The following is a 57,671-nucleotide window of genomic DNA, read 5'->3' on the forward strand; positions in this document are numbered from 1 at the left end:
AAGGTGATGTTCTTCTCACACTGCCACTGGATCTCACGGCTGGACGTGATTCCTTTGGAGTACGCGAAGAGGACGATTTTGAGAAGAATAGCGGGATCGTAGGCGGCTCGCCCGCCCGTATCGTTGCGGTAATGGGCATAGAAGGCGGACAGGTCAATGTGTTCGTCGATAAGTTTATGGAGGGTGAACTCGAAGGACCCCAGTTGAAGCTGCTCTTCGAAATTGACCACCACCATGGTGTCCTGGTTGTAGTTAGATTTCTTGAAGTTGCCCATAGCATCAATCCCTGAAAATGATGCCTAATTCTAGCAAAAAGAAGCTTGTTATCGGAGTTTTTCTACAGCCTCAACGCCGCGCTTTGCGGCTGCTTTGTAGCGCCAGCGGAAAAGCAGTCCGGCAACAGCGCTTTGTTACAACCCATCCTTTCCGTCGAGCTCGAACATATATACCCTGTCCTCCCTCGAGTGCAGAGGAAAGGAACAAAAGTGCACCCAAGCCGGACTCGCGGACTCGGACCACAAGCGTGCCCCCATATCCTCCATCTGCACTTCCACGCAAACCATGTTCAAATCGATGTCGTAGCACTCCGCGTAGGTTTTATGTGCAGGGTTGGGAAAAGTATCTTTGTAGATCTTGTTATAGTTTGGCTGAAAATACTTGATTAAAGCTGCCTCGATGAAGTTTATCCGTTGTTGCGTTGTCATTTCGTCGGCCAAAACGCGATCTATGTGTTTGTCGTCGTCCTCTAGCGACGTTTCATAATCCTTTGTCCGGCCATCGAAGCTCGCCAGCAGAAACGGATGGAATTCAGCCAACAAGAGCCAAACCTCTTGATCGGGTGAATTGCGCATTGCCTCCGCATAGATTCCTTGTAACGTTTCGTGTTTTTGAAGGCGGTCTGCTGCATTTCGCGACCCCTCGACCCCATAAGCTTGTCCAACATACAAAACTTCGAGGTCCAGGTTCGGCCAATACTTCGGTCCTAGCGAGCTCAGCAGAAGTGCACTTTTTCCCTGCGCCATGACGGTTTTGTCGGGAGTGATCACTGAATATTCAGTAAACGGGTACTCACAGATCATCTGGACGTCTGCTGTACCAAGTAAGTTGGGTACATCTACCTCGATTTCTTCAAATCTATCCTGCACCTGCTTCTTAAAAGTGCACGAAAATCTAGTCTCCGTGAATTTCACAGTCGCTCGATCAATCGTAATGCGTGGTCGCCTGCAGACGATGTAAATGTGAGGCGAGAACTCGAATTCAGCGACTCGACCCAAGTCCGCCTGCTGCATCAGCAGCTTCAAACCGCTGACCATGTTCAGTCCGAATTCGGACAAATACTTCCGTTTTGGCATCAGTCTAGGCCTTCCGTGTTGTAACAGTGATTAGACCGCCGTCGGTGATATTGCATTAATGTGGACGGCGGTGTATCCCGCTTTCAAGCGGGTACATTAGCTGGATATTCCCCGAAAAATCAACTGCTTGGTCAACGCACGAACTTCGGATGGTGGAATCGCTTGACTTCGGTCTTTCGAGATTTCAATATAACTGTATGCATTTACAGGCATAAGGATAAACAAAACATTGTAGGGGGATGCGAATGGATTCGATCAAACCACGACTAAGGGAGCAGGTCCGTCGCGTTATCCGGGTTCATCGATACAGCATCCGCACCGAGAAGTCCTATTGGTATTGGATTCGCTACTTTATCCGCTTTCACGGGCTTAAGCATCCCAGCGATATGGGGGTTCAGGAGGTGCAGGATTTCCTGAGCTGGTTGGCTGTGGAGCGGAATGTAGCTGCAGCCACTCAGAACCAGGCGCTGAATGCGCTGGTATTTCTATACGGTAAGGTGCTCGGGCAAACACTCGGCGATGTTGGGGGCGCGGTGCGCTTCGCCTCATTGATGTACGGCAGTGGATTGCGAGTGACTGAGGCAGCCCGGCTGCGGGTGAAAGATCTTGATTTCGAACGGCACACCCTCACGGTGCGCAGCGGTAAGGGCGATAAGGACCGTACGACCTTGATGCCGGGTTCACTTGTGGAGCAGCTCCGTCGGCGAGTAGCGGAGCTGGCGGACTTCACTCGGCGGCAGGACCGCAGACGTGCGGTGCCGGTGACGCTGCCCCACGCGCTGTCTCGAAAGTACCCAAATGCGGGGACGGCTTTGGGGTGGCAGTGGTTGTTCCCGTCCAGTGGGATTTGCATTGATGAATCTGGCCACCCAGCACGCCATCACATCCACATCAGCGCGGTTCAAAAGGCCGTGAGGTCGGCTGTACTGGAGAGTGGGCTTGCGAAGCGAGCTGGTTGTCATACTTTTCGCCATACGTTCGCCACCGAGCTACTCAAACGAGGAACGGATATACGCACCGTGCAGGAACTGCTCGGTCATGCAGATCTGCGCACGACGCAGATATACACCCATGTGCTGGGGCAAGGCTTTGCAGGTGTGTCTAGCCCCATCGGTTAGTTCCACGTGACCGGGTGCTTTTAAGAGCCTGCGGGAATCGCCACCTGTATCTCCTCGTCCACCACGCGGACGGGGAAGCTGGCCACGGAATAGGTGCCGTCTTCCAGGCACTCGCCGGTCTTCAGGTCGAAGTGCTGCTTGTAGAGGGGCGATGCCACCACGATCCGCTCCCCGAGGGAGCCCACGATACCGCGGGACAGTACGTTGGCTTGACCGATCGGGTCGTGATTGGAGATGGCGTAGACTGCGCTCCCCTTTCGCAGCCTGAACACGGCGACCTGCTGGTCGCGCACCAGTGCGCAAACTCCGGTATCGGGGGATATGTCTGCCTCCTGGCAGACCGTTTGCCATTTGCCGTTTTCAATGGAGCTGACTTTGTCGCTATTTTTCGGTTTCACCAGTTCTTCTGCTTCGCTCATCTTAAACGGCTGCCTCCACAATTTTTACACGCTCTTCCTTGCTGGCCGGGCGTCGCTGGCCGCGCTCCTGTACGTACAGCAATGAGCTGTCGCTCGCCCCGGAGTTGATGAAGTGGCGAAAGCGTTTGAGCTTTTCGGGGTTTTCCAGGGTGGTTTTCCATTCGCACTGGTAGGCATCGATGACTCGTGTCATGTCCGCCTCCAACTCGGCGGCAATGCCCAGCTTGTCTTCGATCACTACCTGCTTGACGTAGTCCAGGCCGCCTTCCAGGTTTTCCAGCCATACAGAGGTGCGTTGCAGGCGATCCGCGGTGCGAATGTAGAACATGAGAAAGCGGTCGATGTATTGGATCAGTGTTTCCGTGTCCACGTCGGTGGCAAACAGGTTCGCGTGGCGGGGACGCATGCCGCCATTGCCGCAGACGTACAGGTTCCAGCCTTTTTCCGTGGCGATTACGCCCACGTCCTTGCTTTGGGCTTCGGCGCATTCCCTCGTGCAGCCGGAAACAGCCATCTTGATTTTGTGCGGCGCGCGCAGGCCACGGTAACGCTCCTCGATAGCGATGGCCGTGCCTACGCTGTCCTGCACCCCGTAGCGGCACCAGGTGCTCCCGACGCAGGACTTGACCGTGCGCAGGGCCTTGCCGTAGGCATGGCCGGTTTCGAAGCCCACGTCCACCAGCTTGCGCCAGATGGCGGGAAGTTCATGGAGCTGGGCGCCGAACAGGTCGATACGCTGGCCGCCGGTGATTTTGGTATAGAGGTTGAATTCCTTTGCCACCTCGCCCAGCCGGATCAGCTTCTCGGGCGTGATCTCGCCGCCGGGAATGCGCGGGACGACCGAGTAGGTTCCGTCTTTTTGCATGTTGGCGAGGAAGATGTCGTTGGTGTCCTGCAGCGGAGCGTGTTCATCCTTGAGGATGTATTCGTTCCAGCAGGACGCGAGGATGGAACCGACCGCGGGCTTGCAGATCTCGCAGCCCTGCCCTGTGCCGTGGGTGTCGATCAGCTCGGGGAAGGAGCGGATGCCCTTGACGCGGACAATGTCGGCCAGCTCCCGCCGCGAGTATGGGAAGTGCTCGCAGATATGGTTGGACACTTCAACGCCCAGTTGGGTGAGCTCGCTGTCCAGTAGCTGTTGCACCAGGGCGCTGCAGCCGCCGCAGGTGGTAGCAGCCTTGGTGGCGGCTTTCAGGTCTCCGAGGGTGTGGCAGCCGTTCTGGACGGCCGCACAGATGGCTCCCTTGGATACATCATTGCAGGAACAGATCTGTGCTGTCTCCGGCAGCGTGTTTACGCCCATTGCAGGAGCGGCCTGGCCCTCCACCGCCGGAAGGATCAGCGTCGCCGGGTTCTCCGGCAGCTCGATCCTGTTCAACATCAACTGCAACAAATCCCCATAGTTGCTGGTATCACCAACCAGCACGGCGCCGAGCAGATACTTGCAGTCCGCGGTCACCACCAGCCGCTTGTACACCTGCGCCAGATCGTCGCTGTAGATGTAACTCTCCGATCCCGGCGTTCGCCCGTGGGCATCGCCGATACTTCCTACATCCACGCCCATCAGTTTCAGCTTGGTGCTCATGTCCGCACCCTGGAAGCTGGCATCACCGCCGGCGATATGGTCGGCGGCCACCTTGGCCATTTGGTAGCCGGGCGCAACCAGGCCGAAGATCTTGCCGCTCCAGAGCGCGCATTCCCCCACTGCATAGATGCGCGAATCGGCTGTGCGGCAGCGGTTGTTGACGATGATTCCGCCCCGCGGGCCGACGGGGAGATCCGCGCCTCGCGCCAGATCGTCGCGCGGCCGAATGCCGGCGGAGAATACGATGAGATCCGTTTCCAGGTGGGAGCCGTCGGCGAAGCACATGCGATAGCGGCACTCCTCGCCTGCCACGATCTCCTGGGTGTTTTTGTTGGTGTGCACCTGCAGTTGCAGGTCCTCCACCTTCCTGCGCAGCAGGCGCCCGCCTCCTTCATCAAGCTGCACCCCCATGAGTTGGGGAGCAAACTCCACAACGTGAGTCTGCAAACCGAGGTTGTGGAGCGCGTTGGCCGCCTCCAACCCCAGCAAGCCGCCCCCAACCACCACCCCCACGCGGGCATTACTGGCCGAGGCCTTGATCAGGGCGAGGTCGTCGATGGTGCGGTAAACAAGGCAGTGCTCCCGGTCCTTGCCCGGAATGGGCGGCACGAAGGGAGTCGATCCGGTGGCAAGCACCAGGTAATCGTAGGGTTCCAGCCTGCCATCGCTCAGGGTCACCACGCGCTCATCCCGGTCGATGTCTGTCACGGCGGCACCCAGCAGCGTTTCGACACCGTGCTCCGCATACCACTCCCGGCTGGTGAGCGACAGGTCGGCCGCGGTGGCCCCGGAGAAGTAACTACTCAGGTGAACCCGGTCATAGGCCAGACGGGGCTCCTCGCCCATGGCCACCACCTGGAACCGGTCGGCCTGATCGCCCGCCGCCAGGCTTTCGATAAATTTGTGGCCCACCATGCCGTTGCCGACGACGAGCACCCGTTGCTTGCTTGCGGACATCGCTTTCCCTCATTGCTGCAAATTGAGGGCGCATCAGCAAGCGAAGTGCCAGAAAAGCATGAGCTCGGAAACACCCGCTAAAACAAGAAGTTATCCGACCCATGACGTGTCCGCGCACATTCAACACCGCTCGCGAGCGCGTGTTCGTGCGCTGTTATAATGCGGGCGTGGCCCGCTTTGGTGCGGGCCCGGAAACTTCTCCCAATGCAGCGGGATCTGTGCGTACAATAGGATGCCCTTACTCAGGCGGTAGATGGAATGTCATTAATCGATCCCTTTCAGCGCAGCATCACTTACCTTCGCATCTCGGTCACCGATCGCTGCGATTTTCGGTGCGTGTACTGCATGAACGAGGAGATGACCTTTCTGCCCCGCTCACAGGTCCTGAGCCTGGAAGAGCTGGCGGATATCGCCGCGGCTTTCACGGAACTCGGGGTGAAGAAGATTCGCATCACCGGCGGTGAACCGCTGATCCGGCGCGATGTGCTTTCCCTGTTCAGGAACCTGGGCGAACTTCCACTGGACGAGCTCACCCTGACCACCAACGGCTCCCACCTGGAGCGCTACGCGCAGGATTTGCGCGCAGCCGGGGTGAGGCGCCTGAACATCAGCCTGGATAGCCTGCAGGAGGATCGCTTTCGCGATCTGACCCGGGTGGGCGATTTGCAGAAGGTGTTACGCGGCATCGAAGCGGCGCGCGCCGCCGGTTTCGAAAAAATCAAACTCAACAGCGTGGTGCTGAAAAACCGCAATGCGGACGAAGTGGTTGACCTGGTGCGCTTCGCGTTGGCCAGGCAGCTTGATATCAGTTTCATCGAGGAGATGCCGCTGGGCTCGGTCACCGATCACATCCGGCGCGAGGAGTTCTGCAGCAGTCAGGAGTTGAGGGACTTGCTCGGGGCGGAGTTCAGCCTCGCTCCGCTCGAGGAGACCACGGGCGGACCGTCCCGCTACTGGCAAGTGAACGACTCAAAAACCCGGGTCGGCTTCATCTCCCCCCACAGCGAGAACTTCTGTGCGAGCTGCAACCGGGTGCGGCTCACGGCCGAGGGGCGGCTCCTGCTGTGTCTTGGCAATGAACATTCCGTCGACCTGAAGGCGGTGGTACGCCGCCACCCGGGAGACCGGGAAAAGTTGAAGGCGGCCATCGTGGACGCGATCAGGATCAAGCCCGAACGCCACTACTTTACCCACGACGACGAACCGCAAATCGTTCGTTTGATGAACACCACGGGCGGCTGACCTTTCGCGGGAAGGCGTTCCCGGTGCGAAACATCCCCGGTGCGAATCGTTCACGATGAACAAGGGTCCCGGTGCAAAAGGTTCCGGCGCAAACGTTCCGGCGCACGAGAAGTTGGCCATGGAGTTTAGTCATGCAATCTGAAACTTTCATTCCCCTGAATATCGCGGTGCTCACCGTCTCGGACACGCGCACTGAGGAAAACGACACCTCCGGCGATTTGCTCGCGCAATCTCTTACCGAGGACGGCCATCAACTGGCTGATCGTTGCATCGTCCCCGATGACATCTATCAGATTCGCGCCCGGGTTTCCGCCTGGATTGCGGACGCGAAGGTGCACGCCGTGTTGATTACGGGCGGAACCGGGTTTTCCGGCCGGGACAGCACACCCGAGGCCGTATCGGTGTTGCTGGACAAGCAGGTCGAGGGCTTTGGTGAGCTGTTCCGTCATCTCTCCTACGAGGACATCGGCAGTTCCACCATCCAGTCCCGGGCCCTCGCCGGCCTTGCCAACCGCACGGTGATATTCTGCCTGCCCGGGTCCACCGGCGCCTGTAAACTGGGCTGGGGAAAGCTGATCCGCCACCAGCTCAACAGTACCCACAAGCCGTGCAACTTCGCAGCCCTGGTTGCCGGGAGCGGCTGAGGGATGCTCGATATCGATGCGGCACTTGCGCGCATTCTCGAAAGCGCCACCCCCATAACCGACAGTGAGGACCTTCCCCTGATGGACGCCTGGCACCGGGTTCTGGCCCGGGTCCATCGGGCGCGGGTGGATGTTCCTCCGGCGGCGGTGAGTGCCATGGACGGTTACGCCGTCAACAGTGCTCACGTCCGCCCCGGGGACTGGCTGGAGGTGAGTCAGCGCGCGCCCGCAGGGCAGGCGCCCGAGGCGCTCAAGCCGGGCACCGCCGCGCGGATCTTTACCGGCAGCGTTATACCCTCCGGCGCGGATGCTGTGGCCATTCAGGAAAATTGCGAAACCCGGGACGGCGAAGTCAAACTTCTGCAATCGGCCCGGCCCGGCGCCAACGTCCGCGCCCGTGGCCAGGACCTGCAGCAGGGCCAGGACATTCTTGGCTCCGGGCATTTTCTGCGCGGGCAGGACATGGGCCTGCTGGCCGCGGGCGGTGTGGAGCGGGTTTCCGTTTTCCGTCGTCTGCGGGTGGCGGTGCTGTGCTCCGGTGACGAACTGGTGGAACCGGGCCAGCCCCTGGAACCGGGGCAGATTTACAACGCCAATGGCTTCACCCTGCACGGCCTGCTCAGCAGCCTGGCCGTGGAGCCGCGTCATTACCCGCGCATTCCCGACCGACTGGCCGCGACGGAGGAAGCTTTGCAGAACGCTGCGGCCGAATGCGATGTGCTGATCAGCACCGGAGGCGTGTCCGTCGGAGAGGAAGACCACATTCGGCAGGCCGTCACCAACCTGGGTGAACTGGATCTGTGGAAGCTGCGCATCAAACCCGGCAAGCCCCTGGCCTTCGGCCGCGTCGGGTCCACGCCATTTTTCGGGTTGCCGGGTAATCCGGTGGCCGCCTTTGTCACCTTTTTGCTGCTCGTGCGACCCTTCCTGCTCAGGAGGCAGGGGCATTCCGACCGGCCGCTGGAAACCCGGCGCCTGCCGGCAGACTTTGCAGTAACGCGAGCCAGCCCCCGGCAGGAGTACCTGCGGGTGCGCATTGAAAACGGCCGCCTGAGGGCCTTCAATACCCAGGACTCAGGCGTACTGTCGTCCACCAGCTGGGCCAATGGCCTGGCCATCGTCCCGCCGGACACCTGTGTCGAGCGGGGCGATGAGCTGGAAGTCATTCCCTATGATCATTTTGGTGGTCTGTAGCAGGCTTTGGTCGACACAGGGCACGCAAGCTGTGTCAGCCTGCCGCTGGCCATAACAACGATTGGAGCGTATATGGACAAGCAAACCCAAACCGAACTCGAAGCCGCTACATTCCGCCGCCTGCTGCAGCATCTGGACAGCCGCAAGGATGTGCAGAACATCGAGCTGATGGCCCTGGCCGGCTTCTGCCGCAATTGCCTGAGCAAATGGTATCGCGCCGCCGCGGAGGAAAAAGGCATCGAGCTGGATTACGAGGACGTTCGAACCATGGTGTACGGCATGCCTTACGTGGAGTGGAAGGAGAAGTATCAGACCGAAGCCACCCCGGAACAGATGGCGGCGTTCGAGAAGCACAAGCAAGGCTAAGCCGCGATACGCCGCTGCACAGGTCGGCTAAAACGACTGTTTTGCGGTGAGAAGCACCTGCATCCCGTCAATGTCGTCCTCCCGCTCGAAGGGGAAGGCGATGTCCACATGGATGATTTGCCTTGACTGGGCGCGGGAGGACGCCAACCGCAGGCCGAAACCGAAGTCGCCCAGAATGCCGGTTGCCCCCCAGTTGTCGTCCCCGGGCTCCCAGGCGCGGCCCACATCCATAAACACCGCACCGCCCACGCGGAGCAGCCGCCAGAGATGCCAGTCGGTGTAGTAGCGCCGTTCCGCCGTAAACACGAAGCTGCGGTCCCCCTTCTGGTAGCGGGCCGGGTAGCCGCGCAACTGCTCTTCCGAACCCAGCAGCAGCTCCTGCCCTACGGGCAGGTTTCGCCCCAGACGCAGATCCAGTGAGAGATAGGTTCCGTGATTACGGCCCGCCCCGTTGTACCAGCGCCAACTGCTCTCCCAGACCGCGTCCTCGGACTGGTCCTCGTTGTAACGCCAGAGCCCGTTGATGCGGGTTTCCAGTTGCATCAGTGTGGAGCCGTTGATCTTCCAGGCATTGCGGTAGTTCGCGCTGTATACCAGGCGGTCCATGTCGGAGCCGAACACCGTATCCGCCACACCCAGCCGCCAACTCCAGGAACGACCCAGGTTGAAGTCCTCGATGCGGTGCATCTGATTCAGATTGCTCACCTGAATGTAGTCCTCTTCGATGAAGTCGAAGCGCAGGAAGGGGTAGTTGACCTCCCGGCTGGCGGGCAGCCTGTCGGGAGCCACTTCGTCGGCTGCAAACTCGTAGTTGTCCTTGCTCGCGTGGACCCCGAACCACCAGCGCCGGGTCACCCCGTTCTCCCAACCTCCGGACCTCCCCACATACAGTTCGCTGGAGCGTTCATTGGCCTTGTAGGATGCGACATCGTCGCCCCGTTCGTAGATATCGTCCACCCGCTCGTGGTCGCTGTAGTGGAGCCCCCAGGCGTAGCGGGCGTCCAGGGAGTAGAACGGACGTTCGCCGTGCACCACGGTCTGGGAACCATCGTCGTTGTCCGCGTAGGCGACGTCCAGGGTGTAGCGGCTTCCGGCAACGTTGGGGTCCTGGTACAGAAACTCGAGCCCGTCGCGGTCGGTGCTGGATGTGCTGGACAGGGAGAAGGTCTTGCCGTAGCCGAGGAAGTTGCTGTCACTGATGGACACGGTGGTTTCGTCGGAGCCACCGGAGCGACTCACCGAGGCGCCGCCGCTCAGGGTCCAGACTTCCCGCGTGACCACCTCCACATCGACCCGGTTACCGCAGATGCGGTAGGGCCAGACACGGGCGTCATAGAGGTAGTCGCTGTCGCGCAGGGCTCGCGCCGATTCATCGATGATCCGCTTGTTGAATCGATCACCGGAGTTGAACAGCAACTGATCGTCAATCACTTCGGCGCGGGTGTCGATGTGGAGAAAGTCCACCAATTGGAACAGGCGATTGTTTTCTTCCGGGTCGTTCTCGTTGAAGATGGGGTAACGGGTAAAGACGATCTCGTCCACCACCGCATCTTCGGGAAACTCCACGTCCTCGGCCGGTTGCGGCACCTCGGAGATGTCAAAGTCGGCGGTGCCCGGCTCGATGAACAGGCGGCAACCGACCTCCAGATCCGGGTCCTTCTGGCCGTGGGCGTCACCCATCTGGCAACCCAAAACACACAGCAGGACCAGCGCGACCGTCTTGCGAGTCGCCGCATCCGTTGTCTTGCAGTATGATCGGGTTGAAACAGGAGCCGCCAGGTGTGTTGATTCGGGAACGACTAGGTTCATTATGCGCTTGCTACCAATCCTGGTGGAGGCCGTATCCGATGTAGCGCCTGGGCCGCTGATATCCGCCGGGCACCCCTGGGTCCTTATCGGTAATCGTCGCTTAAACCTGAGCATCGGACTATCGGAATGCTGCGCAGGTTTCATCGAATGTAGAAGATCCCAAATACAATGACGTCCCGTTCTTTATCAAGGAGCCGCCATGACTGAACTGAGCCAGAACCACTGTGAAGCCTGTCGCATCGATGCACCTCGTGTAACCGCCGAGGAGGTGCAAACTCTGTCGCGGGAAATTCCCGAGTGGGAATTGATAACGGTCGAGGGGGTGGACCAACTGCAGCGTCAATATAACTTCCCCGATTTCCAGTCGGCGCTGGACTTTGCCTACCGCGTGGGTGAGCTGGCGGAAGCGGAAGGTCACCACCCCGCCCTGCTGGTCGAGTGGGGCAAGGTCACTGTGTCCTGGTGGAGCCACAAAATAAAGGGCCTGCACCGCAACGACTTCATCATGGCCGCAAAAACCGATCGACTGGTCTAGAGCCGATAAACCCGGGATGCAGTGTCGTGGAACAGTTGCGACTTCTCGTCGGCCGAGAAGTCGGCCACCATTTTTTTGAAGCCGTTCCAGACCACGTGATAGGACAGGGACCACTTGTCCACCGGGAAGTTACTCTCGAACATGCAACGCTCCGGGCCGAAGCAGTCGATTGTGTGAAGGTAGTAACGTTTCTGGGCCTCCACAAACTCGTCGGAGGTGGGCGGGCGGTCCCGCAGGTTCCAGCCGAAGCCATTGTCCGGCATGGCCAGCCCGCCAAGCTTGGCGACCACGTTTTCGCACCGGGCGATTGCGGCGATGTCGTCCCGCCACTGCCGGTAGATCTCCTCCTTCCGGTTGGCGTAGGGCCCGACGCCGAGCGGCGTGCCAAAATGGTCGAGAACGATCAGGGTATCGGGGACGGCCTGGGCCAGCTTGAGGAAGTCGCGGTTCTGGTGGTGGTAGTGCCAGGTATCGTAGCTGAGCCCAAGGCGGCCCAGCCTGGCCAGGCCTCGCTGGAAGTCCGGATCCAGATACAGGCCGGCTGATTCGCGCGGCTTGATGAAAAGGTAGTCCTCCTCCCCTTCGTGGGCACCGGCCTGGCGAATGCCTTTGAACAGGCCTTCCGCCGCTTCTTCGTGGGCTTCCAGCACCTGGTCCAACTCCTTCAGGCGCAGATCCGCGTAGGCGACGATGCCGGCGATCTCCGCCTTCTGCGGACCGCCTGCGCGACTTTGCCGGGCCAGGTCCGCCACGAATTCCGTTTCCCCCACCGGACGCAGGTGCTCGGGCCCCTCGCGGCGATAGCCCGCGTGGCACTCGATGAATACGGTCTTGCGGATGTTGTGGCCGGAGCCGGTGTCCTCCCACAGATCGTCCAACAGGTAATCCGTGGAGCGGCGCCGCCTCCAGAGATGATGGTGGGGGTCGATGATGGGGCGGTCCGGTTCAAGGATCTGCTCCTGTACCTCCAACAACCATTGATGATCATCGTGAACCATTTGACTCATGGCGCCCCCCGGTTTTTTTAATTGAAGCCGGATCATACCCGTTTATTCCCGCTGGGATAAACGGGCCGAACGGCGCCGGCGGCTCTGCTACAATGCGCGCCTCACGTCGCCCCGGTCTGATTCTCAATGTCCTCGATCACTCCACACTCAAATCTGCCCGCCGCCAGCCTGCCGCGCCGCCTGGCTGCAATGGTCTACGACAGCCTGCTGCTCCTCGGTCTGAGCTTTGCCTACGGCGGCATCTTTGCGGTCTGGATACCGGGGGCCATGGGGCGGCGCCCGGAACTGGGGGAGTTGGCGATTGAAGGGGCGGCCCTGTTTTTCTTCCAGTTGGGCTGGGCCGCGCTGATGATCGGGTTTTTTCTTTATTTCTGGCGGCGCGGTGGCCAGACCCTGGGCATGCGCGCCTGGCGGCTGCGGGTGCAAACACCGGACGGCGAGATCATCAGCCTGGGCCAGGGCCTGCTGCGCTGCATTATTGCGCCGCTCTCCCTGGGCCTGTTCGGTCTCGGCTATCTGTGGTGCCTGCTGGACCCCCGCGGCCAGACCGTCCACGACCGGCTCAGCCACACCGAGGTGGTGACACTTCCCAAGGAAAAACGCTAGTTCCGGTTAAGCAGCCAGGCCCCGAAACCGATGGAGATGAGGCTGGGCATCAGGACCGCCAGTGCCGGCGGAAACCCGAGGGCGAGGCTGGAGGTGCCCAGCAGGTTCTGGCTCATTTCAAAGACGATCCCCACCAGCACCGCGAGGGCAAGTCGAAAGCCCATGCTGGACTCGCGCAGGGAGCCGAATATGAAGGAGATGCCCACCAGAACCAGCCCCAGAATCGTGAGCGGTTGCATCACCTTCTGCCAGAAGGACAACCAGTACCGCCCGCTGTCCAGCCCCTGCCGGTCCCGGCTTTGGGCATAGCGGTACAGATTCCGGATGGACAGGGATTCAGGCTCCAGCACCAGCAGCTTGAGCTGCTCCGGCGACAGGTCGGTGCGCCAGGCCTGCTGAACGAAGTGACGGGTTGCGGCCCGGCCATCCTCGAACCGGGTTTCGGTGCCGTTTTCCAGCTGCCAGTAATTCTTCTGGTAGATGCCCTCTTCCGCATAGAGGGTTGAAAGAAGCCTGCCCTCGTCATCAAACCGGTAACGGCTGATTCCGAACAGGCGGCCGTTCGATTGCACCGATTCAAAGTAGGCGAACTCCTCGCCGTCCCGGTGCCAGACTCCCGCGTCTTCATCTTCCTCCCCCAGTGCGGCGGCCCGGGTGTTTTCCGCCAGTTCCGCCGTTACCGGGGTCACGTACTCACCCCACAGGAAGCCGATTACGATTACCAGCAGGACCGGCCGCATCACCGCCCAGCCCATGCGCAGCAAACTGACCCCCGCGGCACGCAGAATCACCAGCTCGTTGGCGCTGGCATGAACCCCGAGACCGATGACACACCCGAGAAAGGTGGCATAGGACAGGTAGTCGTAGACCATCCCCGGGATCAGCAAGCCCACGTAGCGCAATGCCGTGACAAAGGTGTAGTCACCCTTCAGGTCACCAAGCTGGGCCACCAGTTCAGAGATGATAATAAGGCTGACCAGCACCATGAGAGCGCCGATCGTGGAGGCCAGGACGGTTTTACCCAGGTAGCGATTAAGCCTGCGCACTGTCGCCCTCCGGATGAGACCGACGCGGCGCGGCGCCAAAGCGTCCCAAGGCCTGGCCGTTGTTCCAGAGCAACAACAACAGTGCGATCGCCAGGAAGATCCCATGCACCCACCACACCCCGATGGCAGCCGAAATCCGCTCCTGCTCCACATAGGACTTGGCCACCGTGAGGCCACCCAGGTAAAAGATGGCCACCAGGAAGCCCGGGAACATCTTCAGAAATCGCCCGCGGCGCGGATTGGTATGGCTCAGCGGCACCGCGATCAGCGCCACTACAAAAACGAACAGGGGCAGGGACAGTCTCCACTGGAGTTCCGCCTTGAACTCGGGCCGGTCCATCTCCAGCAACATGCCCAGACTTGCGTACTCCTCCCGGTAAATGGGGGCGGTCTCGATCTGGCGGGCGGGCAGAAATTGCCCGAAGCTTTCGAAGCGGGTTTCCTTGTAGTCCGGGTAGCCGGGCCTGCCGAGGTATTGATAGCCGTCGCTGAGGACCATGTAGCGGTCGCCGGTGGCGAAATTGATTTCGTCCCCTGCGGCCGCGGCCCGGATCACCGAGACCGGCTTGTCCTCGTCCGCCAGGCTGGGCCGCTCCGCGATGAACACATTCAGAATGCGGTCCCCTTCCGGCGAAAACCGTTCGAAGAAGTAGGTGGTCGTATCGCCCTTGCGGACCGGCTGGAAGCGGCCGGGGGTGAGAATTTCCAGTTCACTGCGATTGCGCTGCTGGACGATGATGTCGTCCGCCTTCTTTTTGGTGTAGGGGCTGATGAACATGGTCAATGCCGTCACCACCGCGGCAACGATCGCGGCGGGCACCATGGTGTAGGCCACCAGGCGCATCTTGCTGAATCCGCAGCTCGAGAGGACCACCATCTCGCTGTCCATGTGCAGGCGGCCGTAGGCCACCAGAACCGACAGGAAAAAGCAGATGGGCAGGATGAGCATCAACAGATCGGGAATGCGCAGGGCCAGGATCAGGAAGACCACGTCGGCGGCCAGATCACCGTTGATGGCGTCGTTCAGGTAGCCGGAAAAACGATTGCCTACCGTCAGTAACAGCAGTCCGCCACTGATAACCAGCGTCGCAACCAGGATTTCCCGGGTGAAGTAGCGAAGAATGATCACGTTGCTGTTCTGCTCCCGAACCTTCAGCGCCCCGGCCTTGAATGTTCACCCGGATTCAGAGGGGAAAGTACTCAGCGCCGGATAGTGCAACCTGAACCCGTGCTGCCCGCGTTTGACGCTGGCCGTGCCGCAACCGCCCGGTCTCCGGCGCCCGACTGCACGGTCCGGCCCGCGCCGGCCCGCCGCCTGGGTGAAATATTCCGGTCCGATGTTGCTCACCGCGGGGCATGGCGTACACTAGCGACCAAGCCGGCGGCGCGATTCACACAGCGCGAAAATGAAGCGCTGCATTATACGCGCCCCGAACTCCCAATAACCAGCAAGTCAAATAAGGAAACCCTATGCAGTTTCACGCCAGCCAAGCCGATCTACTCACACAGAAGACCGACTGTGCCCTCGTGGCGGTGTTTGAAAAGGGCAAGCTTTCGTCAGCGGCCCAGGCCCTTGACGAAGCCACGGGCGGAGTGATCCGTAATCTCGTCAAGAAAGGCGACTTCAAGGGCGAAACCGGCGAGAGCCTGGTGCTGCACGCCCCCACCGGCTGTGCCGCGGACCGGGTGGTATTGCTCGGCTTTGGCCCCCAGGGCGAGTGCAAGCCCGGCGACTTCCGCCGCGCCATGGACAGTGCCGCAAAAGCGGTGAAGCAGACCGGCAGCAAGCAACTGCACCTGTTCTGTGACGACGTTGCGGTGGCGGACCGCGACGAGGACTGGAAGGCCCAGCAGGCCGGTCTGGTCATCGCCCAGCGTCTGTACCAAGTTCAGGCCCTGAAGAGCAAAAAGACCACGCCCCCCAGCCTCGGTTCAGTCACCTACTGCGTCAGCGACAAGGACGCCCTGGCTGGAATCAAGAAGGCCGCGAAAAGCACCGCCGCCATGGCCGAAGGCATCGGCTACGCCCGGGAACTGGGCAACCTGCCCGGCAATGTCTGCACACCCTCTTACCTTGCCAGTGAAGCGAAAAAGCTCGCCAAGGGCAGCGACACCTTCAGCGCCAAGGTACTCGGCGAGAAGCAAATGCGTGAACTGGGCATGGGCTCCCTGCTTTCCGTGAGCGCTGGCAGTGAGCAGGAAGCGCAGCTCATAGTGATGGAGTACAAGGGCGGCGCCAAGAACGCCAAACCGGTGGTACTGGTGGGCAAAGGCATTACCTTCGACAGCGGCGGCATCAGCCTCAAGCCGGGCGCCGGCATGGACGAGATGAAGTACGACATGTGCGGCGCGGCCAGCGTGTTCGGAACCATGAAGGCCATCGAACAGTTGCAACCGAAGATCAACGTGGTGGCCATCGTGCCCGCGGCCGAGAACATGCCCAGCGGTTCCGCCACCAAACCGGGGGACATCGTCACCTCCATGGCGGGCAAGACTATTGAGGTGCTTAACACCGATGCCGAGGGCCGCCTGATCCTCTGCGACGCACTGACCTATGCGGAGCGCTTCAAGCCGGAGGCAGTAATCGATATCGCCACGCTCACCGGCGCCTGCGTTATTGCGTTGGGCAACCATGCCTCCGGGCTTTACAGCAACCGGGACGAACTGGCAGAGGCTCTGCTGGCGGCGGGCGACTATACCGGTGACCGCGCCTGGCGCATGCCCCTCTGGGACGAGTACAAGAAGCAGCTGGACAGCAACTTCGCTGACCTGGCGAACATCGGCGGCAAGGAAGCGGGCAGCGTAACAGCAGCGTGCTTCCTGTCCCACTTCACCGAAAGCTACCCCTGGGCGCACCTGGACGTGGCCGGGACGGCATGGCTGTCAGGCGCCGAGAAAGGGGCCACCGGTCGACCCGTCGCCTTGCTGCTCAACTACCTGTTGAGCCGTTAAAACCCATGCCCCAGGTGGACTTCTACATCCTGGAGAGCGACTCCCTGGCAGCCCGCCACCAGTTCGTGGCGCGGCTGCTGGGCAAGTTGCAGCGACTGGGAAAGTCGGCACTGGTGACGGTGGCTTCCGATACGGAAGCCACCGAACTGGACGCGCTGCTGTGGGCCTTTCCTCCGGAATCCTTCCTGCCCCACGGGGTCGTCGGCAACAAAGCCGGTGAAGACGCCCCGGAAGAGGCAGTACTGATTTCGGCGCGCCCCGATGAGTCCGCCGCCCGGGATGTATTCGTCAACCTGCGCCAGCAGGTTCCATCGCGCCACCGGGAACTGGGCCGGATTGTGGAAGTGGTCGTGCAGGACCCGGTGGTACTGGCCGGCACTCGCGAGAACTTCCGGTTTTACCGGCAGCAGGGCTATCCGATAGAATCCCACTCCATCCGCGAGTAAAACTGCGCCCATGACGGACAACAAAGATTCGGCACGCAAGAAGATTCTGGGAGAACTGGAATCCATCAAGGATCTTCTCCATGAGGAGCACCTGGGCGAAGTGGAGCCCCCGTTGCTGACCACCCCCGTGGATGATGAACCCACCGGCACCGACGAGCCCCCCATTCTGTCCAGGCGAGCCGCAGAGCCGGTAAAAACCCCCTCACAAAAAGAAGCCCGCCCCCGGGAAGCTGAGGACGACATCCCCATCCTCCAGGTTGAGGTGGACCCCCAGGAGTGGATGGATCCGAGCGAGTCCGGTCCCGCAGATCGCGAGCCGGCACCCGCGCCGGACCCGGAGAGCCAGCCCGGGCTATTCGACAAGCCCCGGCGCGAGCCTGCTAAACCACCCGCAGATCACGGCGATTCCGTTACCGCTCAGGAACCGGGGGCGGAGCCCCCGCCCGTCCGCAAGACCGAGAACCCCTTCCTGCCCAAGCACATTCGCGACAGGATCAACGCCAATCGCGCCGCGCAGCAGAACATGCTCAACTCCTTGTCAACGGCTCCGGCAAAGCCGCCACGGCAGGATGCCGAGTCCCGATCACCTGCTGAGTCCAAATCCGAAGATGATCTGGTGGAGGAAGTGTTGAAGCGCTGCCTTCCCAGGATCGAAGCGGAACTGCGGGAACAGATCCGGGCCATCATTCGGGAACAGCGGGAAGACTGAGCCTTCTGTAACGCTCACCACCGCCGTGGCGGTTGCTCTGCCGGACCGGGCTGTCAGGCCATAGCCCGTCAAGGTATAATTCGCCCCTTTGCTCATCGCGTCTTCACGCGCCAGCGCACCGGTAAAGTCCCGGCCGGCACCGCGTTCAGCGGCCGCCATCACCCAACCGACCGAAAAGCAGTTGAACTCATGGAAAAAACCTACAGCCCGCAGTCCATCGAAAGCAAGTGGTACCAGCATTGGGAAAAAAGCCAGTATTTTGCGCCCAAAGGTGAAGGCCGCCCCTACTGCATCATGATTCCGCCGCCGAACGTGACCGGCAGCTTGCATATGGGCCATGGCTTTCAGGCATCCATCATGGACGCCCTGATCCGCTACCACCGCATGCAGGGCAACAAGACCCTGTGGCAGGTGGGCACCGACCACGCGGGAATCGCCACCCAGATGGTGGTGGAGCGTCAACTGGATGCGGAAGGCAAAACCCGACAGGAACTGGGCCGCGAGGACTTTATCGAGCGGGTCTGGCAGTGGAAGCACGAGTCCGGCGGCCATATTACCCGGCAGTTGCGCCGGCTGGGCGCCTCGGTGGACTGGAGCCGCGAACGTTTCACCATGGACGAAGGCTTCTATGAAGCGGTTCAGGAAGTCTTCATCCGTCTCTACGACGAGGGGCTGATCTACCGGGGCAAGCGCCTCGTAAACTGGGACCCGAAGTTCCACACCGCCATCTCGGATCTGGAAGTCATTGCCGAGGAAGAAGACGGTCATCTCTGGCACTTCCGCTACCCGCTGAGCGATGGCGACGGCCACCTGGTGGTGGCCACCACCCGGCCGGAAACAATGCTCGGCGATACGGCCGTTGCAGTGCATCCGGAGGATGAGCGCTACCGGCACCTGATCGGCAAGACCATCACCCTGCCCCTGACGCACCGGGAAATACCCATCATCGCCGACGACTACGTGGATCGGGAGTTCGGCACCGGCTGCGTAAAAATTACCCCCGCCCACGATTTCAATGACTACGAGATCGGCGTGCGGCATCAGCTGCCCATGATCAACATCCTGGACGACGACGCCCGCCTCAACGATGACGTGCCCGAGCCCTACCGGGGCATGGACCGGTTCGACGCGCGCAAGCAGGTGGTCGCCGACCTGGACGCTCTCGGCGTGCTGGAAAAGGTTGAGCCGCACAAGCTGAAGGTGCCCCGCGGCGACCGCAGCGGTGTGGTCATCGAGCCCTATCTGACCCATCAGTGGTACGTAAAGACCAAACCCCTCGCCGAAGAGGCCATCAAGGTGGTGGAAGACGGGGACATCGAGTTCGTGCCCAAAAATTACGAGAACATGTACTTCTCCTGGATGCGCGACATCCAGGACTGGTGCATCAGCCGGCAGTTGTGGTGGGGGCACCGCATCCCCGCCTGGTACGACAAGGCCGGCAACATATACGTGGGTGCAAGCGAAGCGGCGGTCCGGGAAAAGCATCAGCTTCCGGCGGACCTGCCCCTGGAGCAGGACGAGGATGTGCTGGACACCTGGTTCTCCTCCGGCCTGTGGACCTTCGGTACTCTGGGCTGGCCCGCCGACACGGAAGAACTGCGCAACTTTCACCCCACCGATGTGCTGGTGACGGGCTTCGACATCATCTTCTTCTGGGTCGCGCGCATGATTATGCTGACCCTGCACTTCCGCAAGGAAATCCCCTTCCGCAAGGTGTACTGCACGGGCATGGTGCGGGACAGCCACGGGCAGAAGATGTCCAAATCCAAGGGCAACGTCCTGGACCCCATCGACATGATCGACGGGATTGATCTCGAGTCCCTGCTGGCCAAGCGCACCGCTGGCATGATGGTGCCGCACCTGAAGCAGAAGATCGAAAAACAGACCCGCAAGGAGTTCCCCGAGGGCATCGAAGCCTATGGCACCGACGCACTGCGCTACACGTTTTACTCTCTTGCCTCACGCAGCCGTGACATCAACTTCGATGTGGGCCGGATTGAAGGCTTCCGCAACTTCTGCAACAAGATCTGGAACGCGGCCCGTTACGTGCTGATGAACTGCGAGGACTACCAGTCCGGCGGCGAGGTGGAACTTTCCCTCGCCGATCGCTGGATCATTTCCCGCTTTCAGGATGCGGCCCAGGCGGTGAGGGACGGCATGGACAGCTACCGCTTCGACCTGGCCAGCCAGGCCCTCTATGAGTTCGTATGGAACGAATACTGTGACTGGTACCTGGAACTGTCCAAGCCCGTTCTCTGGGATGAGAACGCCACCGACGCCCAGAAGCAGGGCACTCGCCAGACCCTGCTGCAGGTTCTGGAGGCAACTCTGCGCCTGGCGCACCCGCTGATGCCATTTATCACCGAGGAAATCTGGCAACTGCTCAGGGACAAGGCGGGCGCCAAAGGCGACACCATCATGTACGCCCCCTACCCCGCTGCCGACGACGGCAAGCGGGATTCACAGGCGGTTGCGGACATCGAGTGGGTGAAAAATTTCATCGTCGGCATTCGCAACATTCGCGGCGAGATGCAACTGGCCCAGGGCAAGCTGCTGGCGGTCTTGTGCAAGAACGGCGATCAGGCCGATCGCCGTCGGGTGGACGAGAACCGTCAGTTCCTGAGCAAACTGGCAAAACTGGAATCCATCCAGTGGCTGGAAAGCGGCGCTGAAGAGCCCCTCGCCGCGACCGCGCTCGTGGGCGACATGGATATTCTGGTACCCATGGCGGACCTGATCGACAAGGAGGAGGAAAGCAAGCGCCTGCAGAAGGAAATCGACAAACGCAGCAAGGAGCTCAAACAGGTACGCGGCAAGCTCGGCAACGCCAACTTTGTCGACAAGGCACCGGCCGAGGTTGTGGAGAAGGAGAAAGCCAAGGAGCAGGAACTCAGCAATGCAGTGGAGAAACTGCAGTCTCAGTTGACGCGAATCCAGGCGCTGTAAGCAGCCAGGTGCATCAGCGCCACAGCGCTGATGCACTGGATTCAGTCGAACAAATCCAGAGCTTCCGGCTCGCAGTCCGCGATACCGAGCGCCTGACGGACCGGCGCGAAGGAGCGGCGGTGAATGGGACAGGCGCCCAGCTGCTGGAGGGCCTCAAGATGGGCCGCCACGGCATAACCCTTGTGCGCCGCGAAACCGTAGCCGGGATACTGTGTGTCGAACTCGACCATCTCCCGGTCGCGAACCACCTTGGCCAGAATCGAAGCAGCGCTGATGACAGGGACGCGGCCGTCCCCTTTGACAACCGCTTCCGACTTGTAAGACCACTCAGGACACTTGTTGCCGTCCACCAGCACGTATTCCGGTGCAATGGACAGTCCTTCGACGGCCCGGGTCATGGCCAGAAGGGTCGCGTGGTAGATGTTGATCCGGTCGATCTCGGCCACGCTGGCACGCGCCACAAACCAGCACATGGCTTTTTGCCGGATTTCATCGAAGAGCGCTTCGCGTTTCTTTTCGCTTAGCACCTTGGAGTCGTTGAGACCTTCGACCGGATTGTTCGGGTCGAGAATGACCGCCGCCGTGACCACGTCCCCCGCCAAGGGGCCGCGCCCCACCTCATCCACGCCCGCCAGCAGCTCACCTTTATAACTGCAGACAAAGGGGGGGAGCCCATCCTGAGCGCTCTCTTTCCTCACGGGTCCACCCCGGTGCGCGGGGCCGATGCACGAGCAAGAGCCAGTACCGCGTCGGCGGCGCGTTCGTCGGCATTCTGTTGCAACTGGATATGGATGGACAGAAACTCCTGCTTCAACGCCTCCACCTTGTCGGCATTTTCCAGGTAGCTCAGCAGGTCCCGCCCCATGGCCTCCGGGTCAACCCGATCCTGCAGATATTCCGGCACCAACTCACGGCCCGCAAGAATGTTGGGGAGCGAAATGTGGGGGATTTCCAGCAGCCGCGAGTAGATGGCGTAACTGAGACGCGGGAATTTGTAGGCGACGACCATGGGGCGCTTCAGTAACAGCGCTTCCAGCGTGGTCGTACCCGAAGCCATCAGAACCGCATCCGCCGCGCACATGACTTCGTGAGAGCGCCCGTGGGTCAGAGTTACGGGAAGGTCGGGCTTATGCTTCAACAGTTCCTGAAGCTGGGCATGGCGCGCCTCGTTGGCGGCGGGCATGATGAAATGCAGATCGGGTTTTTGGCGCAGACACCACTCGGCAGTGGCCAGGAACTCAGGGGCGATCAACTTCACTTCGCTCGACCGGCTGCCCGGCAGGAGCGCAATTACCCGCTGATCCGGGGAGAGTCCCAGGGCATCCCTCGCGGCGCGCTGATCCGGCACCAGGGGAATGCGATCGGCGAGGTAGTGCCCCACAAAGGAAACGGGCACATTGTGTTCTTTGTAGAACCTCGCCTCGAATGGAAACAGGCTCAACATCAGGTCAACCGAGCGCGCGATCTTGTGCACGCGTTCGCGCCGCCATGCCCAGATTTGCGGGCTGACGTAATGGGCCGTCTTGATACCGGCCTGCCGGAGCCTGTGCTCGAGGGTGATGTTGAAGCCCGGCGAGTCGATGCCGAGAAAAACCGCTGGCGGGTTGGCAACAAAATGCCGGTAGATGCGACGGCGAATGGCCAGGAGTTCCGGCAGCCGCTTGAGTGGTTCGACAAACCCCATGACCGCGAGGCGCTCCTGATCGGCCAGGGAGTGAAAGCCGGCGGCGATCATCTTCGGCCCGCCAATGCCTTCGAACTGTGCGTCAGGAACGCGCTTTTTGATGGCTGCGATCAGGCCGGCGCCAAGGGAATCACCCGACATTTCACCGGCCAGCATTCCAATACGCAGGGGTTCGGACATGGGAGCGGCTCTAGCGAACGATGCCGCGGGTGGATCGGTTGAGGGAATCCAGCATGGGCTGGACGACCGGAGAACTGGCCGCCAATGCGGTCAGCTCAGCCTTCGCTTCCTCGATCCGGAGATGGCGGCGATAGATGATCTTGAATGCTTTGACGATGATGGCCTGCTCGTCCTTGGTGAAGCCGCGCCGCTTCAAACCGACCAGGTTGACGCTCTTGGCCTCCGCGGGGTTGCCGGTGACCATGACGTAGGCCGGGACGTCCTTGCCCACCGCTGTACCCATGGCCGTAAAGCTGTGTGGACCAATATCGCAGAACTGATGAACCAGGGTAAAGCCGCTCAACTGGGCGTAATCGCCTACGTGAACGTGCCCGGCCAGGGCCGCATTATTGACGAAAATGCAGTGGTTGCCGATGACGTTGTCGTGACCGATATGGACGTAGGGCATCAACAGATTGCCGTTGCCAATGGTTGTTTCGGCGCGGTCCTGCACGGTGCCCCGATGAATGGTAACCCCTTCGCGGATAACGTTGTCATCCCCGATCACCAGACGGGTATCCTCGCCCTTGAACTTCAGATCGGGGGTTGCGTCACCCACGGTCGCAAACTGGAAGATGTGATTATTGCGCCCGATACGGGTCGGCCCCTTCAGGACCACGTGGGATTCGATCCTGCTGCCCGCCCCGATCTCGACGTCGGGGCCGATGATGCTGTAGGGCCCCACTTCGACATCGTCTGCAAGCTTGGCGGAAGGATCAATAATGGCGGTGGGATGAATCAAGACTGCTCTCTCTTTCTCAGAACCGTTCGATACCGATATGGAACTCCGAATTTCCAGTCCTAATGCTTCCGAACCCCGCTCTTGATCGCAGGACCCGGGAAGCGTCCGATAGTTATCGGTTGTTGGCCGTGGTCACCGGCTGCGCCCGACGAGGTCGTTTAGCTGACTTGTCGATCAGCGCACAGGATGGTGGCTTTGGTAACCAGGTTGCCGTCCACGGAGGCCTGGCAGTCGAACTTCCAGATACCGCGTTTTTCTGATACGACCCGAGACTCGAGTTGCAGCCGGTCACCGGGCACGACCTGGCGCTTGAAGCGTACGTCGTCGGCTCCCGCGAAAAGGTAAACCGATCCGTCTTCGGGTGTTTTGTCCACAGTCTTGAAGCCGAGAATCCCTGAAGCCTGGGCCAGGGCCTCGACGATCATTACACCGGGAAAAATCGGTGCCTGGGGGAAATGGCCGTTGAACACGGCTTCATTGACGCTCACATTCTTGTAGGCGACGATGCGCTCCCCGAGAACCAGCTCCACAACCCGATCCACCAGCAGAAACGGATACCGATGGGGCAGGTATTTTTTGATTTCTGTAACGTCCATTTGTATTTCTGACATGTTGTTCTCGATCCACTATCAGTAAGGATTCAGTGTAGTACTCATGACCGGGAACGTCGTGCCGAAGCGGCCGTGTTCCCGACATTCGCCCGGGTTCAGAAACGCATCGGAGTTTCAAAGCGGAGGAGCCAGGAAAACCGACTGCAGAGTTGAAGCGCGATATTGTCCCACACTCGCCCCATCCTGCACAGTTACGGTTCCCGTTTTTCGAGATTTTTCAGACGATTGCTGATTTCGTCCAACTGGGCAAACCGCACGGCCTGCTTGCGCCACTGCCGTGTGGGGGCCATGGGAGTACCGGAGGAGTAGGACCCGGGTTGGGTAATGGACTTCGTAACCAGGCTCATTGCGGTGATGGTCACGTTGTCGACGATCTTCAGATGCCCAACAATTCCCACAGCACCGGCGATAACACAATGGGAACCGATTTCCGTACTGCCGGCGATGGCCGCGCAGCCGGCGATTACGGTGTGATCACCAATCCTGACGCCGTGGGCGATCTGAACCATGTTGTCGGTTTTCACACCGTGGCCGATCAAGGTATCGGACAGAGCTCCCCGATCTACGCAGGTCCCCGCCCCCAGCTCCACATCGTCACCGATCCGGACCCCGGCCAACTGGTGTATTTTTACCCATTGCCCCTGGTGCGGCGCGAAGCCAAATCCATCCGAGCCCACGACCACTCCGCTATGAAGGATAGCGCGCGCGCCGATGGAGACTCCGTGGTAGATGGTCACTCTGGGGTACAGGCGGCTGTCCGATCCGATACGGCTGCCGGCTCCCACATGACAGCCGGAACCGATGCTGACACCATCGCCAATAATCACGCCCGGTTCGACGGTAACGTGCGGCCCTACGGATACTCCCTGCCCGATGATCGCGTCCTCGGCGACCACAGCGCTTGGGTGGATACCGGCCGGAGCGTGCATGGGAGGCGCGAACAATTGGGAGAGGCGTGCGTAACCGTGGTATGGATCATCCACCAGTAAGGCGTTGCCCGCGAAATCACCCAATTGGTCAGGGGCGAGCACGACTGCGGAAGCTTCGGTGCTGCTCAGATACTTGCGGTACTTGGAGTTGGCGAGAAAGGCGATCTGCCCGGCGCGGGCGTCTTGCAGGGTGGCAATGCCGGTGATCCGGGTATCGGGATCACCGACGATGCGCGCATCGATGGTACGGGCCAGCTCGGTCAGAGACAGTCCGGGAAAAGACTCCGACATGGACCAGCCAGTTACCGGGCCTTGTTGAGGCGATCTGTGATCTTGCTGGTGATATCGTAGGAGCTGTCCGCGTAAGTCACTGCCTCCGCGTTCAGTACCAGGCCGATGCCTTCCGACTTGATGATGTCCTGCACCACCTCTCGGGCTTTCTGTGCCTGGGTTGCCAGGATCTGCTGAACGAGAGCCTGGTTCTCGCTCTGGAGTTTCTTGGCTACCAGCTCCAGGTCGGCACGCTTGTATTCCATCTGCTTGCGATGGTCATTCTTCTGCTCGTCGGACCAGGTTGCACCGTTCTTTTTGGCCTGCTCGTCCAGCTTTTGCAGCTCGGAGCGCAAGCTGTCGTAGTTCGCTTTCAGATCCGCGTAAGCGGCCTTGGCTTCATAATCCTTGATCTGCTTTTGCGCCGTATCGGTGTTGAGGATGGCTGCCTGCAGATTGAAGACAGCGACCTTCCCTTCCGCAAGGGCAATTCCGGAACAGGCCATCATGGCCGTTGCAAACAGGGCGATCGTTAGCTTTTTCACGTTAATTACTCCGTTGATTCCGTTATTAGAAAAATAAGCCGTTTTCAGCTTGCCGCTGACAAAGCCGACGGCTAGAAAGAGGTACCGAGGGAGAACTGGAAGAATTCCTCTTCATCGAACTCCTGCTGCTGCAGAGGGCGGGCAATACTGAAAGTCAAAGGCCCCATTCCCGATACCCAGGTGATGCCAATACCCGCCGAAGCACTCAGGCCGTCGAAGGTTATGTCCTCGACACAATTGAACTGACCCTCGGTACAGTTGGTATCGAAGACGTTGCCCGCGTCGATGAAAAACGCCGACTGGACCGAGCGCTGGTCTTTGACAAAGGGTAGTGGAAAAAGAATCTCCGCGCTAGCGGTGATCAGAACGTTACCGCCCGCTGCCCGGTCGTAGCGCCCGACCACCTGATCCGCCAGAGTACCCAGTTCGTCGGCGCTACAGTAAGGAGCGCCCGCCTCGTCACAGCGGAAATAGGTCAGCTCCCGCTCACCATCGCCATCGGTGTCGACGAATTCATAGTTCAGACGGCGCGCCGGCGAGCTGCGCGGGCCGAGGGTGTTGCGCTCGAAGCCGCGCACCGTCCCGAAGCCACCCGCGTAGAAGTGCTCGAAGGGCGGAACGTCAGTCAGATCACCGTAGGAATCCGCATATCCCAGCTCTGTGCGCAGGCGCAGGGTCAGGCTGTCCGTGAGCGGCTGAAAGACCTGCCCTTCGTAGCGCAGCTTGAAGAACTCGAGGTCACCGCCAGGCAGGGCCACATCAAGGGAGAGCTGTTGATGGGCACCGCGGGTGGGCAGCACACCGCGATTCAGGGTGGATCTGACCCAGGACAGGCGAGTGTTCAGCCAGTCGAACTCATCGCCATTGAGATCGATAAAGCCCGAAGGCGTGGTGCCCAGGACCGGGTCACCCTCTGACACCGGTACCGGGTTGAAGGCGAAATCCGCGGGATCATTGTCGGGATCGGATACAAACTCCAGGTACTCCGTCCACTCGCTCTGGTCCACGTACTGCTGATTGGGGAAACCGCTGAACAGCCGCGGCGTGGTCAGATATTCCTGCGAGAGATAGTCGTCCTCACTGAGCGTCAGATGGGTGTAGCCGAAGCCGAAGCCGATTCTGGAAACCTCCGACAACGGATAGCCGAAGTTCACGGACGCTCCGTAGCGGTCGGTTTTCGAGGCGGACACATTGAACTCTTCGTAATCGGTTTCCTGGTAGAACACCGAGAAACCCCGGCTGACGCCGTCCTCGGTGAAGTAAGGATCGGTGTAGCCGAAATTGACAGAGGTCTGATAGACGTTCTTGTTGATGCCGAACTCCACCCGCTTGCCTGTGCCGAACCAGTTCTGATCCGTGAAACTGGTACCGATTACGGCGCCAAACCCCTGGGAGTAACCCACCTGGAAGTTCATCGTGCGGTTGGGCTGCTCCTCCACGGTGTAGGTCACGTCGATCTGATCGGATGTACCGGGCACCTCGGTGGTTTCCACTTCCACTTCCCGGAAATAGCCGAGTCGCTCCAGACGCACTTTGGACTGTTCGATCATTGCCGTGGATGCGGAGGCCCCTTCCATCTGACGCATTTCCCGGCGCAGCACCTCGTCGGCGGTCTGGGTGTTGCCGCGAAATTCAATCCGGCGCACGTAGGCCCGCTGACCCGGATCGATGTACATGGTGATGTCGACCGTTTTGTCCTCTTCGTTCGGCTCGGGGATGCCCCGCGCTTCCGCGAAGGTGTAGCCCTCATTGCCGAGCCGCTGGGTCACGTACTCGGACGAGGTGGTCATCAGGTACTGGGAGAAGGTCTGGCCCGGGCGAATGACGATGTAGCGCCGGATCTCCTCCTCGGAAAGGACCGGATCACCCGCCAGATTCACCTCATTGACGGTGTAGACGTCGCCTTCCGTGATGTTGATGGTGATGTACACCGCCTCCCGGTCCGGGCTGATGGAAACCGGCGCGGAGTCGATGTTGAACTCGAGATAGCCGCGATCCCGATAGTAGGACTCCAGCCGCTCCAGGTCCCCCGTGAGCTTTTCGCTGGCGTACTTGTCATTGCCGCTCAACCAGGACAGCCAGCCTGTGGTCTGGATTTCGAACAGATCCAGCAGCTCCTCATCGTCAAAGGCCTCATTGCCGACGATATTGATGTGCTTGATCCGCGCTTCACGACCCTCGTCCACGTTGATATTGAGCCGCACCTGGTTGTTGGGCAGGTCGATCACTTCCGTGTCCACCGAGGCGCCATAGCGCCCCTGCTTCACGTATTCGCGGGCAAGGCTCTGGGCCATGCCTTCAAGTGTCGCACGCTTGAGGATCTGCCCTTCCGCCAGCCCGTTATCGGCCAGGCTGCGCATCAGGTCCTCGGTCTTGATGGCCTTGTTGCCATCGATGTTGATTTCGCTGATTGCGGGGAGCTCGCTGAGAGCAATGACGAGAACGCCTCCATCGCGGCCGATCTCAATGTTGCCGAACAGGCCGGTCCGGAACAGGGAACGGGTTGCATCGCCCAGGGTCCGTTGGGAAACAACGTCCCCGACCTGAATGGGTAGAGCGGCGAAAACGGTGCCAGCGGAAACGCGCTGCAGGCCCTCGACGCGAATATCGGTCACCTGGAAACGCTCCGGTGACGGCGAGTTCTGCGCCAGCAGGGGCATGGACAGACTCAATAACAACAGGCAAAGAATTCGCTTCATAAATCAGTTCAGGTCTTCTAGCAGGGGGCGTTGGATGATCGCGGAGACGGGCGGCCGGGATATTCCTGCAGCACTATGGAGTTTGGTCTTACTTGTTCACTAATGATTGCCTTTTTCTGGCGAGCTATGCCTCGTTCTTATAGGTCGCGGCTCGAATCGGAGGCCCAACACGCTGCCTCAGCTGTATTCAAAGCCGCATGACGTCATTGTAGAGCGCCAGAATCATGATGCTGACAACCACCAGAAGGCCGACCTGGTAGCCGAGCATCTGGGCACGCTCCGATACCGGGCTTCCTTTCACCACCTCGACCAGGTAATAGGCCAGGTGGCCGCCGTCCAGGACGGGTATGGGCAGCAGGTTGAACACGCCGAGACTCACGCTCAGCAATGCCAGAAAGCTCACAAAACTCATCCAGCCGGCGTCAGCGGACGAGCCCGCCACTTTAGCAATGGTGATAGGCCCGCTCAAGTTTTTAGTGGAGATCTCACCGAGGATCAGCTTCTTCACGGAATCGAGGATGAAGACCGAGGTATCCCAGGTCTGATGGGCAGCCTTCGCGAAGGCCCCGGGCAGAGAATACTCGTAGCGGCGGATGTATTCCTCCGGCCACTGGCCCGCCATCCCGATTTTGCCGACGGCTTCTCCCTCCGGCCCCTGTTCCGCATCCGGGGTCACCTGCAGGGTCAGTTCGCGGCCATCGCGCTCTACCAGGATGTCCAGAGTCTCCCCGGGACGCGCGCTTACAAACTCCACCCACTGGGTCCAGTCCTCAACCGGGGTGTCGTTGGCGGCCAGGATGCGGTCACCGGCAGCAAACCCTGCCGCGGCCGCCGGACTGCCATCGAGCAACTCACCCACCACCACCGGCGGTGCCTGCAGGTCGAGGCCGATGCCCGCGAAAACGTCCGGCTCCTCGGTGCCCTTGAGCCAGCCCTCGATTTGAGCGCTGGAGGTGTACACCAGGTGCGAATCCGGGTACTTGACGGCAAACCTCATGGTCCCGGTCTCGCCCAGGCGGTCGATGAGCTGGCGACTGAGGGCCTGGCGGGTCGGGGTGGGCTGCCCGTCCACCGCCACGATCTCCTGACCCTGGGTGAGGCCAGCCGCATCGGCGATAGAGCCTTCTTCCACCTCGCCCACAATGGGCACAAAGTCGGCGGTACCGGGAATCAGAAGAGCCCAGAACAGCAGAACAGCGAGAATGAAGTTGGCTACCGGGCCGGCAGCTACAATGGCGATGCGCTGCCACACGGATTTGCGGGTAAATGCAAAGGGCAGATCCTCGGGCTTCACCTCCCCTTCCCGCTCGTCCAGCATCTTTACGTAACCGCCGAGGGGGATGGGGGCGATGGTGTACTCCGTGCCGCTCTTGTCATGCCAGGACCAGAGGGGTTTGCCGAAGCCAATGGAGAACCGCAACACGCGCACACCGCAGCGGCGTGCAACATAGAAGTGACCGAATTCGTGGATGGTGACCAGAATGATCAGCGCGACCAGGAACCAGAGAATTGTTTCTAAACCACCAAACATGCCGTAGAGCCTTAGTTCTTGCCAGCCGTTCCCGATGGGAGCAGCTCGCGGGCCAGGGAGCGGGCGTCCGCGTCGGCGCTTTGGACCACCTCGATACTGCTGGGTTCAACCAGAGACGAGCGTTCCAGCACTTCTTCGATGATAGCGGGAATAGCGGTAAACGACAGTCTCCCGGCCAAAAATTCCTCAACTGCCACCTCGTTGGCGGCGTTCAGGATCACCTGAGCGGTGCCGCCGGCCCGCACCGACTCCATGGCCAGCCGCAGGCACGGGAAGCGATCCAGGTCAGGCGCGGTAAATTCCAGGGGGCCGAGCTTCAGCAGGTCCAGGGCGCTGACGCCGGACGCGATACGCTCCGGCCAGGCCAGGGCGTGGGCAATAGGGGTTCGCATGTCCGGGTTGCCCAGTTGGGCCAGCACCGATCCGTCCACGTATTCGACCATGGAGTGCACCATGCTCTGCGGGTGGACCACCACCTCAATTTGGGATGGCGCAGCATCGAAAAGCCAGCACGCCTCGATAAACTCCAGCCCCTTGTTCATCATGGTGGCCGAATCCACGGAGATCTTGGGCCCCATGGACCAGTTGGGATGCTTGCAGGCCTGGGCCGGGGTAACCGCAGCCAGGTCCGCCAGAGGCGTGTTGCGGAACGGGCCGCCGGACCCGGTCAGCAGGATGCGCCGCACGCCTGCCTCCTCCAGCCCCTGAAAACCGGGTGGAAGACACTGGAAGATAGCGTTGTGCTCGCTGTCGATGGGCAGCAGGGTAGCGCCATGTTGCCGCACGGCGCTCATGAACAGGGCGCCGGCCATGACCAGTGATTCCTTGTTGGCCAGCAGAACGCGCTTGCCCGCCTGCACTGCAGCCAGCGTGGCTGAAAGCCCCGCTGCACCCACAATGGCAGCCATGATCGTGTCCACATCGGGGTGGGCGGCGACCTCGATCAACCCCTGCTCACCGGACAGGACCTGGGTGTCCGACCCCCGGCGCCTGAGGTTCTGTTGCAGGGCTTCTGCCGCTGCCCCATCCCGCATCACCGCATAGCGCGGCTTGCAGGCCATGCACTGCTCCAACAGCACGTCGGAGCGGGTGTTGGCGGTCAACGCGAAAACCTGAAATCGTTCCGGGTGGCGCGCCAGTACGTCCAGGGTGCTGACACCGATGGAACCCGTGGCGCCGAGTACTGTAACCAACTGGGGATTCATCTCAGAGCGTCCAGCCGGTAAGAGCGTAGGCCAGCGCAAACACCGGTGCCGCCGCCGTAATGCTGTCGATGCGATCCAGCACGCCGCCGTGGCCAGGCAGAATGCTGCCGCTGTCTTTGATCCCACGCTGGCGCTTGAGCATGCTTTCCAGCAAATCTCCCATCACCGAGGCCAGGCTCGCCGGCACCACCAGGGCCAGCAGCCACCAGTCCTGCACCCCGCGACCATAGGCAAGCACGAGAATAATGGCGAGCAGGGCACTGCACGCGAAGCCGCCATAGAACCCCTCTTTGGATTTGCCGGGGCTCACCAGCGGAGCCAATTTGTTCCTGCCCCAGCGACGCCCTACAAAAAACGCTCCCGTGTCGGCGCAGACCACGCTGGCGACGAGAATGACAATCAGCCACTCACCACCGGGCTGCCCGCGCAGAAACACAAGGGCGGCCCAGGACGGTACAAGCACCAGCACACCCATGAGAGTCTGCTCCCAGCGCCGGGACCAGAGCGTGGCATGGTCCGGATAACGGCCCACCAGCCAGGTCGCGAAGGCCCACCAAAGTGTCGCCAGCGCCGCTACAACGGCGAGCCGGTTTTGTACCATCTCCGCGGGTAAACGCAGAAAGCCGAGCCCCCAGCCGGTAATCAGGAACACGCCGGCAAAACCCAAGGCAAACAAGACCCGCCCGCCCCCGGAGAAGTGGGCCAGCCGGGACCATTCCCAGGCACCCACTAAGAAGGCCAGGGCCGCCACCAGCATGAACACTGACAAGGGCAGATAAAAAACCGCAGCCAGTACGCCGAAGCCCAGTACGACTGCAGTCAGAATCCGTTGTTTAAGCACCGGACGCACCCCGCACCTGATCGCCTGTCTGACCGAACCGGCGCTGCCGGCGGTGGAATTCAGAGATTGCATCGCCCAGGTTCTCGGGAGAAAAATCCGGCCAGAGCTGAGGGCTGAAATACAGCTCCGCGTAGGCCGCCTGCCAAAGCAGGAAGTTGCTGATCCGAACCTCCCCACCGGTGCGGATCAGCAGATCCAGCGGCGGCAGGTCGGCCAGCGAGAGTTCGGCTTCCAACGCATCCTCGTTGATGTCCTCCACCGCCATCTGACCGTTCTGCACTTTTGTGGCGAGTGTGCGAGCCGCGTTGGCAATGTCCCACTTGCCACCGTAATCAGCGGCAATCACCAGATGGGTGCTGCCCTCGCGAGTGAGCTCCTCGGCGTTTTCAATGGCGGTAAGAACCTTGTGATTGAACCGGCTGCGTCCGCCGATAACACGCAGGCGGATGCCTTCCTCTTTGAGGCGTGGGGATTCGGAGGTGAGGTAATTGTGGAAAAGGTTCATGAGCGCGTCCACTTCACGAGCCGGTCGCCGCCAGTTTTCGCTGCTGAACGCAAAAAGGGTGAGGGCTTCAACACCTTCGTCGCGACACACGGTGAGCATGTCCCGGATTCGCTCGACGCCGGCCTTGTGTCCTCTCACGTGAACCATCCCGCGTTTTTTTGCCCAGCGGCTATTGCCGTCCATAATGATGGCAATGTGCCTGAGCGCGTTTTCAGACTCCACGGGATTCACTCCAACTACTCTGGTTTTTTACGTATGGTTTTCAACGTCGTTTGGTTTTGATCGTTTTGATCTTTTATGTCGATCAACTTTGAAACACAAACGGGTGACGGCGCACGGAGCGCAAGCGGGGGCGGCGGTCCCTGCGCCATCAAACTGCCATAGGGAAAGGACGGACTAGATTTCCATCAGGTCGGTTTCTTTCTCGCCGAGCCGCTTGTCCACTTCGTCAATGTATTTATTGGTCAGCTTCTGTACTTCATCCTGCGCGCGGCGATCGTCGTCCTCGCTGATTTCCTTCTCTTTGAGCAGGTCCTTGACCTGAGCAAGCGCGTCGCGCCGGATGTTCCGGATCGACACCCGCGCTGTTTCCGCCTCGGTACGGGCCTGTTTGATGAAGCCCTTGCGGGTCTCCTCGGTCAGAGCCGGCATGGGTACCCGGATAAGACCGCCCGTGGTACTGGGGTTCAGTCCGAGGTCGGACTTCATGATCGCCTTCTCAATGTCGGGGACCAGAGATTTTTCCCAGGGGTTGATCGCCAGTGTACGCGCATCTTCCATGGTTACGTTGGCCACCTGGGTCAGCGGCGTATCGTTACCGTAGTAGCTCACCATGATCCCGTCCAGAATGCTCGGGTGGGCCCGACCGGTGCGAATCTTGTTGAAGTGCGTCGCCAGCGAATCCAGGCTTTTTTTCATGCGCGTTTCCGCGTCCTTTTTGATGTCCTCGATCATCGCAACTTCTCCAGTCAATTATGCTTGAATCAATGTGCCTTCATCCGCGCCGACGATGATGTTCAGCAGCGCGCCTGCTTTGTTCATTTTGAAGACCCGTACCGGCATATTGTGATCCCGGCACAGGCAAATGGCCGTGAGGTCCATCACTTCCAGCTTCTTGTCCAGAACCTGGTCATAGGTGAGGGTCTCGTACTTGGTCGCACTGCTGTCTTTCATGGGATCAGCCGTGTAGACGCCATCCACTTTGGTGGCCTTGAGTACCAGGTCCGCCTCCACCTCGATGCCGCGCAAACAGGCCGCGGAATCCGTGGTAAAGAAGGGGTTACCCGTACCCGCGGAGAAAATTACCACGTCGCCCTCGCCGAGAAAGCGAATGGCCTGGCGCCGGTCGTAGTGCTCGACGATTCCACTCATGGGAATCGCGGACATAACGCGAGACGAGATATTGGAGCGCTCCAGGGCATCGCGCATGGCCAGCGCATTCATCACAGTGGCCAGCATTCCCATATGGTCGCCCGTCACCCGGTCGAGTCCGGCGGCATTCAGTGCTGCCCCGCGAAACAGGTTGCCGCCGCCGATGACCAGCCCCACCTGAACGCCGATCCCCACCAACTGGCCGATTTCCAGAGCCATCTTATCCAGCACTTTCGGGTCGATCCCAAACCCTTCGGATCCCATCAGCTCTTCGCCGCTGAGTTTTAGCAGGATTCGCTTGTATTTCTTGTCTCGGGTCTGGGACATTGACCGGCTCCGCGCTGGATAAGGGGGGATTAAATCAGCAATCGGGAGCGGACCCGTGCCCGCCCCCGCAAGCTACGGGTTACTGCTTGGAGGCGTTCACCTGGGCCGCCACTTCCGCAGCGAAGTCCACTTCCTCCTTCTCGATACCCTCACCCACTTCGTATCGCGCGAAGGCAACGATCTCGGCTCCGGCATCCTTGGCCAGTTTGCCCACAGTCATGTCGGGATCCTTTACGAACGGTTGTTCGGTCAGGCTGTTTTCCTTCAGGAACTTGTTGATGCGGCCCTGCATCATCTTCTCGACGATGTTGTCCGGCTTGCCTGCCATGTCCGGCTGGGCCTTGATGATTTCCTCTTCCTTCGCCACAACATCGGCGGGCATGTCAGCGGGATTGACCACTTGCGGGTTGACCGCAGCCACGTGCATGGCGATGTCGCGAGCCAGATCCGCACTGCCGCCTTTCAACTGAACCATGACCCCGATGCGGTTGTTGGAGTGTACGTAGGAACCGATCACGCCACCTTCAGCTGTCATGTTCAAGGCGCGGCGCACGCCGATGTTCTCGCCGATCTTCTGGACCAGCGCCTGGCGCTGTTCTTCCAGTTCACCCTCCATGAGGGCCGCCACGTCCACCTGCTTGTCGGTGAAGGCCTTGTCGGTAACCTTGGCCACAAAGCCCATGAAGTTGTCGTCGCGAGCCACGAAGTCGGTTTCACTGTTCACTTCCACCATGACGCCGTAACTTCCGTCGTCCGCCAGACGTACAGCCACTACACCGTCAGCCGCAGTGCGATCCGCCTTCTTCGCCGCTTTCAGGCCGCTGGCCTTGCGCAGGTTGTCAATGGCCACGTCGATGTTGCCATCGGCTTCCACCAGCGCATTCTTGCACTCCATCATGCCGAGGCCGGTGCGCTCGCGCAGTTCTTTTACCATCGAAGCAGAAATCGCTGCCATGATTCTTTCCTCGTTTGCTATTCAGATTTGGATCGGAGCGCCAGCCGGCCCTCCGAATGAATTGATCACTTTCATTGGAAAAAAAGGGGGCCAACGCCCCCTTTTTGCTGTGCTGCGTGGTGGTGCCGGGATTCAGCCCGCCTTGCTCTCGGTTTCGGCGTCCTGGTCCCCACTCACCTCGACGAACTCATCCTTCGCAGCGGGAGCCTGGGCGCGCTGGGCACCTTCGATGCAGGCATCCGCTACGGCAGTGACGTACAGTTTGATGGCGCGAATGGAGTCGTCGTTCCCGGGAATCACGTAGTCGATGCCGGCGGGATCGCTGTTGGTATCCACGATACCGATCACGGGAATGCCCAGCTTGTTGGCTTCCTGAATCGCAATTCGCTCGTGCTCAACGTCAACCACGAAGAGGATGTCCGGCAGTCCGCCGATGTCCTTGATACCGCCGATGGAGCGCTCGAGCTTTTCCATCATGCGGGTGCGCATCAGGGCTTCTTTTTTGGTCAGCAGGTCAAAGGTGCCGTCCTGACTCTGGGTTTCCAGCTCCCGGTAGCGTCGGACTGAACCGCGAATGGTCTTGTAGTTGGTCAGCATGCCGCCGAGCCAGCGGTGGCTTACAAAAGGCTGACCGGCGCGTTCTGCCTGCTCTTTGACGATTTTCTGGGCAGCTCGCTTGGTGCCCACGAAAAGGATTTTCTTCTTCTGGGCCGCCATATTGGCAACCACATCCAGAGCGGTATTGAACGCCGGAACGGTCTGCTCCAGGTTGATGATGTGAATCTTGTTGCGGGCGCCAAAGATGAATTCGCGCATCTTCGGGTTCCAATAACGGGTCTGGTGTCCGAAATGGACGCCCGCCTGCAGCATTTCGCGCATGCTTACTGAAGTCATAGTCATTTCCTGTTGGGTTAGGCCTCCATACACCCCATATATCAACCTCGAAAAGCGTAGCGCTTCGGGAACATACCGCTCCCGCGAGGCACCCAGATACATGTGACGGTGTATGTGTGACGTTAGGTAGTGCGTTGAGTGGCCGGTTGGCCGGTTCAGTGCCGGTCTGCGAGCTCGCATTTCGGCGCGCGCTTTATACCACAAAAGCCCGGGGCGATAAAGAAAGAATCATCGCGGAGCCACCCGGAAGGCCACGGCAGATGCGCTGACAATGGGTCATTGCCGGGCCCTGCCCGGCGCACCCTTGCCGGGGCTCAGCTTCGACCCGGGGAAAATCGACGGGACCGGCCCGCCGCATCATTCCGGCCCCGAGTAGTTTACAATACGCCAACTTCACGCCGGGATCGCCGGCCCGTAGACTCAACGCAAGCTGACCATTTATATGTCCGTATCCATCAAAACGCCCGAAGAGATCGAGATCATGCGCAAGGCCGGCCGTATCGCCGCCAAGGTGCTTGAGCAAATCGGTGAGTACGTCCAGCCCGGCGTCACCACCGCCCGCCTGGACGAACTCTGCAACGAGATGATTCAGGCTGAAGGCGCGGTCTCGGCCTGCATCGGCTATCGCGGCTTCCCCAAGGCCGTCTGCACCTCTGTAAACCAGGTGGTTTGCCACGGCATCCCCTCGGAGAAGAAGGTGCTCAAAAACGGGGACATCATCAATATCGACGTGACCGTCATCTACGAGGGCTTTCACGGGGATACCAGCAAGATGTTCTTCGCCGGCGAGCCGGCGCCCCACTCCGAGCGCCTGGTGAAGATCACCCAGGAATGCCTGTACAAGGGAATTGAAGTGGTTCGCCCCGGCGCCACGCTGGGCGACATCGGCCACGTTATCCAGCAGCACGCCGAAAGCAACTACTACTCCGTGGTGCGCGACTACTGCGGCCACGGCACGGGCCGGGTCTTCCATGAGGAGCCGCAGGTCATGCACTACGGCAAGCCCGGGGCCGGCCTCACGCTCCAGGAAGGCATGACCTTCACTATCGAGCCCATGATCAACGCCGGCAAGCACCAGACCAAACTCAAGCGGGACGGCTGGACCGTGGAAACCCGGGACGGACGACTGTCCGCCCAGTGGGAACACACCCTGGCCGTGACCGGCGACGGAGTGGAGGTTCTCACCGCTCGCTCCGACGAGCCCTTTTACACCGGCGCCTGAAAGCCGGGCGCTGGCCCTTGGGGCGCGTGGCGTCCCGCATGAAATCGTGGCGTGCCCCTTATGTCCTCCATCCCCTACTTCGAACGTCCGCTGTTCTTCTTCGACCAGAGCCGTTTCCGCGAGGCTCTGGCTTCGGGGAACCCGCTGACCGTATTCAAGGACGCCATCAGCGCGGCCAATACCCAGTTCAACCGCCGGTTTCGGGAAGGAGAGGATATCCGCGCCCTGGTGTACGATCGGGCACTGTTCGTGGACTGCATCGTTCACTACGCCTGGTATCAGTTTGACTGGGGCGAACCCGCGGACGCCCCGGTGAGCCTAATCGCCGTCGGCGGCTACGGCCGGGGTGAACTCCACCCCCACTCGGACATCGATCTGCTGGTGCTTCTGGACCGGGAGCCCAGTGAAGCCTACCAGCGGGGCATCGAGCGATTCGTCACCCTGCTCTGGGACATCGGCCTGGAGGTGGGGCAGAGCGTGCGAACCATCGACCAGACCCTGGACATCGCCCGCGACGACATCACTGTAGCCACCAATATCCTGGAATGCCGCACCATCGTCGGCCCCGATTTCCTGCGCCAGCGCCTGGTGGAGCTCAGCGCCCCGGAGCACATGTGGCCGGCCGACCGGTTCTTCCGGGCCAAGTGGGACGAACAGATCCAGCGCCACAACAAGCACAACAACACCGAGTACAACCTGGAGCCCAACATCAAGAACGCTCCGGGGGGCCTGCGGGACATCCAGACCATCAATTGGGTGGCCAAGCGCTTTTTCGGGGTGAGAACGCTCCGGCAACTGGAGGGCCAGGCCTTTTTTACCGACGCGGAATTCGCCATCCTGCGAACCGGCGAGGAGTTCCTCTGGAAGGTCCGTTACGGTTTGCACATGCTGGCGGGACGACCCGAGGAGCGGCTGCTTTTCGACTATCAGCGCGAGCTCGCCACCCTGTTCGGCTACCAGGACACCCCCGAGCGCCTGGCGGTCGAGCAGTTCATGCACTGGTATTACCGCATAGCTCTGGCGCTGGGGGAACTCAACGAAGTCCTCATGCAGTTCCTGGACGAAGCGATTCTGCAGAAGGGTCAGAGCAAGCAGGTCACCCCCATCAATGAGCGTTTTCAGCTCCGGGACGGCTACATCGAGGTCACCCACGTAAAAGTCTTCGAAGAAGCTCCTTCCGCCCTGCTGGAAATCTTTGTCCTGATGGGCAACAACCCGGAGATTCGCGGCCCGCGCGCCTCCACCATCCGCCTGATGCGAGAGAACCGCGACCGCATCGATGACGAGTTTCGGGATGACCCCGAGAACCAGCAACTGTTCATGGAGCTGCTGCGCTGCCCCTATGGGCTGTTCACCCAGCTCAAACGCATGAAGCGCTACGGCATTCTGGGCCGCTACCTGCCCGAGTTTGGTCAGGTGACGGGCCAGATGCAGCACGACCTTTTCCATATCTATACGGTGGATGCCCACACCCTGCTGGTGGTGAACAACATGCGCAGGTTCCGCCACCCGAGCGCCCAGGACGAATTCGACGTGGCCGTGCACGTGATGAAGCGCCTGCCCAAACATGAGCTGCTGTACATTGCCGGGTTGTACCACGACATCGGCAAAGGCCGTGGGGGCGATCATTCCGTCCTCGGGGCGGTGGACGCCCGCCGCTTTTGCGAACGCCACGGACTCTCGCCCCGCGAGACCCGGCTGGTGTGCTGGCTGGTGGAAAAGCACCTACTCATGTCCCAGGTTTCCCAGAAACAGGACATCAGCGACCCAGACGTCATCCATAACTTTGCCCTCGAGGTCGGCGATCAACTGCATCTGGACTACCTCTATGCGCTCACCGTGGCGGACATGAATGCCACCAACCCGGACATCTGGAACAGCTGGCGTGCCAGCCTCATGCGCCAGCTGTATCTGGAAACCAAGCGCGCCCTGCGGCGCGGCCTGGAGAACACGGTGGACAAGCAGGACATCATCGAAGAAACCCAGGACGCGGCCCTGCACAAGCTGGAGCGAAAAGGGCTGGATGAGACGGTAGCGCGCGCCATTTGGAAGGACATGGATGAAGACTATTTTCTGCGCGAGAGCCATCTGGATATCGCCTGGCACACCGCGGCCATCGCCAAACACGAGGGCGACGAGCCGCTGATCCTGATCGACACCACCACCGCACCGGACCACGACGGCGCCACCCAGATTTTTATCCGCGCTCGCGAGCGCAAAAATGTTTTCGCGGCAGCGGCCACCTGCCTGGACCAGCTGAACCTGAGCATTCAAGATGCCCGCATTTACCACACCCAATCCGGCTACACGGTGGACACGTTCTATGTGCTGGACCAGCACGGCTCGCCCATCGGCGACGACCCCGGCCGCCTGAAGCGGATCCACAAAGCCCTGCTGGAGGAGTTGAGCCTCGCCGAGCATTACTCGAGCGTGATTCACCGCCGCACACCGCGGCAGCTGAAACATTTTTCCATGCCGACCCGCACCAGCATCAACAACGACATCTCCAGCGGCTACACCGTGCTGGAGGTCATCAGCCCGGACCGCCCCGGCCTGCTCGCGCGCATGGGGCGGGTGTTCATCGAGTTCGACATCCAGTTGCAGAACGCAAAGATCACCACTCTGGGCGAGCGCGTTGAAGACGTCTTCTACATCACCGATGAAAACGGCGAGCCCCTCAGCGATCCCCAACTGTGCTCCGACCTGCAGCGGGAAATCTGCCGGCAGCTGGATGAACACGTGGAAGAGAGCAAACACGCGAGTCGCATGTGACTCCCCTTGAAACGCAATAACACCGACAGAAGAACGAATGAACAACGATTTACAAAAGCTGCAGGCCTACCCTTTTGAAAAGCTCAGTGCATTGAAGGCCCAGGCCGGAACGCCTCCCGCCGACCTGCCCCACATTGCCCTGTCCATTGGTGAACCCCGGCACCAGCCGCCCCGTTTCGTGCTCGATGCGCTGCAGGACAACCTGGACAAGATCGCGGTCTACCCCAGTACCAAAGGCTCCCTGGAGCTGCGGGAAGCGATCGCGCAATGGCTCACCCGGCGATTCAGGCTCGACGGATGCCCTCCCGACCCGGAAACCCAGATCCTTCCCGTCAACGGAACCCGCGAGGCGCTCTTCGCCATCGCCCAGGCCGCAGTACAACGCGGACCCGAGGCGCTGGTGCTGTCCCCGAACCCCTTCTATCAGATCTACGAAGGGGCGGCATTCCTGGCCGGCGCGGGCCTGCACCTGATCAACTGCGGAGCGGACACCGATTACCTGCCGGACTTCGGGAGCGTTAAACCTTCAGTCTGGGAACGCTGTCAGCTCATCTACCTGTGCTCGCCGGGCAACCCGACAGGTGCAGTTCTGCCGCGGGAACAATTGCAGACCCTTATCGAGCTTGCGCACCGGCACGACTTCATTATTGCCAGCGACGAATGCTATTCGGAAATCTACTTCGACGAAGAAGAGCCGCCGGTGGGCCTGCTCCAGGTCTGCGCGGAGATGGGCCGCCACGACTTCAGCCGCTGCCTGGTTTTTCACAGCCTTTCCAAGCGCTCCAACCTGCCCGGGCTGCGGTCGGGCTTTGTGGCGGGCGATGCAAAGATTCTCAAGGACTTCCTGCTGTATCGCACCTACCACGGTTGCGCCATGAGCCTGCCCATGCAAATTGCCAGCGCCTGCGCCTGGAGCGACGAGGAACACGTGCGGCAAAATCGTGCCCTGTACCGACAAAAATTCGCGGAGGTACTGGAGATCCTCTCGCCCAGCATTTCGGTCCGCAAACCCGAGGCCGGGTTCTACATGTGGCTGAATACTCCCGAGGACGACCAGCTCTTTGCCCGGGACCTCTACCACCAGCAGGCGGTCACTGTCCTGCCGGGTTCCTACATCGCGCGGGAATGGGAGGGCACCAACCCCGGGCAAAGCCATGTGCGCATAGCCCTGGTGGCCGAACCGGGCGAATGCACTGAAGCGGCCCGTCGTATTCGGAATTTCATCGACAGCTTATGACTACGACCGAATTTGTGGAGACACCCACCGCAATCAGGAATCCCACCAAGCTGGAGCGCGCGGCCTACGTGCGGGAAAGGCTCCAGGAGCTGTACCCGGACCCGCCCATTCCACTGCACCACAAGGACGCCTACACACTGCTCATCGCGGTTCTGCTGTCCGCCCAGTGCACCGATGAGCGTGTGAATCAGATTACTCCCGCGCTGTTCGCGGTCGCGGATAACCCGAAGGACATGGCCCGGGTCCCGGTCAGCAAAATCCGGGAAATCATCCGCCCCTGCGGGCTCTCGCCTCAGAAGTCCAAGGCGATTTCCGAGTTGTCGAAGATTCTCATGGAGGAGTTTGGAGGCGAGGTGCCGGCGAACATGGAAGCACTGGAATCACTGCCGGGTGTGGGCCACAAGACGGCGAGTGTGGTGATGAGCCAGGCCTTCGGTCAACCGGCGTTTCCGGTAGACACCCACATTCATCGGCTAGCGCAGCGCTGGGGATTGACCAATGGCAAGAGCGTGGCGCAAACGGGGAAGGATCTGAAGCGGTTGTTCCCGGAGGACAGCTGGAACCGCCTGCACCTGCAGATTATTTACTATGGGCGGGAACACTGCTCGGCCCGCGGCTGCGACGGAATGGAGTGCGAGATCTGCCGCACCTGTTATCCGAACCGAAAGCGCCCCAAGAAAACGCGCAAGGCTTAAGGCAGCACCGCTGCTCCAAAATCCTGCTGGAGATAGCTCGACTGCCCCGGAACCACTTCCCGCTCACTCTCCAGGCGGCACACTGCGCCGGCGTCTCGGAGTTGGCCGATCATTCGATGGGCACGGGAAAGCGAGAGGTTTTCCCCCAAAACAACGGGGTAGCCGGAGAACATTCTCAGTATCCGTGGCCGGTTCGCCATCTTCAAAATGCTCATGAACGCTTCCACCACCTGGTCGCGCTCGCTGCCGGGACGCAGTTCGCCCCAGAATACGATGCGAAAGGTTTCCCCGGTGCGGGCAGAGTGGGTGTTTTTGAGGCGAGAAAGAATTGATAGCTTCATACGGACTCCATCCTGATTGGCAGACGCGCATTGCGGTCCGGGACCGCAATGACGTTCCTTTACACGAGCTCACTGGAGCCCTGACACCAGATTCTAGTTCCTCAGCTCTGAATCTGTCCAGTAAGTCACACCCGCCTGGGTCGACTGCTTGAATTTTTTGTTTGTGCCAGCGAATCCGGCCGGAGGCCCGCCCACCCTTCGGAATCGAACGTCTAGAGCCAGCGCCCGGTCAGAGGGGGCGATCGTCACAGCAACCGCTCCCCTGTCGGGCGGATTCGGTGGCATTTCACTTTTGCGAATTGTGCCAGCGAATCCGACCGGAGGCCCGCCCACCCTTCGGATCGAACGTAACCGAGGCGAAAAAGCCAGCGCTGCGGAACTCGCCATCCATGGCTCAGACAGTCCTCGCGACTACCCTGACTTTTTCGCCTCGGAAAGGCACGTTCTGATTGATCCGAAGGGTGGGCGCGCCTCCGGCCTCGCATCGTGCCGTGGCCGGAGCTTGTACGCGGTGCCGTGGCGGGTTGCTTTAACGTACCAACGTATTAATCGTGATCCTTTTGTCCGAAGGTGGGAATCAAGCAGAAGCGAGCGCCGGCAGGGGAGCGGTTGCGGTGACAATCAGGGCGCGTTGAAGCCTTCCCTCTGGCCGGGAGTTTTCGCGAGGACTGTCTGAGCCTTGGATGGCGAGTTCCGCAGCGCCCGGTCAGAGGGAAGGCTTGCGACCGTCACAGCAGCCGCTCCCCTGCCGGAGCGGATTCGGTGGCACTCCCCCCCTGTCCCGGATTCGGTGGCACTTCATCGCTGCCTCCAGCCGACCGGGTCCTATCGTGCGGGTGATTCTGGTATCCTTTGCGTCCCTTTCAGGGCACGGCCAGGAAATCGGTGCTCGCCACAGATGGCGCCGGCTCCCGACGCGGTTTGTCAGAATTCAGAAGAGCTCCCCACATGATTACCCTTTACGGCATCTCCAACTGCGACACAGTCAAAAAGGCCCGACGCTGGCTCGAATCCCGGGACGTTGAGTTTCGATTCCACGACTTTCGCACCGACGGACTGAGCGCACCTCAGGTTCAGGAGTGGATCGGGGACCTGGGCCTGGATGTCCTGATCAATAAACGCAGCACCACCTGGAAGAACCTGTCGGAAGCGGAACGCTCCGCCGTGGATGAGTCATCCGCAGTGCAGCTCATCCTCGATAATCCCACGCTGATCAAGCGTCCGCTGCTGGAAAAAGGTCAGCAGCGCATGGTGGGCTTCGATCAGCAGCGCTATACCGCGCTGTTCGCCTGAGCCGCCAACTTACCGAAGATTCAGTCACTTAATCATTTACTCACAGGATCTCGTCATGCCCCAACTCTATAGCTTCGCCCTGGGAATCGGCACGCACAACTCCGCCGGTGAATGGCTGGAAGTCTATTATCCGCGCCCGCTGCTGAGCCCGGACGCTCAACTCGGGGATGCAGTCTGCAGCGCGCTGGGCTACACCAGCGGCAACCAGGCCATTGCGCTGGATACTGAGAAACTGGGCAAGCTGGCCTCCGCGCTTGAGGCCATCGACCCGGAAACAGCCGCGCTGGCCCGGCAAATGGAAACCAGCAAGCGGCCGACGGTCGCCACTATACTGGCGAGCGATGAGGCCCCTACCAGTGTGCCCGAAGGCTACCTCAAGCTGCACCTCCTGTCGCACCGACTGGTGAAGCCCCATGAGACCAATCTCACCGGGCTGTTCGGGGTGCTGCCCAATGTGGCCTGGACCAACCAGGGAGCCATCGATGTTCGCGAGTTGCCCGAGCGCCAACTGCAGGCCCGTCTGAACGGCGAGGTGCTGGAAGTGGCTTGTGTGGATAAATTCCCGAAAATGAGCAACTACGTGGTTCCCGGTGGGGTGCGCATCGCCCACACCGCCCGTGTGCGCCTGGGCGCCCACCTGGGCGAAGGCACAACCGTGATGCACGAAGGGTTTGTGAATTTTAATGCGGGAACCGAAGGCCCCGGAATGATCGAGGGGCGAATTTCCGCCGGGGTGATGATTGGCGCGGGCTCTGATCTTGGTGGCAGCAGCTCCACCATGGGCACTCTCTCGGGCGGTGGCAAACTGGTGAACGGCGTCGGCAAGGAATGCCTCATCGGTGCCAATGCCGGCATTGGCATTCCCCTGGGCGATCGTTGCATTGTGGAGGCAGGTCTTTACGTTACGGCAGGCACCAAGGTGACCATGCTGGACTCGGGCGGCAAGGTAACCGGCCAGGTGAAGGCCCGGGAACTGGCGGGCCAATCCGATCTGCTGTTCTGGCGCAATTCCCAGACCGGTGCCGTGGAGTGCAAAACCCACCGCTCGGCCTTCGAGCTGAACGAAGAACTGCACGCGAACAACTGAACGGAGAGCACACCCTTTGACTGAATCCGCCACGCTCGCACTGGCCTGCGAGCTGATCCGACGCCCTTCCGTCACACCCGAGGACGCGGGTTGCCTCGACCTGATTGCCGAGCGCCTGAGCGCCCTCGGTTTTCGCTGCCAGATGCTGCCCTTCGGCGACGTGAGCAATCTGTGGGCGGTGCGCGGGGATGGCGGTCCATTGCTGGCCTTTGCCGGCCATACGGACGTGGTGCCCACCGGTCCGCTGGACCAATGGCGCTCACCTCCCTTTGAGCCCACCATTGAGGACGGTCATCTGCGCGGCCGCGGCGCGGCGGACATGAAGGGAAGTCTGGCAGCCATGGTAACGGCCTGTGAACGATTCATCTCGGAACACGGGGATCATTCAGGCCGCATCGCATTTCTCCTCACCAGCGATGAAGAGGGTCCAGCCCAGAACGGAACCCGGAAAGTCGTGGAGTGGCTGAAAGAAGAAGGAACCCGAATTGACTGGTGCATCATCGGCGAACCCACCAGCGGCGAAAGGTTTGGAGACACGATCAAGAACGGCCGGCGCGGGTCACTGCACTGTGATCTGACCGTGAAGGGCCAGCAGGGCCACATCGCCTACCCCCATATGGCGGACAACCCCATCCACCGGGTTGCGGCTCCCATGGCCGCCCTCAGCACCGAACACTGGGATCACGGCAACGAGTACTTCCCTGCCACCAGTTTTCAGATATCCAACATCAACGGCGGTACCGGGGCCACGAATGTCATTCCTGGCACCGTGCACCTGCGGACCAACTTCCGCTTCTCCACGGAGGTGACGGAAGAAGTTTTGCGTGAACGGACCGAAGCCATTCTGAACAAATTCGATATCGACTACGAGCTGCGCTGGGAGCTGAGCGGGCAGCCCTTTATCACGGAGCGCGGAACCCTCACCGATGCGGTCAGTTCCGCCATAGAAGCGGAAACCGGGCTGATGCCGGAACTGTCCACCAGTGGCGGAACCTCGGACGGTCGTTTCATCGCGCCCAGCGGGGCTCAGGTGATTGAATTCGGGCCCTGTAATGCCACCATCCACAAGCTCAATGAGTGTGTGGCGGTGGAGGATCTGGAGACACTCTCGCGCATTTACGAACGCTGTTTGCAGAACCTGTTGCTCACACCCTGAACCAATCGGCGGGCCGATCTCATGAAGGAACTCACTCATATCGATTCCCAAGGCAACGCCCAGATGGTGGATGTGGGGGCGAAAGATGTGACTGAACGGGAAGCACTGGCGCAAGCGCGGGTGCAGATGCAGGCACAAACCCTGCGCCTCATTATTGACGGGGGCCACAAGAAGGGCGATGTGCTGGCGGTTGCCCGGATCGCGGGCATTCAGGCTGCAAAAAAGTGCGCGGACCTCATCCCCCTCTGCCATCCCTTGATGCTCACCTCAATCAAGGTCGACTTGCAGCCGGACACGGAAACCAATAGCGTGCTCATTGAAGCGCGCTGCAAACTCGCAGGACGTACAGGCGTCGAAATGGAAGCGCTCACCGCCGCTTCCGTCGCGGCACTGACGGTCTACGACATGTGCAAGGCCGTGGACAAAGGCATGGTGATCAGCGATGTGCGGCTTTTGGAGAAAACCGGCGGCAAGTCCGGTGGCTGGCGCGCAAATTGATCGGGAGGGCACTATGGCTGTGAACATCTGGTACTTCGCTCGCCTTCGGGAAGCGCTCGACTGCCAACAGGAGCGCCTCGAGCTGGATGCTGATATCCAGACCATAGAAGATCTGTTGGCGGTGCTCTGCAAACGCGGCGAACAGTGGCAAAAAGCCCTTCAGGATGAGACGGTTCTGGTGGCCGTCAACCAGGCTGTAGCCTCCCTGCAGACAACCATCGCAGATGAAGACGAAATTGCCTTCTTCCCTCCGGTGACCGGCGGTTAGTGGAGCCAGTTCATGGTCAGGATTCAGAACAACAGCTTCGATCCGGGCGCCGAGCATCATGCGCTGCGCCGCGCGTCCAGCTCTCCCGGTGCCATCGTAACCTTCACCGGGCTGGTGCGGGATTTCAGTGGCGACCAACCGATTACGGCCATGGAGCTTGAGCACTACCCGGGGATGACCGAGAAAAGTCTGGAAGCGATTATCGAAGAGGCCCGCACCCGCTGGCCCCTGGATCAGGCCATGGTGATCCACCGGGTGGGTCGGCTGTTGCCCGACGAAGAGATCGTCTGGGTGGGCGTCAGCAGCGCGCACCGTCGGGCGGCCTTTGCTGCTTGCGAATTCATCATGGATTTTCTGAAGACCCGCGCGCCCTTCTGGAAAAAGGAATTCGGCCCAAAGGGCGCGCACTGGGTGGACGCCAAGGAAAGCGACGAAGCGGCGGCGACGCGCTGGTCCCGCTAGCCGCCTGCTAGATCCTCACCTCCCTAGCGGGCCGGTCGGTCGATATGGCGCGCGCGGTCGCGCCGGGGGCCACTCCACTTTCCGCCGCCAGGATCGCGTGATAAAGATCATCGTATTCCTCGATGATCCGTCGACTGAACAGAGGGTCGCGGCGTGCTCCGACGCTGGTGGATATTGCATCCCATTCCTCTGGGCTGACATGCTGGGAAAGGGTGGGATAGATCAGCTGGTTTTCCCGCTTGATGTGCTGCACCTGGCGGTCGAGGAATTCCCGGGTAACCCTTACCAGTTCCCGGACCGGGACTACGTTGTCCGCTGCCACTGAATTGAACAGCTGCCGGGCTTTGCGGGTGAGGTCCTCCAGGGTTTTATGCTCGGCTTTGAGGGCTCGCGCATGTTCCGACTCTGCCACGTCCTTCGCGATCAGCAGATCAAACACCGCGTCTTCAATGGGATGGTGGTAGCGCTCGGGGTAGAACTGCACGTAGTCGAAAATGTCCAGAATCACCGGCAGGTTGGCAGTCCACGCCTCGTCGGCTTCGTAGTGGGCCAGTTCCACTTCCAGGCAGTGAAGAAGACGCAGAAAATTGTGGTGGTCCGCGAAAAGTTGGGATTGTGTGGGATGCATGGTTCACCTCCGGACGGAGCCGCGACGCTCCCAATAGTCCACCGAGAAGCGCTGTTTATCAATGCGCTCTGTTTACTTAGACGCCTTTCCCTTGATCTTCTTCAAGTGCGCCGAAAAATTTGTGCGCGCTGATGCCCACCCGGAATAACGAGGCAGCGTTAATATACGTGAATGTTCAAAGCTTTACTCCAACTTGTGTAAGGGGTAGACATCGAAGCGGACCGACTTGCCGGTAAAGCTCAATGCCGGCTGTGCCGCACCCAGGCTGGCGGCCAGACGCGGTCGCTTGACCACCACCCGCTTGGGGGCGGACTCCAGCGCGAGACTCAGCAGACGGTCCGCGTCATCGTCCTCCCCAACGACGTGTTGAAAGAGCTGCATGCCCTTCTTCACTTTGGCCGACTTGCTTCGCTCGGGAAACATGGTGTCGATGTAGATCACGTCCGCAACCGGGGCTGCCGCCGTGGCAAGGAACTCCAGGCTATCGCCCTGCACCAGTTCGAGGCGATTGATGATCTCCCCGAGCGCATCGTCCTCACCTGCGGTCGCCCGCGCACGCTCCAGACCGTCCGCCAGCAGCAGGTATACCAGTGGATGGCGTTCCACCATGGTGACGGTGCAGCCGTAGCGCGCGAGGATGAACGCGTCCTGGCCCAGCCCAGCGGTGAGGTCCCAAACCTTCGGCTGTATTCCCTTGCGCACCCCCACGGCTTTGACCAAAGCGGGCAACGCTTCCAGATGCTTGCGGCGATAGCCCAATTTACCCCCCACGAAATCCACTGTGACCGGTTTGGCGGCCCCACGTCCACCCTGTCCCATGGCCAGCCCCTGGACACTGACTTGCAAAAACCAGCATTGGTCCGAAAGCCGCCGGCGTTCGTCATTGAGCAGGGGAAGGCCAAGATCGTGGGCAAGCTGGACGGCACGGGGCAGCATTTCCTGATCGCGGCAAAGGACCGCGAACAGCGGGTTCGACTCGGTACAATTCATGGGAAGGTTCTCAGGAGTTGGAGGGCTTGCCCGAGGCTGCGTCCGCTCCTTGCTTGCGACTGTGCTGGCCAAGAATATCGGGCAAGGGGCCCGCTTCCTCAACGCTGATCAGATCATCGCAGCGGTGACTTTCCAACCCGCCACGATGGTCTGTGGTGCCGAACACGATGTATTCGCGATCAACCTGGAGACGGGCGGAACAGTTGCTCAGCTCCACTTCAAAACGAATGGTCCCGGACTGCCCTCCTTTCCACTGTTCCACTACGGATGCCCGGTAGCGGTAGGCCTGTACGGCCAGATGTCGGTTGCGGGACATGGAGGGATTGATCAGGCTTGCAATGCTCTCGATGCGCACCCGGGATACCCATTCAGCCTCGGCGTACTGTGTCGCCCATTTGCCCTCCGGGCTCACTTTCCCATCCGCGAGCAGGTGGTTTGAAATCGAAGAGAGCAACAGGAACGAAGACCACAGGCCGAGGCGCACCCTGCCAGGCCGTTGGTTGCTCCACTTGCCGGATTGCCTGCTGCTCAAATTCATATCCTCGTCGCTTGTTATCCGCGGGTTATCCTCACCGGATCGGCGGGCAGCATACCGAAAATTCTTCCCTCCGTCCCTACCGCACGGCGCCGGCAATTCCGTCGAAATACCAAACATTACGCACCATTCTGTGAGAGCGCTGCGTGGAACACCTCGTCCAGATTTCTCACGGGAATGAACTCGATCTCCTTGCGAATCACCTCGTCGATTTCATTCAGGTCCTTCAGGTTGTCTTTGGGCAGGATAATTCGCCTGATACCGGCGCGACGGGCGGCGAGCGCCTTTTCCTTCACTCCGCCTACAGGCAGCACCAGACCGGCCAAGGTGATTTCACCAGTCATGGCCGTATCGCCCCGCGCGGGCCGCCCTGTGAGCAACGACACCATGGATGTGGCCATGGTAACGCCAGCGGACGGACCATCCTTGGGGATGGCCCCCGCGGGGACATGAACGTGAATGCCGTCGTCCTGAAACGTCTGGGGCGTGATGCCGAGCTTCTCCGCCTGTGACCAAAGGTAGCTCTTGGCCGTCTGTGCCGATTCCTTCATTACATCCCCGAGCTGCCCGGTCAACGTTAAGCCCCCTCGTCCGCCCGGCATCAGGACCGCCTCCACGAACAGCACGTCGCCGCCCGCCTCAGTCCACGCGAGGCCGGTGGTGATTCCCGGCGACAGTTCCTTACGCAACTCTTCCACGAAAAAGCGCTCGGGGCCCAGCAGCTCCGGGAGTTGGGAAACGTCCACCTGAATCGGCTCCTGGCGACCTTCTGCAAACTGGACAGCGACCTTGCGTACCACCCGCGCCACTTGCCGGCTCAGTTCTCGCACCCCCGCTTCGCGGGTGTACCGCCGGACCACATGTTCAAGAACCGCACCGGGTATCCCGATCCTGTCCGGGGGCAGGTTTACTTCCTCCATGGCCCTAGGGACCAGATAACGCTGCGCGATCTGGACCTTTTCTTCCTCGGTATAGCCACTCAGCCGCAGCACCTCCATCCGGTCCAGCAATGGTTTTGGAATGGTGTCCAGAGTGTTGGCGGTTGCCACGAAGAATACTTTGGACAGGTCAAACGGCAGGTCCAGGTAGTTGTCGCGAAACTCAAAGTTCTGGGACGGATCGAGTATTTCCATAAGTGCCGCCGAAGGGTCACCCCGATAATCCCGCCCGAGCTTGTCCACCTCATCGAGCAGAATCAGTGGGTTATTCACTCCCTGCCGGCGAATGGCCTGGATAATCCGTCCCGGCATGGCACCGATGTAAGTGCGCCGGTGGCCGCGCAGTTCCGCCTCGTCGTGCAGGCCACCCAGACTGATGCGCTCGAACTGCTTGCCGAGTGCGCGGGCAATAGAGGCCCCGAGGGACGTTTTCCCCACGCCGGGGCCACCCACAAAACAGAGGATGGCTCCTCGGGTCTTTGGATTCAGTTTGCGGACGGCCAGATGCTCAATGATCCGCTCCTTCACCTCCCGGAGGTCGAAGTGGTCCTCATCGAGGATCTCCCGGGCGCGCTGCAGATCAAGTTTGTCTTCGGTGCTCTTATTCCAGGGCAGCTCGGCGATGAGTTCCAGATAGGCGCGCAGCAACTGATGGTCCTGGGCGGCCGGCGGCGTGCGCTGCAAGCGCTCCAGTTCCCGCTGGACGACGGTCTCCGCCGCGTCTGGGAGGCGGGCATCTTCGAGTTGCTGCCGCAGTTCCTCAACCTCCGCCTCTTCCGGGTTTTGTTCCCCCAGTTCCTTCTGTATGGCTGCCATTTGCTTGCGCAGCATGTAGTGGCGCTGCTCCTGAGAGACGTTACTGGCGGCCTGCTTAGCGATCTCCTGCTGGATGGTCAGAACCTGGACTTCGTGGTTGAGGTATTCGTGGGCAAGGCGCAAGGCCTGCAGGCGAGTGCGAGCTTCATGGATGGCCTGTTGCTGGGCGAGGTTCAGTTTCAGAAGCGAGGCGAGCACGTACACGTGGTCCAGCGGATCCTTGAGCGACTGCAGCATCTGAGGCAGCAGGCCCTTAGGCCAGTCGGAGGTCATCAGTTGATCGATCTGATTGGCCTGTTCCAGAATGTCCCGGTGCAGGGCTTCCACTTCGTCGCCGGTATCCGTGGGCAACGCCATGGGGCTGAACCTGGCTTGCAGATAAGCCTGAGTCGAATCCACATCCTGGATCTCGACCCGTTCCAGGCCACGCAGGGAGATGGCGATGGTGTTGTTGGCCTGCCGCTCCATGCGGCGAATCAACGCACGCGTGCCAACCCGGTAAAGGTCGTCGAGCTGAGGGTTGTCCGCGGTACTGTCCCGTTGCGCGACCACCACTAGGGTTTTCTCTTCGCCCGCAAGGGCGGTCTCCACCGCGGCGATGGAACGAGGCCGACCAACCACAACCGGGTGTTCCATGTGCACCATCAACACCATTTCCTTGATCGGCAGCAGCGGCAGAATTTCCGTTTCTGTGCTCATAGTGCTCTATCCCTGTCCTGAATCAACAACTTCAGCTGCACCAGGAGCATCCCATCCCGGTAGTGCCAGCGGACACTGTCGGCGTCGATTGCGTGGGGGAAATCAATCACTCGTTCGAATCGGCAGTAGCCGATCTCCAGAGAGTGGTAGAAGTAGCCTTGCTCCAGCAACATGTCCCGCCGGCAACCGCGTATGCGCAAGCTGTTTCCGCGGGCGGCGATTTCCAGTTCCTCCGGGCGCACTCCCGCCACATCCATCTTTACCAGCCAGCGCTCACCCCGATGCAATACGTCGGCCGGCGGTTTCCAGATGGTGAATTCCATGACTTTCTCCTGCATTCCCCTCATGGCGCCCCTGATGGGACATTTCCCCGACGGGTTTTGTTGCTGACAGCACCAGGCCGGAGCTCATGGGCCGGTGCATCAGCGAACGCGGGGTTCCAGGAATTCAGTGGCAGGAAGATGGCGGGAAGGAGCGTGAAAGAGAACTAAATTGGCTGCTGCTTGCGCTCGAGAAACTGCATAAGGTCCATCAGTTCGGAGGTTAGCAGGTGGAGAACATCGTCCATGCAGAAAACACCGGCCAGGAAACCTTCTTCGTCTACCACGGGTGCGTGGCGCAAGCCCCGGCTTCGCAATTGATCCGCCACCTCCCAGAGCGTGTCGTCCTCCCGCGCAACAACGATATCTGCATCCATGACATCGGCCACTGTCAGAGCCTCGGCATCGCGATTCGGAGCGACGACCTCCGCAACCAGATCGCGCTCGGTGAGCACACCGATCGGTCGATAAAGGGCGCCCGCCTTTTCCACAACAGTGACGCTGTCAACCTGGTGAAGACCCATGAGCTCCGCCGCGGCGTTCACCGTTTCGCGCTCTTCGATCACGATGGGATCGCGAACGCAAAGGTCCCCTACTTTCATTTGTTGCCAGCTCCTGTGGCGCAGCGCCTGCGCCGTTTTCTTACGTGATAGTCAACTGCGCGAGTGTAATCTCGCGGGATCGGTACAGCTTGACTCAAGTCAAAGTGCACGACGCCAGCGGGCCGAAGGAACCTGCTTTTTTCGGCGTGATTATGCCCGTGTGCTTTCGTACTCAGCCTGCAAACGACGGGCCGCCCCAAGCAGCCCCAGACGTTTTTCAATAATCAGTACGGTTTCTACAGGTTCGAGCCAGGCACTGAACTGCGGATGGTCTTCGAAACGCTGCCGAAAGGGGCTGGCAATCAAAAAGTCCTGAATTCTCGGGAGAATCCCGCCCGCCAGGAATACGCGGCTGGTCGCTCCGAGGTCCAGTGCCACATCCGCCGCCACGCTCCCCAGAATGGCGCAAAAGCAGTTGAGGACCCGCGCGGACCGGCAGGCCCCGTCCTCGAGAGCGCGGCGGGTAATCATCGCCGGGTCAGTGACCGGTTCCGTCTGTTCGCCCCATACCTCCGTCAGTGCGCCGTAGAGATTGCACAACCCCGGGCCGGACAGAACGTCCTCACGCTGGACATTGCCCAGCTTGCGCTGCAAGACGTCCAGCACCGCAAGTTCTTCCCGGCTATAGGGAGCCAGTCGCGCATGCCCACCCTCTGTCGCGGCGGCCCGCCAGCGGCCGGCCTGATCGGGAAAAAGCCCCGCCACCCCCAGACCGGTACCGGGGCCGATGACCACCGCGGGCGCGTTCATGGGTGAGGTGGCTGCTTTGCCAATTGCGAGGAACTGCTCCGGCGTCAGATTCAGAGCGCCATAGGCCGCTGCGTGGAAGTCGTTAAGGACGGTGAGGTGGTCCCAGGCAAAGTGCTCGCGCATTTCCGTCTGGGAAAATACCCATGGGCTGTTGCTTGCGGCAACGCGGTCCCCGTGCACAGGCCCCGCGATCGCGATACATGAGGAGCGGGCACCTTGGGCCTCGGGAATGTGGGCGAAGGCTGCGCGGATGGCTGCGTAAATGTCCGGATAATCCCGTACGGCGCCGGTCCACTCGCCGAGCCACAGGTCGCCCGCCAAATCGACACAGGCAAAGCGCGCATTGGTGCCGCCAATATCAGCCAGCAGGGCCGGTGAACTGTCGCTCATGAATGGCCATCCTGTCCCGTTTGCTTCCGACTCGAGCCGCGGCGGACTACACGCAATCAGGCGAAGAAACGGGCAATCTGTTCACAGATGAAGGCCTGTTGCCGGTCAGTCAGGCCCTGATACAAAGGCAGAGACAGGCAGCGCGCGCTGCAAGTTTCCGCAACCGGAAGATGGAGTCCATCGTAGGCCGCGCCCTGGGCTGGCTGATGGTAAAGGGGCACTGGATAGTGAACGGCGCTGGCGATACCCGCAGCCGCCAGGTGCGATCTCAGCTCGTCCCGGCGCTCGCAACGCACAGTAAACTGTGCAAAGCAGTGCTCACATTCAGGCAGGCTGACCGGCGGTTCCACCGGCAGGCCGTCCAGGCCGATGCAGTAACCCTCTGCGAGCATCCGACGCCGGCTGAGATGCTCCCCGAGGGTCTGCAGCTTCACCTGTAGAACAGCGGCCTGCAGGGTGTCCAGCCGGCTTGCCTGGCCGAACTCGACGTGAGTGTTCGGACCCGACGCGCCGTGGTTGTTCAGACGACGCAGCCGCGCCGCAAATTCCAGATCATCAGTTACGATCATCCCCCCGTCCCCGAAACATCCGAGAGGTTTGCTCGGATAGAAGCTGAAGCAGCCAGCCTTCCCGAATGTACCCGCGGCCCGACCGCGGTATCGGCCTCCGAAGGCCTGCGCCGCGTCTTCCACTACCGGCAACTGGTGCGCCGCCGCTACTTCCATGATGGCCGGCATGTCGGCGCAGTGGCCGAAGATGTGTACGGGAAGGATGGCCCGGGTCCGCGAGGTGACAGCAGCGTCAATCGCGCTGGGGACCATATTCATATGACGGGGATCGATGTCCACGTACACCGAGCGGGCCCCAACCGTGTGAATCGCTTCTGCCGTAGCCCAGAAGCTGAACGGGGTGGTGATGACTTCGTCCCCGGGGCCGATCCCCAGGGCGCGCAGTACAAGCATCAGGGCATCGGTGCCTGAATTGACACCAATTGCCTCGGCCGCTCCCAGATACTGGGCGGCCGCGTGCTCGAAGTTCTGCAGTGCCTGCCCACCTACGAAATCACCTCCTTGGATGACTTCGTCGATGGCCTGCCGGAGAGCGGGTTCGAGGGAGCGGTGCAAGGGTCGCAGGTCCACCATGGGGATGGCGTGAGGGGAGTCTGTTTGCAGCGAAAGGTTAGCGCTTGTCATTGGGCTGCCGCTTGTTCTCCGTTTCGGATTGAGGAGTTCGCCGAGAGCAGCCTGGGCGCTATTGCGCGACTGGGATGTGCAAGTATGCAATGGCCTGCTCTTCATCGACCATAGGTCGGGCGACCCGGTTGAGGAGTTCATGGTCGTGCTCGATGGCTCGGCCGATCTGCTCGGCAATATCCACCGCGCGGCATCCGTCCCGCGCGCTCACCAGCGCGGGACGGCCGTTGCGGACGGAGCGGACGAATGCATTGATCTCGGCGGCCAGTGGATCCTCGTGCCGGCAAAACCGGCGTTCCGTTGACAGACCGTCGCCGTCCCGCCGATGCAGCAGCATCAACCCGTCGTCGATATTGGCCAATGCGCAGGCGGACTCGGCAAATACATGAAGGCGGCGCTCCGGCTGCAGGCTGGCACGGCTCGCCGTGAGACTGGCGGTGCTGCCATCGGCGAAGGTCAGGGAGGCATGAGCCACATCCCAGTGTTCGCTGAACACCTTGACGCCACTCGCGTGCAGCTCGGACACGGGCTGGTCAGTGAGCGCCAGTAGCATATCGATATCGTGGATCATGAGGTCCATGACCACATCCACATCCAGCGCGCGGGCGTTCCAACGAGTCATTCTCCGCGCTTCCAGATAACGCCACCGGGGCAGTCGTTCGTGCAGCTCGGCCAGGGTATGGTTGAAACGTTCCAGGTGACCCGGTTGCAGAACCAGGCCTTTGGCCTCCGCCATCCGCACGAGAGCTCTCGCCTGCTTGAGTTGGTGGGCCAGGGGCTTTTCCACCAGTACGTGGATGCCCGCCTCCAGAAGCTGCGCCGTAACGGACCAATGTCGGGCCGCCGGCACCACAACACTCGCCAGCTGCGGCGGGTGTTCCGCGAGCAGTTCGTCCAGTCGGGCGTAGACCCGGGCACGCGGATGGGCCCGTCTGGCCAGCGCCCGACGCGCGGGGTCGCTGTCCACTATGCCGGTCAGCCTGCATTGCTGCATCTGCGCGTACTTGCGCGCATGCACTTGACCGAACTGTCCGTAACCGATAACCGCGGCAGACAGAATTCCGCCGCAACTGCTCCTCCGGCGCTCCGCGTTATTCGTCTTATCCATTTCCAAACATGTTCGCAACTTGATCCCTGCTCGAATTGGGGCCCCACCTCTTCAATCGTGCCGCGGATCAACGGCGATCAACAAGGTTAAGGTAACTCACAGTAGCCAGCCTGTGGGGCAGATGATTGATTCAGCGCATCATCAAAATCGTCATTTCGCGAAACGCGGCGTTAAGCGCCGAGCCGCACGGAACAGCTGAGTTGGAAAGCCGGTCCAACGCTCCGCCTTTGACCTGGGTCAATCCAGGTGCGCGCGCCCCTACGCACACTCAGGCGCTGATGCATCACGGGCACAAACAATGGCAACAAAGCCTGGAGGATTGCGATGGCGAACGAAATGTTCACGACCCATACAACAAGCCCACCGGAGAAGCACGACCCTCCTGCTGTGCTTCAAGACCTGTGCCAACGGGCGGGAATAACAATCAACGGCAACGCGCCCTGGGACATTCAGGTGAGGGACAAGAGAGTCTACGAACAGGTGCTGCTGCGCGGCTCGCTGGGCTTTGGCGAAACCTATATCGAGGGTCTCTGGGATTGCGAACGTCTCGATGAGCTGTTCGGCCGACTGCTGAAACTGGACCCGGCTCGACAGCTCCCGGGGATGGCCCGGTTGCATCTGGCCTGGGGCGCGTTACGTCAACGGCTCATCAATCTGCAGTCCCAAGAGCGCGCGTTCACCGTCGGCGAGCGACACTACGATGCGGGTAACGACCTCTTCGAGGCGATGCTGGACTCGCGCATGCTCTATTCCTGTGCTTTCTGGGCCAACGCGGACCACCTGGAGGAAGCCCAGGTCCAGAAGCTGGACATGATCTGTCGCAAACTGGAGCTGAAGCCAGGCGAGCACCTGCTGGACATCGGCTGCGGCTGGGGCGGATTGGCGCAGTTCGCCGCGGAGCGCTACGGCGTTGAGGTCACCGGGGTCACCATCTCGAAAGAACAGGAAACCTACGCCCGCCTGCGCTGCGCCGGCCTGCCGGTGCGAATCAAACTGATGGACTATCGTGACCTGGACGGCTGTTTCGACAAGGTGGTTTCGGTGGGCATGTTCGAGCACGTGGGCAAAAAGAACTACACCACTTACTTCGACCACGTACGGCGCCTGTTGAAGGACGAAGGTCTGTTCCTCCTCCACACCATCGGCAATCGCCGGACCGTCGATGCCACGGACGCCTGGATCGACAAATACGTCTTTCCCAACGGCAAGCTCCCCTCCGCCCGGGATATCGCGACCACCGTGGAGAACCGCTTTCTGATCGAGGATTGGCACAATTTCGGCCAGGATTACGATCGTACCCTGATGGCCTGGAAGCACAACTTCGATCAGGCCTGGCCCGAGCTGCGCAGCAAGTACGGCGACAAGTTCTACCGGATGTGGAGTTATTACCTGCTCTGCTGCGCCGGGTTT

General features: G+C 60.7%; 55 protein-coding genes (1 of these 55 running past the window's edge). 22 read left to right on the forward strand and 33 right to left on the reverse strand.

Going from position 1 to position 57,671, the window contains the following annotated elements; all coding sequences use genetic code 11:
* Together ACURWW_RS11245 and ACURWW_RS11250 are read right to left on the reverse strand one after the other, a co-directional pair.
* A partial coding sequence (locus ACURWW_RS11245; protein ID WP_445616753.1) for a transposase occupies positions 1-275 on the reverse strand: 275 nt, incomplete at its 3' end.
* Positions 276-410: 135 nt separating this feature from the next.
* Positions 411-1,352, reverse strand: a complete 942-nt coding sequence (locus ACURWW_RS11250) for a hypothetical protein (protein WP_445616754.1) — start codon at positions 1,350-1,352, stop codon at positions 411-413.
* Between the two features lie 245 nt (positions 1,353-1,597).
* On the opposite strand from ACURWW_RS11250, the gene ACURWW_RS11255 reads away from it, so the two are divergent.
* Positions 1,598-2,470 carry a tyrosine-type recombinase/integrase gene (locus ACURWW_RS11255; RefSeq protein ID WP_445616755.1) on the forward strand — a complete coding sequence of 291 codons (873 nt, stop codon included), beginning with the start codon at positions 1,598-1,600 and terminating at the stop codon, positions 2,468-2,470.
* Positions 2,471-2,490: 20 nt separating this feature from the next.
* On the opposite strand, the gene nirD is transcribed toward ACURWW_RS11255, so the two are convergent.
* Both nirD and nirB read right to left on the reverse strand, forming a co-directional pair.
* A complete protein-coding gene (gene nirD / locus ACURWW_RS11260) occupies positions 2,491-2,889 on the reverse strand; it encodes a nitrite reductase small subunit NirD (protein WP_445616756.1) in 399 nt (132 codons plus the stop codon).
* 1 nt (position 2,890) lies between these two features.
* Positions 2,891-5,431, reverse strand: coding sequence for a nitrite reductase large subunit NirB (gene nirB / locus ACURWW_RS11265; RefSeq protein WP_445616757.1), 2,541 nt, complete (start codon positions 5,429-5,431; stop codon positions 2,891-2,893).
* Between the two features lie 258 nt (positions 5,432-5,689).
* Between nirB and moaA the strand changes: the two genes are divergently transcribed.
* From moaA to ACURWW_RS11285, 4 genes are all read left to right on the forward strand, one after another.
* Positions 5,690-6,673 (forward strand): GTP 3',8-cyclase MoaA, encoded by a 984-nt coding sequence (moaA, locus tag ACURWW_RS11270; RefSeq protein WP_445616758.1) that lies wholly within the window; start codon positions 5,690-5,692, stop codon positions 6,671-6,673.
* A gap of 131 nt (positions 6,674-6,804) precedes the next feature.
* Positions 6,805-7,317, forward strand: a complete 513-nt coding sequence (moaB, locus tag ACURWW_RS11275) for a molybdenum cofactor biosynthesis protein B (protein ID WP_445616759.1) — start codon at positions 6,805-6,807, stop codon at positions 7,315-7,317.
* A gap of 3 nt (positions 7,318-7,320) precedes the next feature.
* Positions 7,321-8,511, forward strand: a complete 1,191-nt coding sequence (locus ACURWW_RS11280) for a molybdopterin molybdotransferase MoeA (RefSeq protein WP_445616760.1) — start codon at positions 7,321-7,323, stop codon at positions 8,509-8,511.
* Positions 8,512-8,583: 72 nt separating this feature from the next.
* Positions 8,584-8,877, forward strand: coding sequence for a DUF1244 domain-containing protein (locus ACURWW_RS11285; RefSeq protein ID WP_445616761.1), 294 nt, complete (start codon positions 8,584-8,586; stop codon positions 8,875-8,877).
* Positions 8,878-8,904: 27 nt separating this feature from the next.
* On the opposite strand, the gene ACURWW_RS11290 is transcribed toward ACURWW_RS11285, so the two are convergent.
* The gene (locus tag ACURWW_RS11290) at positions 8,905-10,686 is read right to left on the reverse strand and encodes a BamA/TamA family outer membrane protein (RefSeq protein WP_445616762.1); all 1,782 of its coding nucleotides are present in this window, start codon (positions 10,684-10,686) and stop codon (positions 8,905-8,907) included.
* A 199-nt stretch (positions 10,687-10,885) separates the two neighbouring features.
* Between ACURWW_RS11290 and ACURWW_RS11295 the strand changes: the two genes are divergently transcribed.
* Positions 10,886-11,221: a 4a-hydroxytetrahydrobiopterin dehydratase gene (locus tag ACURWW_RS11295; RefSeq protein WP_445616763.1), complete on the forward strand. Its 336-nt coding sequence runs from the start codon at positions 10,886-10,888 to the stop codon at positions 11,219-11,221.
* On the opposite strand, the gene ACURWW_RS11300 is transcribed toward ACURWW_RS11295, so the two are convergent.
* Positions 11,218-12,228, reverse strand: coding sequence for an amidohydrolase family protein (locus ACURWW_RS11300; protein WP_445616764.1), 1,011 nt, complete (start codon positions 12,226-12,228; stop codon positions 11,218-11,220). The genes ACURWW_RS11295 and ACURWW_RS11300 overlap by 4 nt on opposite strands.
* A 126-nt stretch (positions 12,229-12,354) precedes the next feature.
* Between ACURWW_RS11300 and ACURWW_RS11305 the strand changes: the two genes are divergently transcribed.
* Positions 12,355-12,834, forward strand: a complete 480-nt coding sequence (locus ACURWW_RS11305; protein WP_445616765.1) for an RDD family protein — start codon at positions 12,355-12,357, stop codon at positions 12,832-12,834.
* Here ACURWW_RS11305 and lptG read toward each other — a convergent pair.
* Together lptG and lptF are read right to left on the reverse strand one after the other, a co-directional pair.
* Entirely contained in the window at positions 12,831-13,880 is a 1,050-nt protein-coding gene (gene lptG, locus ACURWW_RS11310) for an LPS export ABC transporter permease LptG (protein WP_445616766.1), read from the reverse strand. The two genes, ACURWW_RS11305 and lptG, sit on opposite strands and share 4 nt — an antisense overlap.
* Positions 13,867-15,009, reverse strand: a complete 1,143-nt coding sequence (gene lptF / locus ACURWW_RS11315; RefSeq protein WP_445616767.1) for an LPS export ABC transporter permease LptF — start codon at positions 15,007-15,009, stop codon at positions 13,867-13,869. Before lptF ends, lptG begins: the two co-directional genes overlap by 14 nt.
* A gap of 341 nt (positions 15,010-15,350) precedes the next feature.
* Between lptF and ACURWW_RS11320 the strand changes: the two genes are divergently transcribed.
* The 4 genes from ACURWW_RS11320 to ACURWW_RS11335 all read left to right on the forward strand — a co-directional run bounded on the left by ACURWW_RS11320 (position 15,351) and on the right by ACURWW_RS11335 (position 20,933).
* Positions 15,351-16,832 (forward strand): leucyl aminopeptidase, encoded by a 1,482-nt coding sequence (locus ACURWW_RS11320; protein WP_445616768.1) that lies wholly within the window; start codon positions 15,351-15,353, stop codon positions 16,830-16,832.
* Positions 16,833-16,837: 5 nt separating this feature from the next.
* Positions 16,838-17,278: a DNA polymerase III subunit chi gene (locus ACURWW_RS11325; protein ID WP_445616769.1), complete on the forward strand. Its 441-nt coding sequence runs from the start codon at positions 16,838-16,840 to the stop codon at positions 17,276-17,278.
* Positions 17,279-17,288: 10 nt separating this feature from the next.
* A complete protein-coding gene (locus tag ACURWW_RS11330) occupies positions 17,289-17,987 on the forward strand; it encodes a hypothetical protein (RefSeq protein ID WP_445616770.1) in 699 nt (232 codons plus the stop codon).
* A 189-nt stretch (positions 17,988-18,176) separates the two neighbouring features.
* A complete protein-coding gene (locus ACURWW_RS11335) occupies positions 18,177-20,933 on the forward strand; it encodes a valine--tRNA ligase (protein ID WP_445616771.1) in 2,757 nt (918 codons plus the stop codon).
* Between the two features lie 41 nt (positions 20,934-20,974).
* Here the strand turns inward: ACURWW_RS11335 and rnhB are convergent, their stop codons facing one another.
* From rnhB to rpsB, 15 genes are all read right to left on the reverse strand, one after another.
* Positions 20,975-21,631 carry a ribonuclease HII gene (rnhB, locus tag ACURWW_RS11340; RefSeq protein ID WP_445616772.1) on the reverse strand — a complete coding sequence of 219 codons (657 nt, stop codon included), beginning with the start codon at positions 21,629-21,631 and terminating at the stop codon, positions 20,975-20,977.
* Positions 21,628-22,797 (reverse strand): lipid-A-disaccharide synthase, encoded by a 1,170-nt coding sequence (gene lpxB, locus ACURWW_RS11345; protein ID WP_445616773.1) that lies wholly within the window; start codon positions 22,795-22,797, stop codon positions 21,628-21,630. Before lpxB ends, rnhB begins: the two co-directional genes overlap by 4 nt.
* 10 nt (positions 22,798-22,807) lie before the next feature.
* Positions 22,808-23,578 carry an acyl-ACP--UDP-N-acetylglucosamine O-acyltransferase gene (gene lpxA, locus ACURWW_RS11350; protein WP_445616774.1) on the reverse strand — a complete coding sequence of 257 codons (771 nt, stop codon included), beginning with the start codon at positions 23,576-23,578 and terminating at the stop codon, positions 22,808-22,810.
* A 158-nt stretch (positions 23,579-23,736) separates the two neighbouring features.
* Positions 23,737-24,189, reverse strand: coding sequence for a 3-hydroxyacyl-ACP dehydratase FabZ (gene fabZ / locus ACURWW_RS11355; RefSeq protein WP_445616775.1), 453 nt, complete (start codon positions 24,187-24,189; stop codon positions 23,737-23,739).
* Between the two features lie 191 nt (positions 24,190-24,380).
* Positions 24,381-25,409, reverse strand: coding sequence for a UDP-3-O-(3-hydroxymyristoyl)glucosamine N-acyltransferase (lpxD, locus tag ACURWW_RS11360; RefSeq protein WP_445616776.1), 1,029 nt, complete (start codon positions 25,407-25,409; stop codon positions 24,381-24,383).
* An 11-nt stretch (positions 25,410-25,420) separates the two neighbouring features.
* Positions 25,421-25,933 carry an OmpH family outer membrane protein gene (locus tag ACURWW_RS11365; protein WP_445616777.1) on the reverse strand — a complete coding sequence of 171 codons (513 nt, stop codon included), beginning with the start codon at positions 25,931-25,933 and terminating at the stop codon, positions 25,421-25,423.
* Positions 25,934-26,004: 71 nt separating this feature from the next.
* Positions 26,005-28,632, reverse strand: coding sequence for an outer membrane protein assembly factor BamA (gene bamA, locus ACURWW_RS11370; protein WP_445616778.1), 2,628 nt, complete (start codon positions 28,630-28,632; stop codon positions 26,005-26,007).
* 187 nt (positions 28,633-28,819) lie between these two features.
* Positions 28,820-30,163, reverse strand: a complete 1,344-nt coding sequence (gene rseP / locus ACURWW_RS11375) for an RIP metalloprotease RseP (protein ID WP_445616779.1) — start codon at positions 30,161-30,163, stop codon at positions 28,820-28,822.
* A gap of 11 nt (positions 30,164-30,174) precedes the next feature.
* Positions 30,175-31,368 (reverse strand): 1-deoxy-D-xylulose-5-phosphate reductoisomerase, encoded by a 1,194-nt coding sequence (ispC, locus tag ACURWW_RS11380; protein ID WP_445616780.1) that lies wholly within the window; start codon positions 31,366-31,368, stop codon positions 30,175-30,177.
* Between the two features lies 1 nt (position 31,369).
* On the reverse strand, positions 31,370-32,209 hold the full coding sequence (locus ACURWW_RS11385; RefSeq protein WP_445616781.1) for a phosphatidate cytidylyltransferase: 840 nt from the start codon (positions 32,207-32,209) through the stop codon (positions 31,370-31,372).
* Entirely contained in the window at positions 32,202-32,936 is a 735-nt protein-coding gene (gene uppS, locus ACURWW_RS11390; protein WP_445616782.1) for a polyprenyl diphosphate synthase, read from the reverse strand. The genes ACURWW_RS11385 and uppS overlap by 8 nt, the downstream gene beginning before the upstream one ends.
* Positions 32,937-33,110: 174 nt before the next feature.
* Entirely contained in the window at positions 33,111-33,668 is a 558-nt protein-coding gene (frr, locus tag ACURWW_RS11395; RefSeq protein WP_445616783.1) for a ribosome recycling factor, read from the reverse strand.
* 18 nt (positions 33,669-33,686) lie between these two features.
* Positions 33,687-34,412, reverse strand: a complete 726-nt coding sequence (gene pyrH / locus ACURWW_RS11400; protein ID WP_445616784.1) for a UMP kinase — start codon at positions 34,410-34,412, stop codon at positions 33,687-33,689.
* Between the two features lie 79 nt (positions 34,413-34,491).
* A complete protein-coding gene (gene tsf / locus ACURWW_RS11405; protein ID WP_445616785.1) occupies positions 34,492-35,367 on the reverse strand; it encodes a translation elongation factor Ts in 876 nt (291 codons plus the stop codon).
* 132 nt (positions 35,368-35,499) lie between these two features.
* Positions 35,500-36,261, reverse strand: a complete 762-nt coding sequence (gene rpsB, locus ACURWW_RS11410; RefSeq protein WP_445616786.1) for a 30S ribosomal protein S2 — start codon at positions 36,259-36,261, stop codon at positions 35,500-35,502.
* A 442-nt stretch (positions 36,262-36,703) separates the two neighbouring features.
* Here rpsB and map point away from each other — a divergent pair, with 442 nt between their 5' ends.
* The 4 genes from map to nth are packed head-to-tail and all read left to right on the forward strand — an operon-like array spanning position 36,704 to position 42,187.
* A complete protein-coding gene (gene map / locus ACURWW_RS11415; protein ID WP_445616787.1) occupies positions 36,704-37,483 on the forward strand; it encodes a type I methionyl aminopeptidase in 780 nt (259 codons plus the stop codon).
* Positions 37,484-37,543: 60 nt separating this feature from the next.
* Positions 37,544-40,255: a [protein-PII] uridylyltransferase gene (locus ACURWW_RS11420; protein ID WP_445616788.1), complete on the forward strand. Its 2,712-nt coding sequence runs from the start codon at positions 37,544-37,546 to the stop codon at positions 40,253-40,255.
* 37 nt (positions 40,256-40,292) lie between these two features.
* Positions 40,293-41,492, forward strand: a complete 1,200-nt coding sequence (gene dapC / locus ACURWW_RS11425) for a succinyldiaminopimelate transaminase (protein WP_445616789.1) — start codon at positions 40,293-40,295, stop codon at positions 41,490-41,492.
* Complete coding sequence (gene nth / locus ACURWW_RS11430; protein WP_445616790.1) at positions 41,489-42,187, forward strand: endonuclease III; 699 nt, start codon at positions 41,489-41,491, stop codon at positions 42,185-42,187. Before dapC ends, nth begins: the two co-directional genes overlap by 4 nt.
* On the opposite strand, the gene ACURWW_RS11435 is transcribed toward nth, so the two are convergent.
* Positions 42,184-42,528: a hypothetical protein gene (locus ACURWW_RS11435; RefSeq protein WP_445616791.1), complete on the reverse strand. Its 345-nt coding sequence runs from the start codon at positions 42,526-42,528 to the stop codon at positions 42,184-42,186. The genes nth and ACURWW_RS11435 overlap by 4 nt on opposite strands.
* 948 nt (positions 42,529-43,476) lie before the next feature.
* Between ACURWW_RS11435 and ACURWW_RS11440 the strand changes: the two genes are divergently transcribed.
* The 6 genes from ACURWW_RS11440 to moaE are packed head-to-tail and all read left to right on the forward strand — an operon-like array spanning position 43,477 to position 47,292.
* Entirely contained in the window at positions 43,477-43,821 is a 345-nt protein-coding gene (locus tag ACURWW_RS11440; RefSeq protein ID WP_445616792.1) for an ArsC family reductase, read from the forward strand.
* Positions 43,822-43,876: 55 nt separating this feature from the next.
* Positions 43,877-44,908, forward strand: a complete 1,032-nt coding sequence (gene dapD / locus ACURWW_RS11445) for a 2,3,4,5-tetrahydropyridine-2,6-dicarboxylate N-succinyltransferase (RefSeq protein ID WP_445616793.1) — start codon at positions 43,877-43,879, stop codon at positions 44,906-44,908.
* Between the two features lie 16 nt (positions 44,909-44,924).
* Positions 44,925-46,064, forward strand: a complete 1,140-nt coding sequence (gene dapE / locus ACURWW_RS11450; protein ID WP_445616794.1) for a succinyl-diaminopimelate desuccinylase — start codon at positions 44,925-44,927, stop codon at positions 46,062-46,064.
* 21 nt (positions 46,065-46,085) lie between these two features.
* Positions 46,086-46,562: a cyclic pyranopterin monophosphate synthase MoaC gene (moaC, locus tag ACURWW_RS11455; protein WP_445616795.1), complete on the forward strand. Its 477-nt coding sequence runs from the start codon at positions 46,086-46,088 to the stop codon at positions 46,560-46,562.
* Between the two features lie 13 nt (positions 46,563-46,575).
* Positions 46,576-46,830, forward strand: a complete 255-nt coding sequence (gene moaD / locus ACURWW_RS11460) for a molybdopterin converting factor subunit 1 (protein ID WP_445616796.1) — start codon at positions 46,576-46,578, stop codon at positions 46,828-46,830.
* Between the two features lie 12 nt (positions 46,831-46,842).
* A complete protein-coding gene (gene moaE, locus ACURWW_RS11465; protein WP_445616797.1) occupies positions 46,843-47,292 on the forward strand; it encodes a molybdopterin synthase catalytic subunit MoaE in 450 nt (149 codons plus the stop codon).
* Positions 47,293-47,299: 7 nt separating this feature from the next.
* Here the strand turns inward: moaE and ACURWW_RS11470 are convergent, their stop codons facing one another.
* The 9 genes from ACURWW_RS11470 to ACURWW_RS11510 form a co-directional block, all read right to left on the reverse strand.
* Positions 47,300-47,920, reverse strand: a complete 621-nt coding sequence (locus tag ACURWW_RS11470; protein WP_445616798.1) for a hemerythrin domain-containing protein — start codon at positions 47,918-47,920, stop codon at positions 47,300-47,302.
* Between the two features lie 183 nt (positions 47,921-48,103).
* Positions 48,104-48,910: a class I SAM-dependent methyltransferase gene (locus ACURWW_RS11475; RefSeq protein WP_445616799.1), complete on the reverse strand. Its 807-nt coding sequence runs from the start codon at positions 48,908-48,910 to the stop codon at positions 48,104-48,106.
* Positions 48,911-48,920: 10 nt separating this feature from the next.
* Positions 48,921-49,442 (reverse strand): hypothetical protein, encoded by a 522-nt coding sequence (locus ACURWW_RS11480; protein ID WP_445616800.1) that lies wholly within the window; start codon positions 49,440-49,442, stop codon positions 48,921-48,923.
* A 122-nt stretch (positions 49,443-49,564) separates the two neighbouring features.
* Positions 49,565-51,898, reverse strand: a complete 2,334-nt coding sequence (gene lon, locus ACURWW_RS11485; RefSeq protein WP_445616801.1) for an endopeptidase La — start codon at positions 51,896-51,898, stop codon at positions 49,565-49,567.
* Positions 51,895-52,221 (reverse strand): Hsp20/alpha crystallin family protein, encoded by a 327-nt coding sequence (locus tag ACURWW_RS11490; RefSeq protein WP_445616802.1) that lies wholly within the window; start codon positions 52,219-52,221, stop codon positions 51,895-51,897. Before ACURWW_RS11490 ends, lon begins: the two co-directional genes overlap by 4 nt.
* A gap of 164 nt (positions 52,222-52,385) precedes the next feature.
* Positions 52,386-52,820: a CBS domain-containing protein gene (locus tag ACURWW_RS11495; RefSeq protein ID WP_445616803.1), complete on the reverse strand. Its 435-nt coding sequence runs from the start codon at positions 52,818-52,820 to the stop codon at positions 52,386-52,388.
* A gap of 150 nt (positions 52,821-52,970) precedes the next feature.
* A complete protein-coding gene (gene glk, locus ACURWW_RS11500) occupies positions 52,971-53,960 on the reverse strand; it encodes a glucokinase (RefSeq protein ID WP_445616804.1) in 990 nt (329 codons plus the stop codon).
* 56 nt (positions 53,961-54,016) lie between these two features.
* Positions 54,017-55,153, reverse strand: coding sequence for a DegT/DnrJ/EryC1/StrS family aminotransferase (locus ACURWW_RS11505; RefSeq protein WP_445616805.1), 1,137 nt, complete (start codon positions 55,151-55,153; stop codon positions 54,017-54,019).
* Between the two features lie 58 nt (positions 55,154-55,211).
* A complete protein-coding gene (locus tag ACURWW_RS11510; protein WP_445616806.1) occupies positions 55,212-56,261 on the reverse strand; it encodes a Gfo/Idh/MocA family protein in 1,050 nt (349 codons plus the stop codon).
* 324 nt (positions 56,262-56,585) lie between these two features.
* On the opposite strand from ACURWW_RS11510, the gene cfa reads away from it, so the two are divergent.
* Positions 56,586-57,671: the 5' portion of a cyclopropane fatty acyl phospholipid synthase gene (gene cfa, locus ACURWW_RS11515; RefSeq protein WP_445616807.1), read on the forward strand. Its footprint extends 81 nt past the window's final position; 1,086 of the gene's 1,167 nt are visible here — the first part of the coding sequence; it begins with the start codon at positions 56,586-56,588; its stop codon lies off the right edge, out of view.

Source organism: Gilvimarinus sp. F26214L, assembly GCF_054401055.1.

Bases quoted from the DNA above. Each gene is read 5' to 3' on its own strand.
- ACURWW_RS11250 (WP_445616754.1), bottom strand. From the start codon at position 1,352: ATGCCAAAACGGAAGTATTTGTCCGAATTCGGACTGAACATGGTCAGC.
- ACURWW_RS11255 (WP_445616755.1), top strand. From the start codon at position 1,598: ATGGATTCGATCAAACCACGACTAAGGGAGCAGGTCCGTCGCGTTATC.
- nirD (WP_445616756.1), bottom strand. From the start codon at position 2,889: ATGAGCGAAGCAGAAGAACTGGTGAAACCGAAAAATAGCGACAAAGTC.
- nirB (WP_445616757.1), bottom strand. From the start codon at position 5,431: ATGTCCGCAAGCAAGCAACGGGTGCTCGTCGTCGGCAACGGCATGGTG.
- moaA (WP_445616758.1), top strand. From the start codon at position 5,690: ATGTCATTAATCGATCCCTTTCAGCGCAGCATCACTTACCTTCGCATC.
- moaB (WP_445616759.1), top strand. From the start codon at position 6,805: ATGCAATCTGAAACTTTCATTCCCCTGAATATCGCGGTGCTCACCGTC.
- ACURWW_RS11280 (WP_445616760.1), top strand. From the start codon at position 7,321: ATGCTCGATATCGATGCGGCACTTGCGCGCATTCTCGAAAGCGCCACC.
- ACURWW_RS11285 (WP_445616761.1), top strand. From the start codon at position 8,584: ATGGACAAGCAAACCCAAACCGAACTCGAAGCCGCTACATTCCGCCGC.
- ACURWW_RS11290 (WP_445616762.1), bottom strand. From the start codon at position 10,686: ATGAACCTAGTCGTTCCCGAATCAACACACCTGGCGGCTCCTGTTTCA.
- ACURWW_RS11295 (WP_445616763.1), top strand. From the start codon at position 10,886: ATGACTGAACTGAGCCAGAACCACTGTGAAGCCTGTCGCATCGATGCA.
- ACURWW_RS11300 (WP_445616764.1), bottom strand. From the start codon at position 12,228: ATGAGTCAAATGGTTCACGATGATCATCAATGGTTGTTGGAGGTACAG.
- ACURWW_RS11305 (WP_445616765.1), top strand. From the start codon at position 12,355: ATGTCCTCGATCACTCCACACTCAAATCTGCCCGCCGCCAGCCTGCCG.
- ACURWW_RS11320 (WP_445616768.1), top strand. From the start codon at position 15,351: ATGCAGTTTCACGCCAGCCAAGCCGATCTACTCACACAGAAGACCGAC.
- ACURWW_RS11325 (WP_445616769.1), top strand. From the start codon at position 16,838: ATGCCCCAGGTGGACTTCTACATCCTGGAGAGCGACTCCCTGGCAGCC.
- ACURWW_RS11330 (WP_445616770.1), top strand. From the start codon at position 17,289: ATGACGGACAACAAAGATTCGGCACGCAAGAAGATTCTGGGAGAACTG.
- ACURWW_RS11335 (WP_445616771.1), top strand. From the start codon at position 18,177: ATGGAAAAAACCTACAGCCCGCAGTCCATCGAAAGCAAGTGGTACCAG.
- lpxB (WP_445616773.1), bottom strand. From the start codon at position 22,797: ATGTCCGAACCCCTGCGTATTGGAATGCTGGCCGGTGAAATGTCGGGT.
- fabZ (WP_445616775.1), bottom strand. From the start codon at position 24,189: ATGTCAGAAATACAAATGGACGTTACAGAAATCAAAAAATACCTGCCC.
- lpxD (WP_445616776.1), bottom strand. From the start codon at position 25,409: ATGTCGGAGTCTTTTCCCGGACTGTCTCTGACCGAGCTGGCCCGTACC.
- bamA (WP_445616778.1), bottom strand. From the start codon at position 28,632: ATGAAGCGAATTCTTTGCCTGTTGTTATTGAGTCTGTCCATGCCCCTG.
- rseP (WP_445616779.1), bottom strand. From the start codon at position 30,163: ATGTTTGGTGGTTTAGAAACAATTCTCTGGTTCCTGGTCGCGCTGATC.
- ispC (WP_445616780.1), bottom strand. From the start codon at position 31,368: ATGAATCCCCAGTTGGTTACAGTACTCGGCGCCACGGGTTCCATCGGT.
- frr (WP_445616783.1), bottom strand. From the start codon at position 33,668: ATGATCGAGGACATCAAAAAGGACGCGGAAACGCGCATGAAAAAAAGC.
- pyrH (WP_445616784.1), bottom strand. From the start codon at position 34,412: ATGTCCCAGACCCGAGACAAGAAATACAAGCGAATCCTGCTAAAACTC.
- tsf (WP_445616785.1), bottom strand. From the start codon at position 35,367: ATGGCAGCGATTTCTGCTTCGATGGTAAAAGAACTGCGCGAGCGCACC.
- rpsB (WP_445616786.1), bottom strand. From the start codon at position 36,261: ATGACTTCAGTAAGCATGCGCGAAATGCTGCAGGCGGGCGTCCATTTC.
- map (WP_445616787.1), top strand. From the start codon at position 36,704: ATGTCCGTATCCATCAAAACGCCCGAAGAGATCGAGATCATGCGCAAG.
- ACURWW_RS11420 (WP_445616788.1), top strand. From the start codon at position 37,544: ATGTCCTCCATCCCCTACTTCGAACGTCCGCTGTTCTTCTTCGACCAG.
- dapC (WP_445616789.1), top strand. From the start codon at position 40,293: ATGAACAACGATTTACAAAAGCTGCAGGCCTACCCTTTTGAAAAGCTC.
- nth (WP_445616790.1), top strand. From the start codon at position 41,489: ATGACTACGACCGAATTTGTGGAGACACCCACCGCAATCAGGAATCCC.
- ACURWW_RS11435 (WP_445616791.1), bottom strand. From the start codon at position 42,528: ATGAAGCTATCAATTCTTTCTCGCCTCAAAAACACCCACTCTGCCCGC.
- ACURWW_RS11440 (WP_445616792.1), top strand. From the start codon at position 43,477: ATGATTACCCTTTACGGCATCTCCAACTGCGACACAGTCAAAAAGGCC.
- dapD (WP_445616793.1), top strand. From the start codon at position 43,877: ATGCCCCAACTCTATAGCTTCGCCCTGGGAATCGGCACGCACAACTCC.
- moaC (WP_445616795.1), top strand. From the start codon at position 46,086: ATGAAGGAACTCACTCATATCGATTCCCAAGGCAACGCCCAGATGGTG.
- moaD (WP_445616796.1), top strand. From the start codon at position 46,576: ATGGCTGTGAACATCTGGTACTTCGCTCGCCTTCGGGAAGCGCTCGAC.
- moaE (WP_445616797.1), top strand. From the start codon at position 46,843: ATGGTCAGGATTCAGAACAACAGCTTCGATCCGGGCGCCGAGCATCAT.
- ACURWW_RS11470 (WP_445616798.1), bottom strand. From the start codon at position 47,920: ATGCATCCCACACAATCCCAACTTTTCGCGGACCACCACAATTTTCTG.
- ACURWW_RS11475 (WP_445616799.1), bottom strand. From the start codon at position 48,910: ATGAATTGTACCGAGTCGAACCCGCTGTTCGCGGTCCTTTGCCGCGAT.
- lon (WP_445616801.1), bottom strand. From the start codon at position 51,898: ATGAGCACAGAAACGGAAATTCTGCCGCTGCTGCCGATCAAGGAAATG.
- ACURWW_RS11490 (WP_445616802.1), bottom strand. From the start codon at position 52,221: ATGGAATTCACCATCTGGAAACCGCCGGCCGACGTATTGCATCGGGGT.
- ACURWW_RS11495 (WP_445616803.1), bottom strand. From the start codon at position 52,820: ATGAAAGTAGGGGACCTTTGCGTTCGCGATCCCATCGTGATCGAAGAG.
- glk (WP_445616804.1), bottom strand. From the start codon at position 53,960: ATGAGCGACAGTTCACCGGCCCTGCTGGCTGATATTGGCGGCACCAAT.
- ACURWW_RS11505 (WP_445616805.1), bottom strand. From the start codon at position 55,153: ATGACAAGCGCTAACCTTTCGCTGCAAACAGACTCCCCTCACGCCATC.
- ACURWW_RS11510 (WP_445616806.1), bottom strand. From the start codon at position 56,261: ATGGATAAGACGAATAACGCGGAGCGCCGGAGGAGCAGTTGCGGCGGA.